This is a genomic window from Prolixibacter sp. SD074 (assembly GCF_009617895.1).
Taxonomy (GTDB): Bacteria; Bacteroidota; Bacteroidia; order Bacteroidales; family Prolixibacteraceae; genus Prolixibacter.
This window is the reverse complement of record NZ_BLAW01000001.1, coordinates 2,248,845-2,306,515: the sequence shown is the minus strand read 5'-3', so window position 1 is coordinate 2,306,515 and position 57,671 is coordinate 2,248,845. Positions and strand designations below refer to the sequence as shown.

Annotated in this window: 47 protein-coding genes and 1 pseudogene (1 of these 48 only partly in view); 32 read left to right on the top strand and 16 right to left on the bottom strand. The window is 44.4% G+C overall.

Going from position 1 to position 57,671, the window contains the following annotated elements; genetic code table 11:
* Positions 1-32: 32 nt before the first annotated feature.
* Entirely contained in the window at positions 33-380 is a 348-nt protein-coding gene (locus tag GJU82_RS10040) for an STAS domain-containing protein (protein WP_153632020.1), read from the bottom strand.
* A 37-nt stretch (positions 381-417) separates the two neighbouring features.
* Positions 418-2,298: a 30S ribosomal protein S1 gene (rpsA, locus tag GJU82_RS10035; protein ID WP_153632019.1), complete on the bottom strand. Its 1,881-nt coding sequence runs from the start codon at positions 2,296-2,298 to the stop codon at positions 418-420.
* A gap of 299 nt (positions 2,299-2,597) precedes the next feature.
* On the opposite strand from rpsA, the gene GJU82_RS10030 reads away from it, so the two are divergent.
* The 8 genes from GJU82_RS10030 to guaA all read left to right on the top strand — a co-directional run bounded on the left by GJU82_RS10030 (position 2,598) and on the right by guaA (position 11,054).
* Positions 2,598-3,554 (top strand): UDP-glucuronic acid decarboxylase family protein, encoded by a 957-nt coding sequence (locus GJU82_RS10030; RefSeq protein ID WP_153632018.1) that lies wholly within the window; start codon positions 2,598-2,600, stop codon positions 3,552-3,554.
* 165 nt (positions 3,555-3,719) lie between these two features.
* On the top strand, positions 3,720-4,601 hold the full coding sequence (gene rfbA, locus GJU82_RS10025) for a glucose-1-phosphate thymidylyltransferase RfbA (RefSeq protein ID WP_153632017.1): 882 nt from the start codon (positions 3,720-3,722) through the stop codon (positions 4,599-4,601).
* Between the two features lie 7 nt (positions 4,602-4,608).
* Positions 4,609-5,178 (top strand): dTDP-4-dehydrorhamnose 3,5-epimerase, encoded by a 570-nt coding sequence (rfbC, locus tag GJU82_RS10020; protein WP_153632016.1) that lies wholly within the window; start codon positions 4,609-4,611, stop codon positions 5,176-5,178.
* A gap of 96 nt (positions 5,179-5,274) precedes the next feature.
* Positions 5,275-6,165: a dTDP-4-dehydrorhamnose reductase gene (gene rfbD, locus GJU82_RS10015; RefSeq protein WP_153632015.1), complete on the top strand. Its 891-nt coding sequence runs from the start codon at positions 5,275-5,277 to the stop codon at positions 6,163-6,165.
* Positions 6,155-7,897: a phospho-sugar mutase gene (locus GJU82_RS10010; protein WP_228488655.1), complete on the top strand. Its 1,743-nt coding sequence runs from the start codon at positions 6,155-6,157 to the stop codon at positions 7,895-7,897. Before rfbD ends, GJU82_RS10010 begins: the two co-directional genes overlap by 11 nt.
* A 276-nt stretch (positions 7,898-8,173) precedes the next feature.
* A complete protein-coding gene (locus tag GJU82_RS10005; protein ID WP_228488654.1) occupies positions 8,174-8,929 on the top strand; it encodes a DUF1080 domain-containing protein in 756 nt (251 codons plus the stop codon).
* 35 nt (positions 8,930-8,964) lie between these two features.
* A complete protein-coding gene (locus GJU82_RS10000; protein ID WP_153632013.1) occupies positions 8,965-9,417 on the top strand; it encodes a DUF5362 family protein in 453 nt (150 codons plus the stop codon).
* Between the two features lie 107 nt (positions 9,418-9,524).
* Entirely contained in the window at positions 9,525-11,054 is a 1,530-nt protein-coding gene (guaA, locus tag GJU82_RS09995) for a glutamine-hydrolyzing GMP synthase (RefSeq protein WP_153632012.1), read from the top strand.
* A gap of 854 nt (positions 11,055-11,908) precedes the next feature.
* Here the strand turns inward: guaA and GJU82_RS17960 are convergent.
* Both GJU82_RS17960 and GJU82_RS09985 read right to left on the bottom strand, forming a co-directional pair.
* Positions 11,909-12,430, bottom strand: coding sequence for a stage II sporulation protein M (locus tag GJU82_RS17960; protein WP_153632011.1), 522 nt, complete (start codon positions 12,428-12,430; stop codon positions 11,909-11,911).
* Entirely contained in the window at positions 12,430-12,684 is a 255-nt protein-coding gene (locus GJU82_RS09985) for a hypothetical protein (RefSeq protein ID WP_153632010.1), read from the bottom strand. Before GJU82_RS09985 ends, GJU82_RS17960 begins: the two co-directional genes overlap by 1 nt.
* Before the next feature lie 124 nt (positions 12,685-12,808).
* Between GJU82_RS09985 and GJU82_RS09980 the strand changes: the two genes are divergently transcribed.
* Complete coding sequence (locus GJU82_RS09980; protein ID WP_153632009.1) at positions 12,809-13,276, top strand: DUF4372 domain-containing protein; 468 nt, start codon at positions 12,809-12,811, stop codon at positions 13,274-13,276.
* 36 nt (positions 13,277-13,312) lie between these two features.
* Here the strand turns inward: GJU82_RS09980 and istB are convergent, their stop codons facing one another.
* Together istB and istA are read right to left on the bottom strand one after the other, a co-directional pair.
* Complete coding sequence (gene istB / locus GJU82_RS09975; RefSeq protein ID WP_153631795.1) at positions 13,313-14,047, bottom strand: IS21-like element helper ATPase IstB; 735 nt, start codon at positions 14,045-14,047, stop codon at positions 13,313-13,315.
* Positions 14,048-14,064: 17 nt separating this feature from the next.
* Positions 14,065-15,624 carry an IS21 family transposase gene (istA, locus tag GJU82_RS09970; RefSeq protein ID WP_153631796.1) on the bottom strand — a complete coding sequence of 520 codons (1,560 nt, stop codon included), beginning with the start codon at positions 15,622-15,624 and terminating at the stop codon, positions 14,065-14,067.
* Between the two features lie 576 nt (positions 15,625-16,200).
* Between istA and GJU82_RS09965 the strand changes: the two genes are divergently transcribed.
* From GJU82_RS09965 to GJU82_RS09955, 3 genes are all read left to right on the top strand, one after another.
* A complete protein-coding gene (locus tag GJU82_RS09965; RefSeq protein WP_153632008.1) occupies positions 16,201-16,590 on the top strand; it encodes a hypothetical protein in 390 nt (129 codons plus the stop codon).
* A 135-nt stretch (positions 16,591-16,725) separates the two neighbouring features.
* Positions 16,726-17,427, top strand: coding sequence for a transposase (locus GJU82_RS09960; protein WP_194831026.1), 702 nt, complete (start codon positions 16,726-16,728; stop codon positions 17,425-17,427).
* A gap of 172 nt (positions 17,428-17,599) precedes the next feature.
* Complete coding sequence (locus GJU82_RS09955; RefSeq protein ID WP_228488653.1) at positions 17,600-18,655, top strand: IS4 family transposase; 1,056 nt, start codon at positions 17,600-17,602, stop codon at positions 18,653-18,655.
* A gap of 28 nt (positions 18,656-18,683) precedes the next feature.
* Here the strand turns inward: GJU82_RS09955 and GJU82_RS09950 are convergent, their stop codons facing one another.
* Entirely contained in the window at positions 18,684-19,352 is a 669-nt protein-coding gene (locus GJU82_RS09950) for a hypothetical protein (protein WP_153632006.1), read from the bottom strand.
* A gap of 802 nt (positions 19,353-20,154) precedes the next feature.
* On the opposite strand from GJU82_RS09950, the gene GJU82_RS09945 reads away from it, so the two are divergent.
* A complete protein-coding gene (locus tag GJU82_RS09945; protein ID WP_153632005.1) occupies positions 20,155-20,901 on the top strand; it encodes a DUF6261 family protein in 747 nt (248 codons plus the stop codon).
* Between the two features lie 952 nt (positions 20,902-21,853).
* Here GJU82_RS09945 and GJU82_RS09940 read toward each other — a convergent pair.
* A complete protein-coding gene (locus tag GJU82_RS09940; protein ID WP_194831025.1) occupies positions 21,854-24,319 on the bottom strand; it encodes a DUF5686 and carboxypeptidase-like regulatory domain-containing protein in 2,466 nt (821 codons plus the stop codon).
* A gap of 460 nt (positions 24,320-24,779) precedes the next feature.
* Between GJU82_RS09940 and GJU82_RS09935 the strand changes: the two genes are divergently transcribed.
* From GJU82_RS09935 to GJU82_RS09905, 7 genes are all read left to right on the top strand, one after another.
* Entirely contained in the window at positions 24,780-26,585 is a 1,806-nt protein-coding gene (locus tag GJU82_RS09935) for a long-chain fatty acid--CoA ligase (RefSeq protein WP_153632003.1), read from the top strand.
* A 171-nt stretch (positions 26,586-26,756) separates the two neighbouring features.
* The gene (locus GJU82_RS09930; RefSeq protein WP_153632002.1) at positions 26,757-28,364 is read left to right on the top strand and encodes a S41 family peptidase; all 1,608 of its coding nucleotides are present in this window, start codon (positions 26,757-26,759) and stop codon (positions 28,362-28,364) included.
* Positions 28,365-28,428: 64 nt separating this feature from the next.
* On the top strand, positions 28,429-29,028 hold the full coding sequence (gene pnuC / locus GJU82_RS09925; protein ID WP_153632001.1) for a nicotinamide riboside transporter PnuC: 600 nt from the start codon (positions 28,429-28,431) through the stop codon (positions 29,026-29,028).
* Positions 29,029-29,031: 3 nt separating this feature from the next.
* Complete coding sequence (locus tag GJU82_RS09920) at positions 29,032-29,574, top strand: AAA family ATPase (RefSeq protein ID WP_153632000.1); 543 nt, start codon at positions 29,032-29,034, stop codon at positions 29,572-29,574.
* A gap of 180 nt (positions 29,575-29,754) precedes the next feature.
* Positions 29,755-30,693 (top strand): cysteine synthase A, encoded by a 939-nt coding sequence (cysK, locus tag GJU82_RS09915; protein ID WP_153633374.1) that lies wholly within the window; start codon positions 29,755-29,757, stop codon positions 30,691-30,693.
* The gene (locus tag GJU82_RS09910) at positions 30,680-31,615 is read left to right on the top strand and encodes a serine O-acetyltransferase (protein ID WP_153631999.1); all 936 of its coding nucleotides are present in this window, start codon (positions 30,680-30,682) and stop codon (positions 31,613-31,615) included. Before cysK ends, GJU82_RS09910 begins: the two co-directional genes overlap by 14 nt.
* A gap of 66 nt (positions 31,616-31,681) precedes the next feature.
* Entirely contained in the window at positions 31,682-32,830 is a 1,149-nt protein-coding gene (locus tag GJU82_RS09905; RefSeq protein ID WP_153631998.1) for a class I SAM-dependent RNA methyltransferase, read from the top strand.
* A gap of 172 nt (positions 32,831-33,002) precedes the next feature.
* Here the strand turns inward: GJU82_RS09905 and GJU82_RS09900 are convergent, their stop codons facing one another.
* On the bottom strand, positions 33,003-33,110 hold the full coding sequence (locus tag GJU82_RS09900; RefSeq protein WP_153631997.1) for a lactococcin family bacteriocin: 108 nt from the start codon (positions 33,108-33,110) through the stop codon (positions 33,003-33,005).
* A 371-nt stretch (positions 33,111-33,481) separates the two neighbouring features.
* On the opposite strand from GJU82_RS09900, the pseudogene GJU82_RS17955 reads away from it, so the two are divergent.
* Both GJU82_RS17955 and GJU82_RS09895 read left to right on the top strand, forming a co-directional pair.
* Positions 33,482-34,285, top strand: a pseudogene (locus GJU82_RS17955) (tetratricopeptide repeat protein); the annotation flags it as partial.
* 3 nt (positions 34,286-34,288) lie between these two features.
* Entirely contained in the window at positions 34,289-36,367 is a 2,079-nt protein-coding gene (locus GJU82_RS09895) for a CHAT domain-containing protein (protein WP_373921459.1), read from the top strand.
* Positions 36,368-36,402: 35 nt separating this feature from the next.
* Here GJU82_RS09895 and GJU82_RS09890 read toward each other — a convergent pair whose 3' ends face one another.
* Complete coding sequence (locus tag GJU82_RS09890) at positions 36,403-38,544, bottom strand: DPP IV N-terminal domain-containing protein (RefSeq protein WP_153631995.1); 2,142 nt, start codon at positions 38,542-38,544, stop codon at positions 36,403-36,405.
* Positions 38,545-38,822: 278 nt separating this feature from the next.
* Here GJU82_RS09890 and GJU82_RS09885 point away from each other — a divergent pair, with 278 nt between their 5' ends.
* Complete coding sequence (locus tag GJU82_RS09885) at positions 38,823-39,410, top strand: RNA polymerase sigma factor (protein WP_228488780.1); 588 nt, start codon at positions 38,823-38,825, stop codon at positions 39,408-39,410.
* Positions 39,400-40,905, top strand: a complete 1,506-nt coding sequence (locus tag GJU82_RS09880) for a tol-pal system YbgF family protein (RefSeq protein ID WP_153631993.1) — start codon at positions 39,400-39,402, stop codon at positions 40,903-40,905. Before GJU82_RS09885 ends, GJU82_RS09880 begins: the two co-directional genes overlap by 11 nt.
* 399 nt (positions 40,906-41,304) lie before the next feature.
* On the opposite strand, the gene GJU82_RS09875 is transcribed toward GJU82_RS09880, so the two are convergent.
* On the bottom strand, positions 41,305-42,957 hold the full coding sequence (locus tag GJU82_RS09875) for a hypothetical protein (RefSeq protein WP_153631992.1): 1,653 nt from the start codon (positions 42,955-42,957) through the stop codon (positions 41,305-41,307).
* Positions 42,958-43,564: 607 nt separating this feature from the next.
* On the opposite strand from GJU82_RS09875, the gene GJU82_RS17685 reads away from it, so the two are divergent.
* The 8 genes from GJU82_RS17685 (at position 43,565) to GJU82_RS09840 (ending at position 49,503) form a co-directional block, all read left to right on the top strand.
* Positions 43,565-43,915 carry an ATP-binding cassette domain-containing protein gene (locus GJU82_RS17685; protein WP_255473953.1) on the top strand — a complete coding sequence of 117 codons (351 nt, stop codon included), beginning with the start codon at positions 43,565-43,567 and terminating at the stop codon, positions 43,913-43,915.
* On the top strand, positions 43,876-44,493 hold the full coding sequence (locus GJU82_RS17680; protein ID WP_255473952.1) for an ATP-binding cassette domain-containing protein: 618 nt from the start codon (positions 43,876-43,878) through the stop codon (positions 44,491-44,493). The genes GJU82_RS17685 and GJU82_RS17680 overlap by 40 nt, the downstream gene beginning before the upstream one ends.
* 39 nt (positions 44,494-44,532) lie before the next feature.
* The gene (locus tag GJU82_RS09865; protein ID WP_153631991.1) at positions 44,533-45,255 is read left to right on the top strand and encodes an ABC transporter permease subunit; all 723 of its coding nucleotides are present in this window, start codon (positions 44,533-44,535) and stop codon (positions 45,253-45,255) included.
* A gap of 11 nt (positions 45,256-45,266) precedes the next feature.
* A complete protein-coding gene (locus tag GJU82_RS09860; RefSeq protein ID WP_153631990.1) occupies positions 45,267-46,781 on the top strand; it encodes a Gldg family protein in 1,515 nt (504 codons plus the stop codon).
* Entirely contained in the window at positions 46,774-47,697 is a 924-nt protein-coding gene (locus GJU82_RS09855) for a DUF4340 domain-containing protein (RefSeq protein ID WP_153631989.1), read from the top strand. Before GJU82_RS09860 ends, GJU82_RS09855 begins: the two co-directional genes overlap by 8 nt.
* Positions 47,698-47,851: 154 nt before the next feature.
* A complete protein-coding gene (locus tag GJU82_RS09850; protein WP_153631988.1) occupies positions 47,852-48,292 on the top strand; it encodes a Nif3-like dinuclear metal center hexameric protein in 441 nt (146 codons plus the stop codon).
* 15 nt (positions 48,293-48,307) lie between these two features.
* The gene (locus tag GJU82_RS09845) at positions 48,308-48,991 is read left to right on the top strand and encodes an HAD family phosphatase (protein ID WP_153631987.1); all 684 of its coding nucleotides are present in this window, start codon (positions 48,308-48,310) and stop codon (positions 48,989-48,991) included.
* Complete coding sequence (locus GJU82_RS09840) at positions 48,988-49,503, top strand: DUF6155 family protein (RefSeq protein WP_153631986.1); 516 nt, start codon at positions 48,988-48,990, stop codon at positions 49,501-49,503. Before GJU82_RS09845 ends, GJU82_RS09840 begins: the two co-directional genes overlap by 4 nt.
* Here GJU82_RS09840 and GJU82_RS09835 read toward each other — a convergent pair.
* The 5 genes from GJU82_RS09835 to GJU82_RS09805 form a co-directional block, all read right to left on the bottom strand.
* The gene (locus GJU82_RS09835) at positions 49,486-49,641 is read right to left on the bottom strand and encodes a hypothetical protein (RefSeq protein ID WP_153631985.1); all 156 of its coding nucleotides are present in this window, start codon (positions 49,639-49,641) and stop codon (positions 49,486-49,488) included. The genes GJU82_RS09840 and GJU82_RS09835 overlap by 18 nt on opposite strands.
* An 849-nt stretch (positions 49,642-50,490) precedes the next feature.
* Positions 50,491-51,789, bottom strand: coding sequence for an IS1380 family transposase (locus tag GJU82_RS09820; RefSeq protein ID WP_153631026.1), 1,299 nt, complete (start codon positions 51,787-51,789; stop codon positions 50,491-50,493).
* A gap of 490 nt (positions 51,790-52,279) precedes the next feature.
* Complete coding sequence (locus GJU82_RS09815) at positions 52,280-53,668, bottom strand: efflux transporter outer membrane subunit (protein WP_153631983.1); 1,389 nt, start codon at positions 53,666-53,668, stop codon at positions 52,280-52,282.
* 30 nt (positions 53,669-53,698) lie between these two features.
* Positions 53,699-56,848, bottom strand: a complete 3,150-nt coding sequence (locus GJU82_RS09810; RefSeq protein WP_153631982.1) for an efflux RND transporter permease subunit — start codon at positions 56,846-56,848, stop codon at positions 53,699-53,701.
* Between the two features lie 14 nt (positions 56,849-56,862).
* Positions 56,863-57,671, bottom strand: the 3' portion of a protein-coding gene (locus GJU82_RS09805; RefSeq protein ID WP_153631981.1) for an efflux RND transporter periplasmic adaptor subunit. 379 nt of this gene lie beyond the right edge of the window; only the last 809 of its 1,188 coding nucleotides appear in the window; the start codon falls outside the window, past its right edge — the gene reads right to left on this strand; its stop codon occupies positions 56,863-56,865.

Here is a 57,671-nt window from a genome sequence, read left to right as displayed (position 1 = left end):
TCAAACCGGGCTTTCTTTATATCTGAAAAGACTTATGCATCTTTATTGAGCAGTTTACTGGCTTCCTTTTCATCGGTAGTGATGGTCAGAACCGTGTCGAGCATAGCCAGTTTTATCAGCTTGTCAACCATCGGTGTCAACCCGCACAAGACAAATTGTCCCGAAACGTTCTCACAAAGCCGATTGCCTACTAACAGGGCGCTCAGGCCCGAAGAGTCGCAATATGTACACGTACTGATATCGAGGACAATGTTCTTTTGCCCATTTTCCGTTGCCAATACCAGTTCCGATTTTAAATCGGGAGCGATAAGACTATCGAGTCTTTCGTTGTGCACCTGTATAACGGTGTAGCCTTCTTTATTCTGCGTATCAAAGTTCATCGATGCAAGATAAGAAATTATGATGAATTACCATTTCTTAATCATTGTCTTTTTTCTCGTCTTTCTCCATCTGGGTTTTCAGTGCAGCCAGTTCACTGATATCACCAAGGGTTGTTTTCTCCAGGTTGTCTTTGACATTTTTCATCCCTTTCTGAGACTGCTTGCTTGCAGTTTTCTTCTTGGCGTTATCTTCAGCTTTCTTCATATCTTCGTATACACGTGAGTGTGACAGAATGATGCGTTTAGCTGATTTGGAGAACTCAATTACCTTGAATTCCAGTTTCTCGTCGAGTTTCACCTGCGAACCGTCTTCTTTTACCAGATGACGAGGAGTAGCGAAACCTTCAACACCATAAGGCAATGAGATTACCGCTCCTTTATCGAAGATATCGATAACGGTACCTTCATGGATAGAATCAACAGTGAAGATGGTTTCGAATACATCCCATGGGTTTTCTTCCAGTTGCTTGTGACCAAGGCTCAAACGACGGTTGTCTTTGTCGATGTCGAGAACTACCACTTCGATGTCGGCACCGAGAGAAGTAAATTCTGACGGGTGTTTGATTTTCTTGGTCCAGCTCAGGTCGCTGATGTGGATCAGGCCGTCAACACCTTCTTCGATTTCAACAAATACACCAAAGTTGGTGAAGTTGCGGACGCGTGCGGTGTGTTGTGACCCAACAGAGTATTTCTCGTCGATTTTTTCCCATGGATCCGGTTTCAGCTGTTTGATACCCAGAGACATTTTGCGCTCTTCGCGGTCAAGGGTCAAAATCATAGCGTCTACTTCGTCCCCTACTTTCAGGAAGTCCTGTGCAGAACGCAGGTGCTGGGACCAACTCATTTCTGAAACGTGAATCAGTCCTTCCACACCGGGGGCAATTTCAACAAATGCTCCGTAATCAGCCAGGACAACCACTTTACCTTTCACGATGTCGCCCACTTTCAGTTCGGCGCTAAGGTTATCCCACGGATGTGGGGTCAGCTGTTTCAGGCCAAGTGCAATACGTTTCTTGTCATCATCGAAGTCGAGAATAACCACGTTGATTTTCTGATCGAGCTGTACGATTTCGCTCGGGTGCGAAACACGGCCCCAGCTCAGGTCGGTAATGTGAATCAAACCGTCTACGCCACCCAGGTCGATGAATACTCCGTAAGAGGTAATGTTTTTGACGGTTCCTTCGAGAACCTGGCCTTTCTCAAGTTTCGAAATAATCTCTTTCTTCTGCTGCTCGAGTTCAGCTTCGATAAGTGCTTTGTGTGAAACAACCACGTTACGGAATTCCTGGTTGATTTTAACCACTTTGAATTCCATGGTTTTTCCAACATAAATGTCGTAGTCACGGATGGGTTTCACGTCGATTTGCGAACCGGGAAGGAAGGCTTCGATACCGAATACGTCGACAATCATACCACCTTTGGTGCGGCACTTGATGTAACCGGTAATTACTTCGTCTTTCTCCAACGCAGCATTTACGCGATCCCAGCTGCGCAGTGCGCGGGCTTTTTTGTGTGAGAGGACTAACTGACCTTTCTGGTCTTCGAGGCTTTCAACATATACCTCAACTGTGTCGCCCACTTTCAGGTCAGCGTTGTAGCGGAATTCGTTCAGTGAAACGATGCCATCCGATTTGTAGCCGATGTCAACAACGACTTCTCTTTTATTCAGTGAAATTACTTTTCCGTCAACAACTTCTTTTTCCTGTAATACAGAAAGTGTGTCGTTGTACAGAGCAGTCATCTCATCTTTTTTCTCGCCAGTGGCTTTCTGAGATGTTCCTTCAAAGGCATCCCAGTCAAAATCTTCGTCAGCCTCTTTTGAGGTAACTTTTTTCGCTTCCACCTTCTCGGCTTTAGCTTCTTCGGCAGCCTGGTTTACTGCTTCGGTTTGTTCCTGATTTTCTTTGTTTTCGCTCATGTAATGTTAAGCTTGTAACTTTTTATAAATTAGACATTATTTTGAATGCGCCGCAAAATTAGAACATAAACCCAACAAATCAAATCTTTGGGCCTGTTTTTTACTGAAAGTCGGAGGTTTGCAGCGGTATTGATGAGATTGTTATCCGGTAGTCTTCCTTTCTTGTCCTGGTCGTGCGTCGCTTTACGTCATGTACCTTTATTTTGTAACTTTGCTACTCCGCGACTGCCTCGGGTCCAATCCCTGTATTGCATGCAACAAGGCGGTACGCGTGATGGTTTACTAAAACAGTTGGTTTTGTGAAAAAAATTCTGGTAACCGGAGGAGCCGGTTTCATTGGTTCACACTTGTGCAACAGGCTGCTCGATGAAGGAAATGAGGTCATTTGTCTCGATAATTACCTTACCGGAGCGAAGCGGAACGTACTTCCGTTGCTCGATAATCCTTACTTTGAATTGGTGCGGCACGATGTGACGATGCCCTATTTTATCGAAGTGGATGAGATTTACAATCTGGCCTGTCCGGCCTCGCCGATTCATTACCAGGTTAATCCGATAAAAACCATTAAAACATCGGTGATGGGCGCTATCAATATGTGTGGTTTGGCTAAACGTATCAAGGCGAAAATTCTGCAGGCTTCCACCAGCGAAGTGTATGGCGATCCACAAATTCATCCGCAAACAGAAGATTACTGGGGCAACGTAAATCCAATCGGGCCGCGCTCGTGTTACGACGAGGGGAAACGCTGCGCTGAATCACTAATGATGAATTACCATTTGCAGAATGATGTTCGCATTAAAATCATTCGTATTTTCAATACTTATGGGCCACACATGAACCCGCATGATGGCCGCGTGGTTTCCAATTTTATCATTCAGGCGTTAACCGGGAAAGATATTACGGTGTATGGTGATGGTCGTCAGACCCGGAGTTTTCAATATGTGGATGACTTAATTGAAGGAATGGTACGCCTGATGAACACACCGGATGATTTTATCGGGCCGTTAAACGTAGGAAATCCAAACGAGTTTTCAATGCTTGAACTTGCCCGGGAAATTCTGGATATCACAGGTTCGTCTTCAAAAATTATTCATCTTCCTGTTCCGCAGGATGACCCCATGCAACGTCAACCGGATATTACTTTGGCGAAAGAAAAATTAAATGGCTGGGAACCAAAAATCCAGCTTCGGGAAGGTTTGGAAAATACCGTTGCCTATTTCGAGAAAATGCTCCAACGCGGTGAACCGAAGCTGTGATTTCCGGGCTGAATAATATGTTTCAGAATACTCTTCCTGTGATCTTTTTCAAATACTCGTACCTTTAGCCTGTCGAAACCGCCTGATTGTTCAGGTAATTCTGATATTTAGCTGTTGCTGAAAACAATCCGGCGGATTTCACCTGACCAAAAAAATGGAAAGTATATGAAGGGAATTATCCTGGCAGGCGGTTCAGGCACACGTCTGTATCCAATTACCAAAAGCATTTCGAAGCAGCTACTGCCCATCTACGATAAACCAATGGTGTATTATCCTTTGTCGGTGTTGATGCTGGCAGGTATCAGGGAAGTGCTCCTCATTACCACCCCATCCGACAAAAATTATTTTCAAAATTTGCTGGGCGACGGAAGTCAGTTGGGGCTTCAGATTACTTATGCCGAACAACCATCGCCTGATGGACTGGCACAAGCGTTTATTATTGGTGAAGAATTCATTGGAAACGATGACGTTTGCCTGATTTTGGGCGACAATATTTTTCACGGTTACGGGCTTAGTCAAATGCTCGGGGATGCTGCTGCATACCGGGCAGGAGCCGTTGTTTTTGGTTACTATGTAAACGATCCGGAACGTTACGGCGTGGTGGAATTTGCCGAGAATGGCAAAGTCCTTAGCCTGGAAGAGAAACCGGACGATCCAAAATCAAATTATGTGGTAACCGGTCTCTATTTCTATCCCAACGATGTAGTCGAAAAAGCAAAAACCTTGAAACCTTCAGGGCGGGGCGAGCTGGAAATTACCGATCTGAACCGGCTGTACCTCGATGAAGGCAAGTTGCGTGTGAAATTGCTGGGACGCGGCATGGCCTGGCTCGATACCGGAACGCATGAGAGCCTGGTCCAGGCATCGAATTTTATCGCCACCATTGAGCAACGCCAGGGATTAAAAGTGGCCTGCCTCGAGGAAATTGCCTTTAATAAAGGATGGATTAGCCGCGAAGAGTTACTTGCGTTGGCTGAACCGTTGAAGAAAAATCAATACGGCCAGTACCTGTTGCGTCTGGCCAATCAAAAAAATGCACCTTTTTAACTGAATTATGAAGATTGAAAAAACTGACCTGCCGGGATTGTTGATTGTACTCCCGAAGATTTTCCGTGATGAACGCGGATATTTTTATGAGAGTTACAATCAGCAAAAATACCAGGAGGCGGGAATCGATGCAATATTTGTGCAGGATAATGAATCACGTTCGGTCCGTGGCGTAGTGCGGGGATTGCATTACCAACTGGCGCCACATGCTCAAGCAAAATTAGTTCGCGTCCTCGAAGGGACCGTCGTTGATGTCGCAGTAGATATCCGAAAAAACTCACCCGCTTTTGGGCAATGGTTTGGTGTGGAACTTTCCGCTGAAAACAAGAAGCAGTTATACATTCCGGAAGGTTTTGCCCACGGATTCTCGGTGCTGAGCGAAACTGCCGTACTGGCGTATAAGTGTAACGCGTTTTATCATCCGGAATCGGAGCGGGGAATTGCCCTGGACGGCCCCGATCTGAATATCGACTGGAAAATTCCCGCTCAGGAATTCATCGTTTCTGAAAAAGACAAAAAAAGTCCGCGTTTCCGCGATGCAGAAATGAATTTTATCTTTGTTGAAAATCAAATCTGAAATAGAGTAACCAATCGTTCCGAAAGTGTTATACAGAGCAGGTTATAAAACGGCTTGTTATCTGGGTTTTCTTTCGGAAAAGAAGTAATTATCGTTATGAAGATTCTTATAACAGGGGCCTCCGGTCAGTTGGGCAGTGAGTTCAGGGAGTTGGATAAGGAAACGCCGCAACATCAATTTCTGTTTACCGATGTGGACGAACTGGATATTACCAGTCCGGATGCGTTGGCAGATTATTTTTCCAAAGAAAATCCGGAACTGGTGGTAAACTGTGCTGCCTATACAGCTGTTGATAAAGCAGAGGACGAACCGGAAAAAGCGGGCCTTATCAACCGTGATGCTGTGCGGAATTTATCGTATGCCTGCTATTCGTCGGGCTCGCGTTTTATTCATATTTCTACCGATTATGTGTTTGATGGAAAAAATTTCCGACCTTACGTGGAAAATGATCCGGTGAACCCGGTTTCTGTTTATGGACGGACGAAGATGGAAGGAGAAGGCGAACTGTTGCTGGCCGGAATTAAAGGGATTGTCATCCGTACCTCGTGGTTGTATTCATCGTTCGGAAATAATTTCGTGAAAACGATGATTAAACTAGGAAAAGAGCGGGATGAACTGAATGTGGTCTTCGATCAGATTGGAACGCCAACTTACGCCCGCGACCTGGCGAAAGCGGCCATCGCGATAGCCGATAAGCTGATGAATGACCCGGCTGATTTTAAACGCGGTATTTATCATTTTTCCAACGAAGGTGTGGCCAGCTGGTACGATTTCACCCTGGCGGTTCACGAAATGTATGGTGGCATCGACTGCCGGGTTTTCCCGGTAGGGTCGGAAGAATTTACAACCAAAGCGCCGCGTCCTCATTATTCTGTCCTGAACAAAACGAAAATAAAATCAACCTTCGGCCTGTCAATTCCCCATTGGCGCGAGAGCCTGAAGGAGTGTATAACAAAACTTAAAGAATATCCGGATTATGCAAAATGATGTTCTGAAGATGGTTAAAGCCAAAGCAGATGAATGGCTGACCGGAAATTACGACGAAGAGACCAAAGCAGAAGTAAAACGCTTGCTCGAAAATGATGACAACGCCGAATTAATCGACGCTTTTTACAGGGACCTTGAATTTGGTACCGGCGGATTGCGCGGCATCATGGGCGCAGGTTCCAACCGCATGAACATTTATACCGTTGGAGCAGCTACCCAGGGGTTGAGCAATTACCTGAAAATCGCTTTCGCGGATTTGGGGCAAATCAAAGTGGCGATTGGTCACGACTGCCGCAACAACAGCCGCCTGTTTGCCGAAACGGCTGCTAAGATTTTCTCAGCGAACGGTTTCAAAGTGTACCTCTTCGAAGATTTGCGCCCAACTCCGGAGCTCTCGTATGCTATTCGCGAACTCGGTTGCCAGAGTGGAATTATCCTCACTGCGTCACATAATCCGAAAGAATATAATGGTTACAAAGCCTACTGGAACGACGGTTCGCAGGTAGTTGCTCCGCATGATGTGAACATTATCCGCGAAGTGGAGAAAGTGAAAGTGGACGATATTCGTTTCGACGGAAGTGAAGAGAACATTACCATCATGGGGGCTGATATGGATGAGAAATTCCTCAGCAAAGTGGTGACGGTTTCGCTTTCGCCGGATGTGGTGGAAAGACAAAAAGACCTGAAAATTGTTTATACTCCCATTCACGGAACCGGTGTGAAACTGGTACCCATGGCGCTCAATCGCATGGGCTTTACGAACGTGATTCACATTCCGGAGCAGGATGTGGTGAGCGGCGATTTCCCGACCGTGGTGTCGCCCAACCCGGAGGAGCCTGCTGCCATGAAACTGGCGATGGAAAAAGCGGCAGAAGTGGACGCAGACATTGTGATGGCTACCGACCCCGATGCTGACCGCATTGGTGTGGCAGTGAAAAACGATAAAGGCGGGTTCTTTATCGTGAACGGTAACCAAACCGTGTTGCTTTTCCTCTATTATATCATCACCAAGCGGAAAGAAAAAGGAGACCTTGTCGGGAATGAATTCGTGGTAAAAACCATTGTCACTTCCGAACTGGTGGCCGAAATCGCCCGTCGTAACGATGTGGAGTATTACGATTGTTACACCGGTTTCAAATACATTGCCAGCGTTATCCGTGAAAACGAGGGTGTGAAAAAATACATTGGCGGTGGCGAGGAAAGTTTTGGTTTCCTTCCGGCCGACTTCGTTCGTGATAAAGATGCTGTTTCTTCCTGTGCGCTGATGGCAGAAATAGCTGCCTGGGCCAAAGACAGCGGCAAATCGTTGTTCGAATTGTTACAGGATATTTACCTCGAATACGGTTTCTCGAAAGAGCGTATGAAATATGTAGTGCGTAAAGGAAAAGCCGGCGCTGAGGAAATTCAGCAGATGATGGTTAACTTCCGCGAAAATCCACCGAAAGAACTGGCCGGTTCTAAAGTGGCTGTTGTGAAAGACTACAGTACCCTGAAAGCGAAAAACCTACTTGATGGTTCGGAAACCGATATCGACCAGAAAGAGACGTCGAATGTTCTTCAGTTCTTTACCGAAGATGGTTCGAAGGTTTCGGTTCGTCCTTCAGGTACCGAACCGAAAATTAAATTCTACATCGAAGTAAAAGGTAAGCTGGAGTCGCGCGCACAGTACGACCAATTGGATGCTGAAGCAAATGAAAAAGTGGATAAGGTGATGGCCAATATGGGCTTGTAAATCCTGAATCAGATATAATAATAAAGGCCTTCCGGTTTCTCGGAGGCCTTTTTATATGTCATATAATCTCAAGTGGAGTGAAGTAATAATGACTTATCTTTTTCACACCGGAGTGAAGTTGGATCAGAATATGTTCTCAAATTCAAGTCAATAACTCAATGATATTTTTTTACTTTTACGTTAAGTAAATTCTGTTTTCAAGCGTAAGGAACGAATCAAAATGGATCTTTCCGCATTGCGGAGAGCAAACTCGTTTATAAACTAAATATTCAACTTATGAAAACAACTAACCTGATAGCGCTGACGGTGGGCATGTTCTTTGTGTTGCAGGCAATGGCCCAGGAGCCGATGAAAATGAAACCGGAGATGACGGAATTCTGGGATCCGGAAGTCACCGTGGTAACCCCGGACGACAAACCTTCCGATGCTCCGTCCGACGCTACTGTTTTATTTGATGGAACGCCCGGTAGTTTGGCCGCCAACTGGGTGGGACAGGATGGTAATGCTCCGAAATGGAAAGTGGCTGATGGTTGTGTGACGGTGGTTCGCGGAACGGGTGTTATTCAAACCAAAGAGAAATTTGGTGACGTTCAGCTACACATCGAATGGCGGACACCGGCAGAGGTTGTCGGCAAAAGCCAGGGCAGGGGAAACTCGGGCATCTTTCTGCAGGAGCGCTATGAACTCCAAGTGCTCGATAATTATAACAACCGTACCTACCGGAACGGACAGGCCGGTTCTATTTACAAGCAGTATGCACCGCTGGTGAATGTGTGTAAAAAACCGGGCACATGGCAAACGTATGACGTTATTTATACAGCCCCTCGCTTTAAGGAGGACGGAACATTATTCACGCCGGCACGTTTTACCGTTTTGCAAAATGGCGTGCTGGTGCAAAACAACGTTCAGTTGCTGGGCCCGACCGAATACATTGGCATTCCGCAATACAAAGCGCACGGAGATGGTCCGCTGATTTTGCAGGACCACGGTAACCCGGTGAGCTACCGGAATATCTGGATACGAAAATTATAAACATCGATATTGTTTAACCTCAATCAATTATTTCTATGGAATTGATAGAAAACAAGGGCATTACATTGTCTGACGATGCCCTCCGTCAGATTAGCCAGATAGCAAAATGGGCACAGTTCCTGGCAATCATTGGCTTCGTGGTTGCGGCCCTGATTGTTGTAGCCGGATTGTTTATGGGCTCGTTTATGTCCATCTTTAAAGAAATGAGCGGAAACATACAGATGCCGCACATGCCGTTCATGGCGCTCTCGGTGGTGTACATTATCCTGGGGGGCATTTACTTTATTCCCAGCTGGTTCTTGTACAAGTTTTCGACGGAAACCCGCAAAGCGTTGCTCGGTAACGATGAAGAAATTCTGACTGAAGCGCTGTCGAATCTTCGCCGGACCTTCAAATTTCTGGGCATCATGACGATCGTAATTATCGGCCTGTATGTGTTGGTCATTATCGCTGTGATGATTGGCGCTGCTTTAGGCGCTGCTTTTTAATTTTAGTTATTTTACATAGATTTTTTCGGGTGCACCCCCTCTTTTTCAGCATCAGTAAAATATCCATATCTTTGTGGCAAAATTCACAACCCTCTTAATTCCACACCATGCAGGAAAAAATTTTGATTCTCGACTTTGGTTCCCAATACACCCAGCTGATCGGGCGGCGTGTTCGCGAACTGAATGTTTATTGTGAAATTCATCCCTTCAATCATTTTCCTGAAATCGACGAGTCAGTGAAAGGGGTTATCCTTTCGGGAAGTCCGTTTTCCGTTCGCGATGAGCTGTCACCCCGCATCGACCTGGACGAGATAAAAGGAAAGATGCCGCTGCTGGGCGTTTGTTATGGTGCGCAGTACATGGCGCATTTCTTTGGCGGCGAAGTGGCTCCTTCCGATAGTCGCGAGTATGGCCGGGCCAATTTGAAATACATCGATCAAAGCAATGAGCTTTTCAAAGGAATCAACCTGGACACGCAGGTTTGGATGTCGCATGGCGATACCATCGTGCGTATGCCGGAGAATTATAAAGTGATTGCCTCCACTTCGGATGTGCAGAATGCGGCCTACAAAATCGAAGGGGAAACAACATACGCCATCCAGTTTCACCCGGAAGTATATCACACCACCGAAGGCCGCGAGTTGTTGAAGAACTATGTGGTGGACATCTGTGGCTGTAAACAGGATTGGACGCCTGCATCATTTATCGAGACTACCGTGAAGGAATTGCGCGATCAGCTTGGCAACGACAAAGTTGTGCTGGGATTATCCGGCGGTGTCGATTCGAGTGTGGCCGGAGTGCTCCTGCACAAAGCCATCGGGAAGAACCTTACCTGCATTTTCGTGGATAACGGGTTGTTGCGGAAAAATGAATTTGAAGAAGTGCTGGAATCCTACAAGGACATGGGACTGAATGTAATCGGTGTGGATGCGAAGGAGAAATTTTGGAACGACCTGAAGGGCATTACCGGGCCGGAGCAGAAACGCAAAATCATTGGCCGCAATTTTATCGAAGTGTTCGATGTGGAAGCACACAAAATAAAGGGTGTGAAATGGCTGGCGCAGGGAACAATTTACCCCGATGTTATAGAGTCGGTTTCGGTGAATGGACCTTCAGCAACCATCAAATCGCATCATAACGTGGGTGGATTGCCCGAGAAAATGCACCTGAAGGTGGTGGAGCCGCTGAAGTTGCTTTTCAAGGACGAAGTGCGACGCGTAGGAAAAGCGCTCGACATCAAAGCTTCGTTACTGGGACGTCATCCCTTCCCGGGACCGGGATTAGGTATCCGTATCCTCAGCGATATTACCCCCGGGAAAGTTCGCATCCTGCAGGAAGCCGATGCAATTTTCATCAATACCATGAAAGAGTGGGGGCTGTACGACGATGTATGGCAGGCTGGCGTGATGCTGCTGCCGGTACAATCGGTCGGAGTGATGGGCGATGAACGGACCTACGAAAATGTGGTGGCGCTCCGTGCGGTCGCTTCTACCGATGGCATGACCGCCGATTGGGTACACCTTCCGTACGATTTCCTGGCTAAGGTTTCCAACGACATCATTAACAAAGTGCGTGGAATCAATCGCGTGGTTTACGACATCAGCTCCAAACCGCCGGCCACCATCGAGTGGGAATAATCACCTTGTGAATATATTTTCAGCGGGCTGTCCGTTTCGGATGGCCCGTTTTTGTTTGCTGGCAATAAATATAAACTCAATACAATGTGATAAATAAAAAAGATGTAAAAAGGTTTCATGAAAGGAACCCAGCGGGATAGTGTCAGGAGGAAAGGACATTGGAAGATGAATCAAGTTTAAATGCTGATTAAACTTTTGTCATGTACTTTAAAATACTTTTTGCTGGTATATTTTTAGAGGGTCTTTATTTTTAATCATAATTTGGATTGATTAAAATCATCGAGTATGTTTGAAAAAGAAAATTAATAAATAGATAGCTCCAAGCGGAGTGAACACACATGCAAGCCCCTTGATGAAGGAAATTTTCTGAATTCTTGACGTAATTATGCTGCCAACCACGAGAAAAATAATTTTAGAAAAATTACTGAACCATCGTATTTTGGTCACCCTTTCATCATTTTTGAGCATTGACAATAATTGAGCGTTAGTTACATTTTCATAGTGGATAAAAGAATAGGAGTTTATTATATTGTTTAGTAGTGTGTCGAGAATAAAAAGGGATACTAGTATAATTGTAAAGTTCCATCCCCAATAATATAGTATTTGCCTGTAACTCCCTTGTCCATTAAAAAAGGTTGCAAAAAGATTTGCCATAAAGGGAACTAGAATCCATATCAAAAGGATGTATATTGGTAAGGTGATATGTAATAGAGTCGAAAAAAGACTGACAGACTTCTCATATCCCATTGGCACTAATCCAGTGGTACTCTTTATGGTTACAAATGAATAAAAATAAGTCGTGATTGCAATAATAAACAAGACAATAAGCCAGTCAATAACTTTAATTTCAGTTTTCATGAGGCGAAATTGTGGTTGATATAATTTAATGACCATACTTCTAAGAATGCAGCAACGAGAATTAATATTTCGGATAATGTATAGTTTTTTAATACTTTGTTCTTAGGAATCTCAAATGTATTGGTATTTAAATAAGCTTTAAAGAGCCATATTCCATTTAATCCAATATTTGAGGCAATCACAATAGCAATAAGTTCGAGAATCGTATGGGGAAGAGTGAGTATGGTTATAATGTAAAGTTTTTTATTTATCAATGAAAATAACATTTGATAAATGTTTATACTGTTAATGAAATTAACTAGTATTACACTAACTCCTGCACTTAACAACCCAAAATACAGTATGGCTATGACAAAAGAATTATTGATAAAAATGTGCAAAAAAATTTCTGAATTATTGAGTTCTGAAGTATAGAGTTTAGGATTAAACTCAGTTAATGCGTTTTTCAAAAATATGTTATATACCAAGAACCCAATAATCCAGATTAAAAGAATTATAAGTAAATTTCGGTATTTCATTAACCTGCAATTACTAGCCCTGCACCAAACGAACCAATACCGAATAAAGCAGAAACTCCAAGTCCGACCCCATTCCAAAGAGCGTCTGCTTCTCGTGAATTATCCTTCATTAATAGGCTAAGACCATAGAACGCATCTGTATTCACAATAGTTTCATTTCTAATTTCGACATTTTGTTTTTGCATTTTTACAGTAAAAAGACTGATCGCAAAAACTAAAACCAAAAGCAATCGTAAACTTTTACTTTTTTTCATAAGTGTCTCTTAAAAATAGTTAAATTCATCTATAACTAACATGTAATCAGCTGTGTTGCTCGCTAAAATCTTGTCGGCCTTTTGAAATGATTATATTTGTTTGAACCCATAAAGTCAGGCAGATATGAACCAGGGCAAGTATGTTTTCAGTCAGATAACAGAATTTATACCGCAACGATATTTTGAAAGAATCATGGTGAAATACAAGGATAGGACAGGGCAATGGAGTTTGACAAGCTGGAATCAGATGCTTGTTCTCATGTTCGGTCAGTTGGATGGCTGCAACAGCCTTCGTGAACTTACTGACATAACTACTGCTCACGCCAGGAAATCCTTCCACCTTGGTTTTGGTCGGACACCCATTAACAGGACGCAACTGTCCAAAGTTAATCAAATCCGTGGTTACCAAATCTTTGAGGAGTTTGCCTATCATATGGTAGAACTTGCCCAGAAGAAGCGTCTCGATAAAGAGTTTGAACTCAGCGGAAAGTACTATGCCTTTGATTCCACCACCATAGACCTCTGTATGTCTCTTTTTACTTATTCCGGCGAAAGTGAACAGTGTAATCCGGGCAAAGTGAACAGTTTTTAGATTCATCAGATTTGTCGTTAAAAATAGGCAAAAAAATTATTGTTTGTTTTTTCGTTTTCTCATCGATTCACCTTTGATTTCGATGCGGTGTGCCGAGTGGACGATCCGGTCCAGGATGGCATCGGCAATGGTTTTTTCCTCAAAGAGTTCATACCATACACTTACAGGGATTTGCGTGGATATTATGGTTGATTTCCCGATTTGCCGGTCTTCCATGATATCCAGTAGCATCAATTGTTTTTGTTGGTCGATTGGCTGGAGCCCAAAATCATCCAGGATGAGCAGGTCCTGTTTTTCAATTTTGGCCAGTTCTTTCAAATAGGTCTCATCGGCTTTTGATATCCCCAGGCGGGTAAAAAGTTTTCCGGTGTTCGTGTACATGGTTTTATACCCTTTTATGCATGCCTGGTAACCAAGGGCAGTGGCGATGTAGCTTTTGCCGACACCTGTACTTCCGGTGATAATGGCATTTTCCCCTTTATCAATAAAACCGCAGCCGGCCAGCCTCAAAAGCAGGTTTTTGTCCAGCATCCGTTGCGGGCTAAAGTCAATTTCTTCAATGGCTGCCTGGTAGCGGAACCGGGCATTTTTGATTAACCGTTCGGTCCGGCTGTTTTGTCGTTCGTCCCATTCCGATTCGACCAGGTAAGTGATCAACTGGTCCGCAGTGTAGTGGTCCATGTTCCCTGTCATAAAGGTAGATTCAAAAGCACGGTGCATTCCGTTAAGGCGCATCTTCTTCATTTTTTCCAATGTTGCATTGTTGTTCATTGTGCGTGTTTTTTTAGTTAATTGTAATATGATTTTCCCCTGATATTGTCATGGAACGGCAGGTTTAAGGATGCCTGTGCCGGTTCCGGTGTTTTGTCCAGCCCTTTTTCCAGGATGTTTTTGACCGAGCTGTAATTGCAGGCACGGTACAGCATGGCCCGCCGGCAGGCTTTCTCCATGCGCCCATGGCCTGCTTTCTTTGCCATGGACAGGATGCCCAGGCAGGATTTGTAGCCTTGTTCTGGGTGCGTGGCATTTTCCAGTATCACCGAGACCAGTTGCTGGCAGGACGGCCCGACCCGTCCGGCCCAGTCTTTAAAACGGTCCGGGTTCCATTCGCTGACAAAACGGTGGGCAGAGGGCAGGTGGTCTTTGCAGGTGGAGTAACCATACTTCCGGTAGTCCCTCTGGTGACAGGCGATACGAAGGGTTTGGTGGTAGATCTCGACATCGTCCGGGGAGTAAAGTACTTTTACTTTTTGCCCGATGTAGCGATAGGGCACGCTGTAGTAGTGCTTGTCTTCACCCAGATAGACGTGGCAGTTTTTTTGGGCCTTCGCTTCCCGGTGCTGTTTAAACCCGTAGCGTTCCGGTGGCAACGGGCCAAGGGCGGGCTTGTCTGTTGATTCGAACAGGTCCTGCCTGCTATAGCCTTTCCCCTGGAAACAGGCCCGGTTATATCCTTCCAGCAACGGGGCAATGCCCTGGCCGTTCAACTGGTTCAGGGAATAAAATTCCTTATCGTGCAGATGGGCATAGATACGGTGATAGACTATCTTCACGGCACCTTCGACCAATGCTTTGTCCTTTGGTTTGTAACTTCTTGCAGGAAGGACCGTGACCTGGTAATGCGCACCAAAACCGGCAAAATTTTCGTTCAGGGTGGGTTCGTACTTGTCACTCTTATTGACCGCCGATTTTAAATTGTCGGTTACAAGGGCACGGGGGACACCCCCAAAATAATGCAGGGCGTTCTGGCAGGCTTCGATAAAATCGCCAACCTGCTGGCTGCGGCAGGCCTGTACGTAAGTCTTCTGGCTGGCCCCCAGGGTGGCCACAAATACTTCGACCGGGATGATCTCGCCCGTTTCTTTATCGGTAATATGCAGTTTCTTTCCTGTAAAATCCACAAACAACTTATCGCCCGCTTTGTGCTCATGATGCATGTATGCATCGCTTTGTTCCCGCCAATGCTGGAAATGGTGACAAAACTGGCTGTACCCGTAACCATCAGGATAAGATTGTTTGTAACGGGCCCATAAATGCCAGCGGGTCACCCCAACGCGTTTCAGTTCCTTTTCTATAGCGGGGAACAATTCCAACAGCGAGCTGTAACGCTGCCTTTCGTCTCCCTGGTGGGGGGATTGCTGTTCGTCCAGCAAGCCCGAAAGTTGTTCGTCACTCAGGGTCAATAACCCGTCCATGGGGATATCCAGGGATTCAAATAACTTCAGGTATTTGATCACCGTGGTACGGGAACTCCCGATGCTCTGGGAGATCTTCAGGTTGGAAAGCCCGTTGTTCTTTAATCGTAAAATTTCTTTTAGCATGATAAATTCCATTGGTTTGTTTGCCATTGCTCCAGATAGTTGATTTGTCTGGAAGCGAGTTTAACAAACCTGTAGAATCTAAAACCCAAAATCCCAAAAACAAGGTGTTCACTTTGCCCGGAATGGGGTGTTCACTTTGCTCCGGAATCAGGTGTACAGTTTCACCGGAATAGGGTGTTCACTTTGGGCCGGAATATGTACATTTTAACAATAATATTGTTAAAATGTCTAACAATCGGCATCCCGTAGAAGAACATTATCGCGAATACAAAACAAATACTAAAAACAGAAGCTATCGAATATATTTTTTTGTCTGGCATTATTTTACAACCACATTTTTTACAGGTAATTGGAATAAATCTATTCAGTTTTAGTATTTGCATAAAGGTTAGTTTAATATCGCAATTAGGACAATATCCCGGTTTGTGTAATCCTTGGTGATTCATAAGTAAAAATGTATTAAACTTATATCTTCTATATCAATACTTCGGTTAAAACTTAGTTATTTATCTTATTTACAGCAAAATAATTGATCATCTATTAGGTTAAAACCGCAGGGATTTGTATCTTTAAATTATTAATTACCAGTTAATTACTTTAAATATGGCCATTCCTGCGATTTATGTTATCTATTCAAAAATTGTCCTTGATGCTTTGTCTGTTTCTAAAATAAAGCTCAATAAATGCAGACGAGATTTTATGATTGAGATTTTCATGCTATACTTGAGTATTCCTTCACGGATTAACTTTCTCCAGTTAGGCCGATACAGTCGTTTTGGCGAACAACGCTTCCGCCGTCAGTTCGAGGATCGGTTTGACTTCTTTGGCTTTAACAAAGCCTTATCGATGCCTTGGATTGGCAAGTGCAATGCTGTGGCTTTCGATCCAAGCATCATTCACAAATCAGGCAAGAAAACCCCTGGTATTGGATACTTTTGGTCGGGTTGTGCCGGCAGGTCACTTCGGGGAATTGAATCCTTGGACTTTCTGTAATTGATGCAGACACCAGGTTAAGTTTTCATTTGGATGCTGTACAAACGCCTCCAACAAACTGTTTTCAGGATAACACCTGTCGTTAATCGATTGGTATGGGGGGTTATCAAGAAATATATCAAACAGATATTATCCATGACCAACTATGTTGTTGCAGATGCGTATTTCTCCAAGAAAAACTTTGTCGAAAAGATTCTGCAATATTCCCTTAATCTGGTAAGCAAACTTCGGGACGATGCGGACTTGAGCTATCTCTCATTGCAGACTAAGACCGGAAAGAAAGGCAGGCCAGCAAAATATGGGGGAAAAGTTGATGTCAGGAACTTGAACCCCGAACATTTCAATCAAGTTGAGAACGACAAAGGAATTAAAGCATATTCAGGAATGGTATATTCCAAAGCTCTTGGCAGAACCATCTTACTGGTTGTCGAAGAATTCCTGATAAAAGGAAAGACAACTCACCGTCTTTTGTTTTCAACCAATACCACGCAAGCCCCAATCGATGTAATCGATATTTATCACACCCGGTTCCAAATCGAATTTGGATTCAAGGATGCCAAGCAATTCGCAGGGCTTGAAAACGCGCAGGTCAGAAGCGGAAATAAGCTCAACTTTCATTTCAATACGGCATTAACAGCCGTAAATATTGCCAAGATCATGCAACTAAGTAACCCAGAAACAAAGGAAAACTCATTTTCAATGGCGACATACAAGATACTGTTTCACAATACGTTGTTGTTATCGAGATTTTTTAGCCTGTTCGCTATTAACCCGAACTCAATCAAAAATCGTCAACATGTCAATGAACTATTGTTTTTCGGCACTATGGCCGCTTGATTATTTATATTTTTTTGAACGAACTATTGCTATATCTTGTCAACGTAAATTTACATACTTTTTAGATAAAGTAGAAGATTTGTTAGATTTTTTTTGGAAGCTTACAAAACAACTTGTATTTCTAGATTGAAGTTTCCAAATTACTAGTGATGCGTTAACTTTTTAAAACATCTTGCAATATTTTATATGTCAATTATTTTTTGGTCAGTTGACTTCAAGGAATTCCCTTAGAGATATTTGCACCTGCCTTAAAGCCCACCGCAATAAATTGTATCACTTGGGTATTAAGCAATATGTGAACCAATCAACGCTTTCAAGGGCTAATGAGCGAAGGGACTTTCGAATTTTTGCAGATTTTGGCAATTACCTTATTCAACAAGTAAGACCCATGTATGCAAATGAATCAATTCCTAATGTTGATATTGACAATGAAATATTTGCATTGGATTCAACAACGATATCACTAAGTCTTAAATTATTTAGTTGGGCTCCAGGAAAGTATTCAAGAGGAGCCGTAAAAATCCATACTTTACTTGATCTAAGAGGGAGTATCCCGTCTTTTGTTTTAATTTCTGATGGCAAATACCATGATAGTAATGTTCTTGATATATTAACCCCTATACCAGAGGCTGTTTATGTTATGGATAAAGCATACATCGATTTTAAGGCATTACATCACATGCATAAATCAGAAGCATTCTTTATCTACAGGGCCAAATCCAGCATGGATTACTCAGTGATTGAACTCAATTATAACATCGACGAAAACACCGGGTTAAGAGGCGATAAAATCATTGAACTCAATGGATACAAATCCAAACGACTTTACCCGGAACCTTTGCGGTTAGTTGAGTTCTATGATAACGAGAACGATGTAACCCTTGCTTTCTTATCAAATAACTTCGATGTCACAGCTCTTGAAATTGCGAACCTATGTCGAAACAGATGGCAGATTGAAGTGTTTTTCAAATGGATAAAGCAAAACCTGACCATTAAAAAACTCTGGGGACATTCCGAAAACGCTGTCAATATCCATATTTGGGTTGCAATCTGTACTTATTTAATTGTGGCAAAAGTTAAGTATGCTTTGAAAAGCAATCTTTCAATCTACCAAATAATGCAGATTTTAGGCATATCAACATTTGATAAAACCTCCCTACAGGAGTTGCTCACAGAATATCAAACCAATCAAAATGTCAAAGAACAAAGAAATTTATTTAGTGACTAAATTTTAACGCATCAGTAGTATTTCCAAATCAAAATTCTAACAAAGTGTCTTCCATTTCCGAATACACTTTTTCAAAATATCGACCTCCTATATTTATGCCTTCATCAAAAGAAGAATATTGATAAATCGATTCAATGTATGCAACGACCTTATTGAGAGAATATTCAATTAGGTCACTTGGCATACGAGGCTTATTCATTTTTATATCAAAAAATGTTGATCTGACATAAAATTTCAAGAATGGAATAATCTTCTTTGCTTCAATTCTAGCTTTACTATTCATGTACGGATTTCCATATACAAGATTGACAGGAATTCCTTTGGTTTCCTGTAATTCGGACATTCTGACTGCAATAAACTTGTCCATTAATAATTCTGAATAACCACTTATTAAGTTGTATAACTCTGGACCTGCAAAATAATTATCAAGTTTTATTGATTTAGATAAGCAATAAAAAGCGTTTTCCTCAGCAACTGAATTAATATCCGGGTCTTCATTATCAAGGAATCGAGCGAAATAACTAAAAGCTTTTCCAATCATTTGAAGTTCGCCAGATTCTTCAATTTGAGTTAATAAATAAGCCCCCTTTTGCTGCATATAATTGTAAAGCTGAGTTGCAGAGTCCAGGAATAGTGTATTATTTTTTGTGCTAATTCCCCAATTTACTCCTCCGGCAAGATTAATTATAGTTTCCATCGATTAAAATTTAATTTCCTCTCAATTTAACAATACTTTATTCAGAATCTGCTTTCGCATTTTATTTAGCTATCGATATAACGTCGTAAAAGATTGACTATTGCTCTCACATTAGTACATCAACCTACACCTGTTCCTAAACATAAATAACATCCCGCCATTTTTTTATAAATTCATACAACGATTTGATAAAGACAGGCTCCCGAATATGAGTTAAATTTTATCGCCGGCGTTTCCATTGCGACCATAACAAGCAAAACACGTGTAGAGGATATGTGGAACGGTTAGTCGAAAGATCAGTCTAGTATGTCCTGTTTTGCCAATAGAGAATATAAATGTTTAAACCAAAACCTAATCATCATGACCAAAACATAGCTTGTATACATACCAGCGGTTCTGCTTTTCGGAAACCTTTTCCAAAGCTTTAAACTTTGGAAAAGTTAAGGCCACGCTGAAGCGGCGTTCCGAAGCCAAAGTCGCTAAAAAGCCAGTAGTTACTGGGCATTCAGCAATCTGATTTTTCTTCCGGCGCGGCGTCGGGGCCTGTCTGCCATTCGCAGAAGTTTCCCGATTTGCGTCGACGGCCATCTGGGGCTCGCAGAAAGCTCTCGCCAGTCGTCGGGGACCATCTGCCGTTCGCAGAAGCCCCCTGCATCGTGTCGGCGGCCATCTGCCGCCTGCAGAAGTGTCCCGCTTCGTGTCGCGGACCATCTGCCGCCGGAAGAAACGCCATTTTCGAACGAATGAAACGTCAAATATTTCAAAACCATCTAAAATCAATGAATAACCAAAACGGGAATTTATGGAAATACAAGAATTCGTAACGTTGCATGTCAGCGGCATGAGGATTAACGACCTCTTTTCACTCAACAAATCAACTATCGATTACGCGAAACCGGTGGTCGGGCCATTGGGTGGCATCCCGGCAGCTGTGCTGGCCCAACTCGAGAGCGATAACCAGGCGATGGGCGCGCAAATGAACAAGTCGGGCGAAAACCAGAAAAGTAGCTCACTGGCAGAGCTGGATGATGACCGGGACGACCGGTTTGCCGAAATCAAACGGAACATCACCACCGACCTGATAGGACGGGACGTGGCAAAGAAGGCGGCGGCCGAAAACCTGAAGCGGTTTTTCAAGCCTTACTGGAACGTGGAAAAGCGGGTGATGAACACCGGAACGGGGATTTTTTCGGAAATGCTGCAGAAATACAACGACGATGAAAACCTCAAAGCCGATGCGGCTACCATTGGAATCGCCGAAATGCTGACCGGGCTGGAAACGGCAAACACCGGGTTCAATACCCTCTACAAAGCCCGCAACAGCGAGGAAGCCAGTGAGGAACCCTCGGCCAGCAGTTTTAAGCGTGCGGCCACCCAGGGCTACAACCATTTTTGCCTGGCTATGGAGCTGCAGGTTAATTATGCGCCTACCGATGCCGTTGTCACCCTGTTTGGGCAGATGAATGAACTGCGTAAAACCTACGCAGCATTAAACGGCCGCAAAACAAAAGAAGAAGAGACCACCGAAGAAGCAACCGGGACAGAATGAGGAATGGGTCCCGTTGATTGTGGGGATTGAAAATGGACAAAAGGATGTCATCCCTCGGAGGGATGACATCCTTAAATCAGCGGCAGCACTCCGAACAACGTTCCGGTGTTTTGGTGGGGCCCTTTCCATGCATTGCATGCATGGTGATTAATCTTCAATCCCTACCGGGATTTTTTTATAAAACCACGAAGTAGTTAAAGATGAATAAGGCCATGTCCCGAAAAACCGGGACAGCCATGGGATGAAAAGAGCCAATATACAATGGGCTTTAGCCTAATTAATTTCAGCTTTGGGAAATTGCAACAACGTGTGAATCTCATCCCGGCGGGATGACATATTGTTAGAATAAGAAGCGATGAATAAATGTACGACCCCGGGGTCGAATATTGGGATACCAAAAGGCTTTTCTAACAACAGGCGATTCCTAAGGAATCAAGAAATGATATGAAATGTATTATGGGCTGAAAGCCCGGCTTACTTCAGCCCGGCGGCAACGCCCCGGGTTGGAATGTTGAATGTTGACGCGGTCGCGCGATGGTTTGGATTGAAAAACGAATGTTCTTCCGACCGCAATGGTGGTGTGGTTTATCAGCGCATAACAACAGAAACCGCATTGCGCTAACCCGAAACCTGAAGGGAAAGACCGCATGTTATTCTTTTTCCGGCAACGCCGGATAGATATTCTTCACCCCCAAAGAAATTGGGGGTAGGGAGAGCCACTCTTTCAATCAACCCCGAAGTGGGTTGAATATTTCATCTTTTAGGGATTAGTCAACGGCTTTCAGTTAACAACCGTTGAACGTCATGTTCTCCGATATTCAACTCCTGCCGGAGTTGTTTTTATTGGGTGAGCCAATCCTCCGGCTTCACCGGAGGTGATGAATATGTATCCCTGACGGGATGTGTTGTCCCAACCACAGAACCTGAAATTTTAAAACCTGAAACCATCCATTTACAACGAGAATTGCAACGAGAAGAATATCCCCAAATTCGTCACATCCGGGTTGTGGTAATTCAACCGCCAAACGGCATCCACGCGCAGGAGTTTTAAAATATTCTCAATTCCCACCGATGTCTCCATATACGGCTTTTTGCCCAGGCCGGTCATGCCGGGAAGTAGCTGCATCTCTTTTTGTGTATCGTTTTTGAGGCTACCTTTCAGCACTTTAAAACCGGCTACGGTACGCCATTTTAGTTTCCGCATCAGCGGTATTTTATTCAGGAAGAATCCATTGAAATGCTGTTCCAGCGATAAACTGGCCCACTGGTCGCTCACAAACTCCTGGTAATTCATCAGGTTGTAGGCGTAGATATCGTAAGCATACGTCTCGTTTCCTTCATGGATTTTCAGCAACGGGAAAGGTACCGTTCCCCATGTTTTCCCCGCGCGCAACAGATACGTGGTGTACCCAAACGGACTGATGGGAAGCTTATCGTACATATCGAAGTAGGCCTTGTAGTAATTGTAATTGCCGCCCAGTTCCTTCCGGCCAACGGTCAGGTCCAGGTTGAGAATCGGTTTTTTCGAGTCGAGGTAAATCTTCTCAAAATCATCCTGCATGTAATGCTGGCCCGGCGCATACCGCATTTTCAGCGTAAGCTCCCCGTAATCAATGTGGTCGATGGTGTTTCCGTTCGGGGCAATAAACGGAACATACGGCCCGGTGTACATCTTGTTGTAGCTGTACTGCAATTGGTTTCTCCATCCGCCCAGCCACTCTTTGGTGACGGTGAAATTGAACTGGTTCATCATGTTCAGCTGCGTAGTAGGTGTTTTACTCAGCAGCGACGTCATGATGTTGTCCTCCATAAAGGCGTTGCTGCTTTTCCCCAACAGTTGGTAGTCGTGTTCGTACTGGGCATTCAGCGAAAGCTCGGGATCTTTTTTAAAGAAATACTCCGCGCCGCCGCCGTATTTAAAACCTTTATCTTTTAGACCGTAAGCGCCAAAACCGTTGAATCGCCAGTTTTTACTGAAGTCGATGGTGGTCCGTCCGCCTATCCGGAAGCGCTGCCCTTCCACCTGGTTGTAGCTGTACATGTAGTAATACGGACCGAGTTCTATCTTGCCCAAATCCTTGTAACCGTAATAGAACATGTGGATGTAGTCGGCAACGGTTTTAAACAGCGGCACATTCTTAATGGAATCGACCATCGAGTAGATTTGCGATTCGCTCTTACTAAGCTTTTCGGGGCGGATGGTTGTCCAGAAAGTCGAATCCTTTTCCAGGGCATCGCTGGCCACGCTGATTTCCCGTTTCATTTTTTGCAGTTCCTTTGGTGGTGGCGAAAACTGCAACGAATCGTATAAGGTTGTTTTGCGCCCCATGATGCCAATCATTTTGGCATCCTTATTTTTTTGCAGATTGATGTCGGCAAAAATCATGTCCTTCCGGGGAAGCCACCGTCCGTCGTTGTAGCGGAACTCTTTGTCGATGCCGAGCGTGTTCACGAAGTTGATGTTCGCTTTCTTCGACAATTTCCACGCTACTTTGGTAATAGCGTAAGTCGAGTCAGCTACCCAGAATTTTCCCGTAAAGGAGGGACTTTGCACCTGTTTGGGCTTGAACGATACCTCGTATACCTTGTGCCCCTGCACCTCGGTACTGTCGAGCAGGTAATACTCGTAAAACAGCAATCCGTGGTTGTTCAGCGGCGATATCAGGCCAATATCCGATACGTGAAGGTAGTTGTCATAAATGTCAAAATCCTGGTACATCTTTCCGGTGAACCCGGTAATCATGCTGGTGGTCATTCCCGAGGCTTTGGTTGCAATCACCCGTTCGTGGTCAGTGTTGTCGTGCTGGTGATAATAGTCCGAAAAGGTCTCGGTCATAAACACCGGCAGATACGTTTTTCCATCCGATTTCAGGGTGTCGATGTGGGCGAATACAAAGGCAAACTGATCCCAAAGTTTGGAGCCTTTCTTCGGCTTCTTCACATTCTTCAGGTCGATTTCCATCTTGGTATACACCTTGCACTGGTAATCTGGAAATTTCTTCGGGTCGTTAATGTCCTTCCGGGCGATGATTTTCCGCAACAGCGCATGTGCCGGGTTCACCGGTGGAGAAACATCTACCTGGTCAATGTTGTAGGTTTCGCTTACCAGCCGGATATTAATTGTCTGGCTGCCTGGTTTCAGTTTTATTTCCTGCGCCTGGTAGCCAATAGCCGATACCTGTATCACCGAAAGGGAAAGTTTGGACGAGAGCCGGTAGTGTCCGGTGGTGTCCGAAATCGATCCGATGGAGGTCCCTTTAAACACAATGTTGGCATAGGGCACCGGCTCGTTGGTGCCGGCACCGGTAATGGTCCCGCTCACAACGGTGGTTTGTGCCTGCAAAGGCCCGGCTATGGCGAGAAGCAAAAATATGATAAATAGCGTGCTATATATTCTTTTTATATTGTGTATCGTCACGATGCTTACTTTCTTCTTTATACCGGTTACCCTGAATTATTTCCGGGATCCGCTTATTTGTTATTGTAATGATTCGAATGTTACAGCCTTGGTTGCTTCAATTACATGAAGTTTATTTCCGGATAACCCGTTAATAACATCCCTCGGATAAAACAGTTTAAACCAAAACGCAATTTGCAGATACTTTTCTGGTGTACTACTCTTTCGAGTGGTAATTATTCGTTAAGTTTAATACCGGAGCAGTCGATATTATTTCGTAATCGAACAATTAGGACTTGCACATCTGGCCGGGACTGCTTACCAAAGCCCAACGGTAACGGAAATAGCCTAAGTTTCCCTTTTGCCGGCTGCAGGAAGAATCTTCATAACATTGTTATAAAACCTCCTTTCCGTTCGATTTTAAGGCAAAAACGGTTTTCTTCATGATAAAAGCTATTTTTGGGGTTGAAATTTGAAAACCATGCAAAACTTAACACGACTTTTTGATATCCTTGATCTTTACCGGGGAGAGTACAGCCAAAAGGAGTTGGCTTTCGCCCGGAAAGAGAATGGAAACTGGATGCCCTGGTCGGCCGCCGATTATGTGCGCCAATCAGACGCTATTGCCTGTGCACTGATTGATTTGGGCCTTGAGAAGGGCGACAAAGTAGCCACCATTTCGGGTAACCGTCCGGAGTGGAACGTGCTCGATATGGGAGCAGCCCAGGCGGGAATCATTCATGTGCCGGTTTATCCGACGCTCAGCCTAGACGAGCAGAAATACATTCTCCGTCATGCCGGAGCGAAGTACCTGTTTGTGGGCGATCGCAGCATCCAGTCGAAGCTGGGCGAGTTGCGTTCGGGGGCTCCGTCGCTGGAAGGAATTTATTCCTTTAATGAGATTGATGATGCCCGCCCGTGGAAGGAGTTGCTGACCAAAGGGGAGGAGTTGCTTCCCGCGATGAAAGAGAAGATTGAGGAAATCAAAAACAGCATTCATGAAGACGATTTGCTGACGTTGATTTATACCTCCGGCACCACCGGAACACCCAAAGGTGTAATGCTTTCGCACAAAAATTTGCTGAGTAATTCAATGGCAACAGCTTACAAACTGGGCCATGGCCCCCGCGCCATGGGCATGTCGCATGTGGCGCTGTCGTTTTTGCCGCTCTGTCATGTGTACGAGCGGATGATGGATTACAATTTTCAGATCAACGGCTTGTCGGTGTACTATGCCGAAAGCCTGGCCACCATCGCCCGCGACATTAAAGAAATTCGCCCGCATGTCTTCAACACCGTTCCGCGTTTGCTGGAGAAGGTGCACGAGCAGGTGATGGAAGTGGGAAAGGATTTGACCGGCGTGAAAAAGTGGATATTCGACGAGGCGGTGAAATTTACCCGGAAATTTTATGTGGGCATTAAATTTAATGCTGTCGACCAGTTAAAATTCAAATTCTTCGATAAGGTAATCTATTCCAAATGGCGTGAAGCGTTGGGGGGACGAATTAACTACATGGTGTCGGGCGGTTCGGCGCTGCAAATCAATTTGCACCAGTTTTTCTGGATGGCCGGTATGCGCGTTTACGAAGGTTATGGCCTGACGGAAACTTCGCCGGTAATTTTTGTGAATGACCCGATGGATGATTCCCGTGTCAAGTTGGGAACGGTTGGTCCGGCTTTGGATAACGGTACGGAGACCAAGCTCGCGGAAGACGGCGAAATCCTGGCCAAAGGTCCCGGACTGATGCTGGGCTACTATAAGGAAGAAGAGATGACCCGCGAGGTGATTGATCAGGATGGTTGGTTCCATACCGGCGATATCGGCGTGCTGGAAGATGGCCAGTTCCTTCGCATTACCGACAGGAAAAAAGAGATCTTCAAGCTGAAATCGGGAAAATATGTGGCCCCGCAAGCCGTCGAAAATATCTTGAAAGGCTCACATTTTATTGAACAGGTATTCGTGGTTGGTGAGAATCAGAAGTTTGCCAGTGCAATTATTGTCCCTGCTTTCGATGTGTTGGAAAAATATGCAGCCAGCAAGAATCTGGAATTGAAAGGCAGGCAGGAGATGATTCAGCATCCCGAAATTGATGCGCTGTTGCGGAAAGAAGTTCGTCAGGCGAATAAAAAACTGGGAAATAATGAGCAAGTCAAACGTTTTAAGTTGGTCGCCGATACCTGGTCACAAGGTACAGGCGAACTTTCTCAAACACTGAAACTAAAGCGAAAAGTGTTGCACCAAAAATATGACGCGCTCATCCGGGAGATTTTTTCGATTGAAGATTAAAACTTTACTACCTCAAATTAGTTTAATAGTTAATTGTGTGGAGGTTTTGCACTTTCTTCGAGAGGTTATTAATTGTTAACTGGGACACTCCTTGACAGGATAAGGTTATTTTCGTAGGAAATTGTGTTATTTTTGTGAAATATATAGCTGTCAGGTAAAGAATTATATGATATGAGATATTTGAAATTATCCCTTTTACTTGTTGCGTTTACGGCTCTGTTAATTCCGGCTTCGGTACAGGCGCAGGAGCAGGATGTACAGTCGCAGGCCATTAAATTTGGACGGGTACTTCGTCTGGTTCAGACATTTTACGTTGATACAACCAATCTGCAATCCCTCACGGAAGATGCTATCAGGAAGGTACTTTCCGATTTGGATCCACACTCCGTGTATATCTCTGCCAAAGAAGTGGAAGAGATGAACGAGCCGCTGCAGGGGAATTTCGAAGGAATCGGTATTTCGTTTAATATTCACCAGGATACCCTGATGGTGTTAACGACCATTCCCGGCGGACCTTCGGAGAAAGTCGGACTTCGTCCCGGCGACCGCATCGTAACGGTCGATGGTAAGAATGTTGCCGGCATCGGATTGACAAACCAGGATGTATTCGATATGCTCCGCGGTGACAAGGGAACGAAAGTGAATCTCCAGATAAAAAGAAAAGGTGAGAAAAACCTGTTGGATTTTACCATTGTTCGCGACAAAATCCCTATTCACAGTCTCGATGCAGCTTACATGTTGAACAAGCACATTGCTTACGTCAAACTGAACCGTTTTGCTGCTACCACACCGGATGAGTTTCTGGAAGCGATGGATAAACTGAAGAACAATAACAAGGTTGACGGTCTGGTACTCGATCTTCGTGGAAACGGAGGCGGTTACCTGCGTGCGGCTATTGAACTGGCTGACCAGTTCTTGCCCGATCACAGGTTGGTTGTTTACACGAAAGGTATTCATTCACCTAAACGGGAATATTTTGCTACCGGAAGTGGTGACTTTGAAGATGGCAAGGTGGTTATCCTGGTTGACGAAGGTTCCGCTTCGGCCAGCGAAATTGTGACGGGTGCTGTTCAGGATTGGGACCGTGGCGTAGTCATTGGCCGCCGGACGTTTGGAAAGGGGTTGGTACAGCAGCCGTTCATGTTAAGTGATGGCTCCATGATCCGTTTAACAACGGCACATTATTATACACCTTCCGGCAGAAATATTCAGAAACCTTATTCGAAAGGAATTAAGGAATACCGGAACGATTACCTCGAACGGTTCGAACATGGCGAATTCTTTAGTCGCGATAGCATTAACCTGCCCGATTCACTGATGACGCACACGTTGGTTACTAAGCGGAAAGTGTATGGCGGAGGTGGAATCATGCCCGATATTTTTGTCCCGATGGATACCTCGGTGAATTATCGCTACTATAACGAGCTGGTTCGCAAGAATGTATTGTTCCCGTTTGTGGTGGGATACATGGACAAAAACCGCGGGGAACTGCTGAAGCAGTACAAAACGTTTGACGCATTTAACAAGGGTTACACGATAAGTGATGCGATGTATCAGAAGCTGGTGGCGAAAGGAGATGAGGAAGAAATTAAGCCGGGAAAAGAAAATCCGGAAGTTTCGGAGAATCTGCTAAAGCAACAGATAAGGGCGTTAATAGCGCGCGATTTATACGACAATGGCACTTATTTTCAGATTATGGATGAGGATGATAAGGCCATAAAGAAAGCCGTTCAGGTACTTTCCGACAGCAAATTATACGATAAATATCTCGGACGGTAAGTCGTCAGAGTGAGAAGATATTATCAGTCCGGCCATCTCGGCCGGACTTCTTTTATGTGCAGTAATGACTGAAATTTTATCCTGGTTACAGGAGCATTGGGTCGAGGTCAGCGGGGCCATTTCCGGCCTGGCTTATCTCTATTTTTCCATCCGTCAAAGCATTTTGACCTGGCCGCTGGGATTGCTCTCTTCGGCGCTCTACGTGTATGTCTTTTTCGTGTCGAAGTTTTATGCCGACATGGGTTTGCAGTTTTACTACGTCTTCATCAGTATTTACGGATGGCATGCCTGGCTTCACGGGAACGGTAATAGCAATAACCATGGTGAGTTAAAGGTGTCCCGGACCTCATTTGTACTTTGGGTAAAGCTCTTCATTGTTAACTTGCTGTTGTATGTCGGAATTGCGTATATCCTGATCGATTTCACGGATTCTCCGGTTCCTTACTGGGATTCATTTACGACAGCGCTGAGTATTGTTGCTACCTGGATGCTGGCCCGTAAAAAGCTCGAACATTGGTTACTTTGGGTAATTATCGATGCTGTTTCGTTGGGATTGTATATTTACAAAGGATTATATGCCACAACAATCTTATTTTTTGTCTATACTGTCATGGCTGTAGTCGGTTTTAAAGAATGGCGAAAGGATTTAATGAACAACCGGTAACTTATGGCAGAAAGAATAAAACGAATCGTGATCACCGGTTCCGAATCTACCGGGAAAACAGAATTGGCCCGAGGATTGGCGGGGCATTTTCATACTGCATGGGTTCCGGAATATGCACGGAGTTATGTGGAAAATCTGGGGCGGCCTTATACCCGCGAGGACGTTGAGGCCATTGCCCGGCATCAGCTTTCTCAGGAAAAAGAGTTTCAGGCGAAAGCTCAAAACGAATTTCTGTTTTTCGATACCTGGTTCATCATTACGAAAATCTGGTTCGATGTGGTGTATGGTGAATGTCCCCGGTGGATAACGGAACACATCAATAATTCCCAAATCGATCTGTTTTTGGTTTGTGATACCGACCTTCCCTGGATTCCGGATGCCGTGAGAGAAAATGGTGGCGAAAAAAGAAATGAGTTGATGCAAATGTATTGCCGTGAAATTGAGTCATTCGGATTCCGTTACGCCATGGTTTCCGGGAGCGGGGAAAACCGGCTGAATAATGCGCTGAAATTGCTCGATGACGAATTTAAAAACCATTGCCGCTAACATTTGTTATGCATGGCATGAAATGATCGGTAACTTTAAGTATTCGGTAACATTTTTTGAGATTGAATTAACCGCTCGAAAATGTGCCCCTCTTAGTTTTGCCTGTATCATCGGATGACGATGTTTTGAGTAGGTACCTCACTTTCGAAACTTCCGTCATCGATGCTGAAAATAAACCACATGAAGATTGCACAAAACATTACGGAATTGATTGGCCAAACTCCTCTGGTCCGATTAAATAAATTGACGCAAGGTATAGACGCGGAAGTGTTAGTGAAGCTGGAATCCTTGAATCCTGGTGGCTCGGTAAAAGATCGTTTAGGACTGGCACTTATCCAGGCAGCTGAGCGAGATGGATTGATTAATTCATCTACCATAATCATTGAACCGACAAGTGGCAATACCGGCGTTGGACTGGCGATGGTTTGTGCATCGAAAGGTTACGCATTAAAAATTGTCATGCCTGAGACAGCAACGGTCGAGCGTCGTATGATTATCGAGGCGTATGGTGCTGAAGTGATCCTGACTCCCGGCAAGGAAGGGATGAAAGGATCAATTGCGAAAGCGCAACAATTGAAAGCTGAAATCCCGGATAGTTTTGTCCCTATGCAGTTTTCCAATCCGGCAAATCCCGAAATGCACCGGGAAACTACCGCATATGAAATATGGAATGACACAGATGGGACCGTTGATATTTTCGTTGCAGGCGCCGGGACAGGCGGTACGATAACGGGAGTTTCAGAAAAACTGAAAAAATTGAACCCGGAAATCCAAACCATGGTGGTGGAACCTGAAGATTCAGCCATTTTATCGGGAAAGGGACCGGGAGGACATAAAATTCAGGGAATTGGTCCTGGTTTTATTCCGGAAGTATTGAATACCTCATGTTACGATGAGGTCTGTTGTGTTTCGAATGACAATGCTTTTGATATTGCCCGACGGCTCAGCACTGAGGAAGGTATTTTTTGCGGTATTTCATCGGGCGCGAATGTTTATGCAGCACTCGAAATTGCCATGCGGCCGGAAAACAAGAACAAGCGGATTGTAACCATTATTTGTGATACAGGAGAACGATACTTAAGCACCCCATTATTCAATAATCATTATGAGAAAGATTAATCAGAAAGATATAGACACCCGCCTGACAAAAGTCATCAGGGATTTGTCAGACCCTAAATTGTATGATTTGGTATGCCACGAGCATCGGCTGGGAGAGCCTATGCCGTCCATTGATAAGCTGGCTAAAATGGTCGATAAGATCAGGCAGGTCATCTTCCCCGGCTATTTTGGCGATATCAATTTAAACCTCGGGACCATCGAGTATTACATTGGTGTAATGATTGATGAAGTGTTTGAACTAATCTCTGAGCAGATTCTTGCCGGTTTGTGTTTCTCTTGTAACGAGTCTGAACGTCCGGAAATGCTCCAGTTGGAAAAAGACGCTTCCCAAATTGCCACCAAATTTATTGAAGGTTTACCCGAAATCAGGCGGGTTTTAACAACAGATTTGAATGCTGCCTATTTGGGCGACCCGGCTGCGAACGGAATTGGAGAAGTTATTTTCTGTTATCCGGCCACCCGGGCTATTTCCAATTACCGTATTGCTCATCATTTGCTAAAACTGGAGGTCCCGTTGATTCCCCGCATTATTACGGAGATGGCACATTCTGAAACCGGGATCGACATTCATCCCCGCGCGGAGATTGGAGAATATTTCAGTATTGACCATGGTACCGGTGTGGTTATAGGCTCGACCAGTGTGATTGGTAAAAATGTGAAACTTTACCAGGGAGTTACGCTTGGCGCGAAAAGCTTCCCACTTGATGAAAATGGCAACCCGATTAAAGGAATTCCACGTCACCCGATTGTGGAAGACAATGTGGTGGTCTATTCCAATGCCACTGTACTTGGACGAATTACCATCGGACATGATTCTGTGATTGGTGGTAACGTGTGGGTAACCAATAGTTTGCCGCCGCATTCGAAAGTTGTTCAGGTAAAAAGCCGTCAGGCTGAATTTGTTGATGGAAGTGGAATTTAAACCTTTGGTTTGATTTATCCGCGATTCGGTTAACTTTGCCGGACAAATGGATAAATCAATGCATTGATGGAAAAGTTTCAGATGGTTGCCAAAACATTCGCCGGTTTGGAGGGCGTTTTGGCCAGCGAGCTCGGGATACTGGGGGCTGAGAATATTAAAGAAGAAAGACGTGCCGTTACCTTTGAAGGTACAAAAGAGACACTTTACAAAGCCAACTTTTGCCTGAGAACAGCCCTTCGAATTCTGAAACCCATTGCAGAATTCGAGGTAAACGACCGGGATGATTTATATGCCGGTGCAAAGAAAGTCGATTGGTCAAAGTTCATCGAGCTTGGAAAAACGATTTCAGTTGACAGTGTTGTCAGTTCAGAGATTTTCATCAATTCCATGTATGTTTCCATGAAAGTGAAAGATGCTATTGTCGATCAATTCAGGGAAAAGACCCGTAAACGACCTTCTGTCAATACGGACGATCCGGATATCCGTATTAATGTCCATTTAACCGGTAATAAATGTTCCGTGGCACTTGACAGCTCGGGGGAATCGCTTCATAAACGTGGTTACCGTGTAGCACAAACCGAAGCGCCGGTTAACGAAGTTTTGGGTGCGGGAATGATTTTGTTGTCAGGCTGGGATGGAAAAAAGAATTTCCTCGACCCAATGTGCGGCTCGGGAACTTTGTTGATTGAGGCTGCCATGATTGCTTTGGGAATTCCTCCGGGAATGTACCGTAAAGCATTTGGTTTCGAACGTTGGCTCGATTTCGACGAGGAGTTGTTGGAGGAAATCTATAACGCCGATTATGAGAAAGATTTCGACGGGAAAATTGTCGGTTCGGATATTTCGACCCGCAATGTAGCTATCGCACGGGCAAACATCAAAAATGCCGGCTTATCCAAACACATCGAAGTAGATACGATGGATTTTGCCCAACTACAACCACCATTCAGTGATGGGATTATTATTACCAATCCGCCTTACGGAGAACGTTTGAAGCCATTTTCATTACGTGCACTCTATCAGATGATAGGAGATAGTTTGAAAAATAATTTTTCCGGCTTTGAAGCCTGGATGATCTCCAGCTCGAAAGATGGCCTGAAAAGTGTTGGCTTACGGCCTGCAGAAAAGATGACACTTTACAATGGTGCTTTAGAATGCAGCTACCGGTGTTATCAACTTTACCAGGGCTCTAAAAAGTCCTCAAAAAAAGACTAACGTGTAATTTAATTTCTTCTTAGTGCTTCAAACTGCTTTGGATATTGAATTCGATTGCCAGGATATTACAAGAACTGTAAAGAACGCTTTGAAAATGATAAATACACCGAGTTCAATGTATCCATCGAGGCAATACGATTAATATCTTCTTTCAGTTTATCTGATTTGGAGTTTATTGCATTACTTCACCACCGGGATACAATGCAATACCTACCTGTCCGCCTTTAATAGTAGACAATTCCTCATTTGAGAGAATTTCGAAGGTTGAGATAGATTTCATAACAGAATACTTAAATGGTTAAACAACTAGATAATCAAAAGTGTTACTTACTACTGAAGAACCTCTCCACCAGGAGGCAAAGCTATTCCAACTTGACCACCTTTTACGGTTGATAATTCTTCTGTAGACAGAATTTCCAAATTTGAAAGAGAATTCATAACAAATGCTTTTAATGGTTAAACATGTTCCTTATTTGTTTCCTTGCACTTGTTAATACCGGAAATGATGAAAAGGTTACCCCTAAAATCAGGAAAAAAACAAATAAAATAAATATTGTCGGGTAAAATGCAGTATATTAGCGTGATGAGGGAGTGTTTATTTATCGATAATAAAACTTATTTTTGTGAGTGGTACTTTATTATTGAAGGTCAATGAGAGTTTATAACCTTTTTCTTCTGTTAAATTGTAAAGTTCTCATTTTGGGGATTTCACTGCTTTTGGTAACTCCGGTTTTGGGAGCTGTAGATTCAACTATACAAGTAGACCATTATCAACAAGCAATGAAAGCATATGGTAATGCAAATTTTGAAGAGGCCATATCACAGTTTCAATTAGCAATAAAAGATAGAGAGAAACGATACGGAAAAGTATCTAAAGAAGTGGCGAATGTTTATTCTAACCTAGGAATTACGTTTAGGCAAGTTGGACGTGATAAGGAGGCACTTGAACACTATGCTAGCTCCGAAAAGATTTATTTGCAATTGGGCGATAGTGCTTTATCGAATTTGGCGACACTTTACATTAATTTTGGTTTTCTATATATTCAAAGTGGTGACTTTAATACGGCATTGACTTATTTGGAGAATTCGAAAAGTATTTTTGAAAAAACCAGACAAATAAATGGCCCCGCTTATTTAACCTTATTACTAAATCTTACGACTGCCTATACACAGTTAGGAAGATTTGATGATGCTTTTAAAGTGGTAAATGAGCTTAAAAATCATAGTAGCAATGTGTATGTGTTACTTAGTTATTATGAGTCAGTTGGGTTTATTAATCTCAGGATGGGTAATTATTCTGATGCTCTTAAGAATCTTTTTCCCGCTTTAGAATATGGGAAGAACAAGCTCGGCGAAAATTTTTACCATGAAGAGAACATATTGACCAATATTGGTATGTGTTATCTAAATTCTGAGGACTATGATAAGTCTTTACCTTATTTTAATAAGTCGTTAAAATTGGCAAACGAGAAGTTTGGTCAAAAAAATGGAGCCTCTCCAGCCATTCTGGTAAATATGGGCATGGTTTATATGGGGAAGTCTGCTAAAGCTAGTGATATCAGTAGATTTTTAGTGGAAAAGAAGAACTTGCTATCGAACTCGTTGGATTATTTCCAACGGGCATTAATCGCGATTTCTCCTGATTTTGACGAAAAAGACTGGACCCAGAATCCGGACATTAAGAATTCATTCAGCAATAGTCAGATGCTGGAGATATTGAAACACAAGGCAGATGCTTTGCGGCAACTGGCGGAAGTAGAGACGAATTCAGGTGAGCAGGAGACGGCAATGAAATATCTTAAAAACTCATTGAGTACGTATGAGCAGGCTATCGAGGTAATTCACCTTTTAAGGAATGGGTATTTGAATCAGGATAGCAAGTTAGCCCTTGCTGAGAATGAGCAGTCTACCTATTTTGAGACCGTGGATGTGGCTACCAAACTCTATGAAAAGACGGGTGAACGGCATTACCTGGAACAGGCTTTCGAAGTTTCGGAAAGAGGAAAGTCAGCCACTTTTTTATCTGCTTTGCGTGACCTGAAGGCACAGAAATTTGGGGGAATTCCCGATTCATTGCGTAGCCAGGAAGAGACATTGAAGAGTGAGATTGCTGCTTATAAGGCGTTTATTTTCAATGAGAATAACAAGGATAAGCCTGATTCGGTAAAGCTCGGCCGTTGGCAATCGAAGGTTTATGAATTGGAGCAAAACTATTCGGACCTGATTCATTTGTTCGAGCAAAACTACCCGAACTATTATAACCTAAAGTACTCCGATGATGTGGTGACCGTGAAAAAACTGCAGGATTATCTGAAGCACCGTGATGCGTTGATTGAGTATGCTGTCAATGAACCGGAACAAGGAAAGCCTGGTGAATTAATAACCTTTTTGGTTACCAGTCAGAAATGTGAGGTAAAGCGGCAAGTGCTGAATGATAATTACAATAAAGATATTAATACCTTCCTCGGGTTCCTTCGAAATCCGGACGTATTGAACACCAACCAAAAAACTTACAACGCTTATGCCCGTTCTGCTTACCGTTTGTACAAGCTTTTAGTTCAGCCTTCGGCGTCTGAGCTGCAGGGCTACCGGCTGATTTTTATCCCTGACAACAAGCTGGCTTATTTACCCTTCGATGGGATGATTAATTCGATGCCGGACACAACCCGCATGGACTTTCGAAAATGGCATTACCTGATTAAGGATTTTCCGATTTCTTATTCTTATTCAGCAACGTTATTGTACCAGTATTTTAAAAGCGATGCCACGGCGCCTCATAGTTTAATTGCTTTTGCACCCGATTATGTCAAAGGAACAACGGTCGATATTAATGCCATTAGAGACGGGGCAAGGGAGAATTTGTCGCCGTTGCCAGGGGCCAAAGAGGAGGTAAAAGGCATTACGAAATTAATTTCGGGTGATGTGTTTGATAATTCAAAAGCCACGGAGAGCAATTTCAAGAAAGATGCAGGTAATTATGATATTCTGCATTTGGCTATGCATACGGTTTTGAACGACAGTTTGCCGATGTATTCCAAGCTGGTATTTTCACCGGAAAGTGATACTATAAATGACGGATGGCTGAATACCTATGAGGTTTACAATATGAAGCTGAAGGCGCGGTTGGCCGTTCTGAGCGCTTGTAATACCGGTTCTGGTAAATTGAGGAAAGGGGAGGGTGTTGTCAGTTTAGCCCGTGGATTTTTGTATGCCGGTTGTCCCAGTATTGTGATGACACTCTGGAATGTAGAGGATGTTGCCAGCGCCAGGCTGATGATTAACTTCTATAAATACTTGCTAAAGGGGTACTCGAAGGATGAAGCGTTGCGCAAAGCCAAACTCGATCATTTGGCCAATGCCGATCCATTAAAAGCTCACCCGTATTATTGGTTAGGATACGTGTTGATTGGTGATCAGACACCACTGTTTAGTACGAAAGTTCCCTATTTTATCGGATTAATTATTGTGTTGTTATTTGTTGTGATGGGAGAACGTTTTTTGGTTGAGCGCCGAAGAAAAAGAGGAATGAAACGATAAAAAAGCCCCGCCTTCAAGACGGGGCTTTCTATTGGTTAAAGATTTTCCAAAAAGTAATCACTAACCTTTCTCATCAGGTGGACACGGTCAATGCCACGAACATTATGCTCTGATGTGGGATAGACAAAGAAATCAACCTGTTTCTGTTGTTTAATGCATTCCCGCAGGAATTTCATGCTTTGTTGCATGACAACGGTTTGGTCTTCTGCCCCGTGAATCAGCATTAACTTTCCTTCCAGTGAAGAAACGTGGTCCAACATGTTGCATTCTTTGTATCCTTCAGGATTTTCCCGGGGAGTGTCCATGTAGCGTTCGCCGTACATCACTTCGTACATTTTCCAGTCGACCACCGGGCCGCCGGCAACTCCAACTTTGAAGACTTCCGGATGGCGCAACATCAGGTTCAGCGTCATAAATCCGCCAAAACTCCAGCCATGTACGCCAATCCTGTTTTTGTCGACATAGGGCAGTGATTCCAGGTATTCGATGCCTTTCATTTGGTCAGCCGTTTCATTAATTCCCAGGTGACGATGAATAATGTTTTCGAAGGCCGCTCCACGGTTATCTGAGCCTCTGTTGTCGACTGTAAAGGCGATGTAGCCTTTTTGCGCCATATAATATTGCCAGAACCGGGCGTTGTTATGCCAGGTATTTCTAACGAGCTGCGCATGCGGGCCACCGTATACATATACAATGACCGGATATTTCTTTGTTGAGTCGAAGTCGGCTGGTAAGATCATCCGGCAATAAAGGTCCGTTTTTCCATCGGCTGCTTTGATTGTGAAAATGGTATTCTTCCCAAATTTGAAATCTTTCAGCGTATTTGCAGCTGTTAAAAGATTACTGACAACATTGCCTTTGTTGGTCATCAGGTTGGTTACCCCGGGAATATTTTTGCTTTGGTACGTATCGAGCAGGTATTTTCCGTCGTCGCTCAACAAGGCCTGGTGTGTACCGTCAGCGTTGTCAATTCTGGTTATTTTACCGTTGCTGATTTGGACTTTGTATATATTCCGGTCGATTGGTCCCACTTTCGTGGAAACGAAATACATATATTTTTCAGTTGCGTCGAACCCCAGGATATTGGTTACTTCCCATGGACCACTGGTGATTTGTTTCAGCATCTTTCCTGACGTATCGTAGAGGTAAACATGGAAATAGCCGTCTTTTCTGCTCCAGCGATAGAAATGATTGGGATTTGTTTTTGAAAAAACAATGGGGTGAAGCGGTTCAACATAGGTTTTGCTGGTTTCTTCATACAATGTTTTCACGAAATCGCCGGTTGTTGCGTCATACTGGTTTAGCTTCATGTCGTCCTGATCCCGGTTCAGCTCAGCAATGTAAATGTACTTCTCTGCCGGTCCCCAAGTAATGTTCGTCAGATAATGATCCAATGGTTTTCCCGTTTTCAGGAAGACCGTTTTTTGTGTTTTGCAATTGTAGATACCGACAGTCACGTGATGGCTTTTCATCCCTGCCATTGGGTATTTCGCGGGTTTTAGCTCCGCTTCCCGGGCCATAAAATCAACGATGGGATAATCGCGCACCATCGTTTCATCTTTGCGGTAGAAAGCCAGTAAATCGCCTTTGGGCGACCAAAATGTACCTTTGGTAATACCGAATTCACGACGGTGGACATATTGGCCATTAACGATTCCGGGATTCTGGTCATCAGTTATGGAAGTCATCCCGTTTTCATCGGCCACCCATAAATTATTATCTACCGTGAAGGCGACTTTGGGGGTTTCCGCATTGAAATTGGCGAACCGGCCACTCGGTTTGATCGTAATTGTTTTGGTAATCCGCTGCGATTTGAGTTGAAACAGGTTAAAATGATCACCGTTTTTGAAGCGTATTTCATCCTGATTTATCCAGGTGATCTTTGGGAAGCCCGTCAATGTATCCTGGCCGGCATCTCGTAAAGCGTTGTTAATTTGGATTGTTGAGGTATATTCAACCTCTTTTCCTTTTATGTTTTTCCCAATTAACTTATGTTTTTCAACATAAGAATATGTATCCTTACTATTCTTTACCCAGGCCAGTTGGTGAAGTCGTTCCGGATTGTATTGACCGTACCGGCCAATAATGGCATCTTTCAGTGTCAATTCGCGGGTTTGCGCAAAAGCCGTGGCGCCTATAAACATAAATGCCACAAGAAGTTTTAATGTTTTCAGCATCAGTTATTTTTTTACATGTATTATGGTTAATAAAAAAGAATCATTTTGGCACATAAAAATAGAGAAAGTTCCGTTTTTACTTTGAGTTGACCCTGATTTGTCGGTTTGTATATTGGAATTTTTTATCTAAAATTGTTGTAAGCATGAAGTGAGAAAACTAAATCTTCCTATTTTTTGTCGTTTCTTTTGGCTTATTTTTCAAGGGAAACGAAAAAAATTTGAAAAAATTTGAGTTTACCGGGTTACCTTTTGAGTTAAAAACGTATTAACTAGTGAAAATGATAAATTACACGAACGAAGAACTCCTGAATGGGATTCTGAGGAACGACAATGTAATCCTGCAATACATTTACAAGAACTTCTACTACAAGGTTAACTTCTACGTGAAGAAGAACAGTGGTAATGATGAAGATGCCAGTGATATTTTTCAAGAGGCAATCATCGTCATATATCGTAAACTTAAAGCCAGGGACCTGGTTTTAAACAATGCTTCTTTCGACACGTACCTCTTTTCGGTATGCAAAATCCTCTGGCTTAAACATCTGAATAAGAAGAAAGCTGAAAGGGATATGGCGTTTGATAACGCCGGCTTATCAGATGAGGAATACGACTATAATCTCGTAGAAGTAGCTGACAAGAACGAACGGTACCGGTTGTATCAGAAGCATTTCCAAATGCTTGGATCCGACTGTCAAAAGCTGTTGCAGCTATTTTTTGATAAAGTACCGTTGCGTCAAATGTCACAAATGATGGGATATAAGAGTGAGAAGTACGCCAAAAAGCGCAAGTTTAAGTGCAAGGAGTACTTGATCACCAGTATCAAGCAGGATTTGAATTATAAAAAACTAATTGAAGATGGTACCTGAAATAAATAAATATGAGTTGGTCGAGATGTACCTGGGTGGTGAATTGACGGGAGACCAACTCAATGCGTTCCGGACGTGCCTGGTCGACGATCCTGAACTGGCTGAGATCCTCAAGCTGAGCCGGGAGATCGAAGAGGCGATGAGCGAAAAAGACGTGATGGAACTGAGAGGTAATCTGCAAGACATTTCTAACTCCTTCGATTTAAACGAAACCTTCTCCCCGGAAATTTCAGAAGCCTACTTCGGACTGGCTGAAGAAATTGAAGACATTTCTGACCTCGATTTGGACGACGAGGAACTAAACGCTTACAGTAACTCTCTCCAAAAACTGCATTTGCAGAACCACAAGAAAGCCTCCAAAGAGACTGTTCATCAAGTATACAAAGACGAAGCTAAACCGGTTAGCGATAACGGATCCGGCGAATTTTCGGAAGCAGACGAATTGCTTTTCCAGGAAATTCAGGATGCCGTTATGGAAAAAGATATTATGGAGCTGAGGGCTAATATCGAAACGATAGCCAAACATATGCCGGCCCATAACCGCACGGTGGAAGAAATTGAAGAATACGTTTCAGGCGATCTCTCCGATAAGGAAATGGAAGCCATTGAACTGGATGCCGAAAGTAATCCGGATTTGGCTAACGATATTCAACTGTTTCACGAAGTCAATGAAGCCATTGGCGAAGAAGATGTCATGGGCCTTCGCGCAGCGCTGAACATTATCAGTGAAAACGAAAGTTCACATGCCCGTCAATGCGAGGAGATTGAAAATTTCCTGTCTGGCGAGATGGATGAAGTTGGCCTTGCCTCATTCGTGGATGAAATGGCCATGAATCCGGATCTGGCAGCAGATGTGAAACTCTTCCGTGAAGTGGATGAAGCTATTGGCGAGAAAGATGTGATGGAGCTTCGTGCTTCCCTCAAAAATATCAGGAAAGCTGAAGAAAACGAGAAAAACCGTGAGATGCGGGGAATTCGACCACCCAAAACACAACGAATATTGTGGTACACGGTCGCAGCATCTATCATGCTCATTCTCGGAATCGCCAGTTTTGTAAGGAATCAATCGTACTCAAACCAGGAAATTTACCGAGATTACTATCAACCTTATAAAGTAGGAATATTCAGGTCTGCCAACAATTCGACAAATAACCTGATGACCGATGCGTTGAAGAAGTTTAATCAGTCAGATTATGACGAAGCATTGAAGTTATTCAATCAGGTGCTGGCTGATAACGACAATAATCCGGCAGCCAATTTCTATGTAGGCGTTGCTTACCAGGAAGAGAAAGAATACGCGAAAGCAATTCAATCCTATGCAAAAGTTGTGGAGCATAACGATAACCTCTTCGCCGAACAGGCCCAGTGGTATATCGGACTATGTTACCTGCATCGAGAAGAAAAGGAAGAAGCGCTTAAAGTATTCAGGCAAATTGCATCCGGTGACGGATATTATGCCTCCAAAGCAACGGATATTATTAAGAAACTTGATTAGAAAAATAAAAGAGTTGGGAGGCCTTTTCTCCCACTCTTCCGAAAGGAAGTTATCATCGAAAACAATCAGTTTAAAAAAATATTACAACAGGGTTTTAAATAGGTTTCTTAGAATTTTGGTTAAACAACACAGCGTTCTTACTAATCTTTGAAGGTTATTCAAATTATGTTCCTTGGCAAACGTAAGTTTACAATCCTTGTATCCATAATTTACTCATGTTTCATACCGTTCCTTGCAAGTCGATATTGCCTGTCGATTATGGATACTTTTTCCTTTGCACATTACAACTTCTATTATATTGAGGAGATTAATTAACAGGTTCAGCCCGGTTCCCAACCGGGCTTTTTTTATGGCTGCCTACTAAGTTGAAACTTCGCTATACTATACTCATTGGTTGAATTAGCGGTAGGGCAATATTTCAGGTCGGCGTCCGAGGAAATCATTGAATTTAGATTTTGGTTGTCCCAGCGCCCTGACTGTCCACGGGCGCATGTCGGGAGGAGTAATGGGGAACCAGGTCAACCGAAATTCGAAGGTGTTTATGACAAGCGATTCGTTACGGATACGAAACCCCAGACCGACGCCAGCATAAAAATCCTGGTCTAAAATGAATTTTGAATCGTCTCCAATAAAACCGATATCAGAAAAGAAGTATTGCGCAAAACGAAAACCATAAAACTGTGAACGGAGAAAAGTTACTGCTTCCATATTTACGGTGAGTTTTTGCGTTCCTCTTACCATTTCAGTTTTGAAACCACGAATTCCCCATTCATTATTCAGGGTAAGATACTCCCGATTAAAGCGGTTTAATCCTATGATGTACCGGACATTGATAAACTGCCTGAATTGGTGGCCATTGATGTTATACAATCGTGAAAAGAAATCTCCTTCGCCCAGTATCGTACTTTGTTCAAAATGATTATGGTAGAGAAAACTTCCTGCTCCCAAACCAAAACGTAAATAGCTGTAGTTGGGTAAGATCATCCCTTTTGAATAGAAAAGGTGTAAATAGGTGCGATTGTAGAATTCTCCGAAGTCATACCCAGATGTCAATTCGAGGTAATCACCATACGGAATATCTTCGGTTATTCCGTATCCATAAACCAGGTTGTTCTTTTGCAGAAATCGTTTGCTGTAGGCAATCGATGCCAAAGCTATCCGGTGATTATGAAAAAGCTGATTACTTTGTTGAGATACCGTTGGGCGCTCGAAAAATTTCTGACTAAAAAGACGTCCGGCAACAATGAAATGACCCACCGCTTGTTTTTCCGCTTTGCGTGCAAAGGCATGTCCATACCAGGCATCCAAATTAAGGGAACTGACTGTCGTATCCAGCTTCATGACTTTGTCATCGGTCAGGTAATCGTAACGAAATACCCGGTTGAAGGAAAGTCCTCCTGCATTTTTTGTTTTTGTGGTCAGGAAGCGCTTTTCCAGCATCGCCGAGACGGCATTTTTCCGGTAAGTGTCTTCTATTCGGAATGCACCGTTGATGAATTTCCCGCCGATGTTGTTGATGCCATAGAAGCCACGAAAACCGATGGTTGGATGTTCATGGGAATGATAAACGGTCCCGATAGAGAACTCATGGCCGAGGCCAAACATGTTTTGATTAAACAAATCGAACCTCGCCGATTTGTTACCATTAATATCCAGAAGAAATCCCCATGAGAAATTGTCCTTGGTAACAATATGAACGTCGACTATTTGAGAATTCAATTGATCCGGAATCAGAATGATGGATACATCTTTAATGTATGGAAGATCACGAATGAGCTTTTCGTTTTCAGCCATTGTCCTGGGATCGACAATATCACCCGTCTTAAACAGCAGGTTTTTGCGTAACACCTGGTTGCGGGTTTTCACATGAATGCCATTACCCGCTTGTACCAACCAATTATCGGGAACAATTGCCGTATCCTGTAACGAGGGCCCGAATACATCGAGTTGTTGAATATGTATTCTCCCGATTCGTTTACCGGAAAATGGCTTAAAGTACTGTTCACTGTTTACCTCAATTTGCGATTTGGCTGTTTGCGGCGATGCTATCATCCATCCATACAGGTACCGGATCCAGAAACTTCTTTCGGATCGGACTCTGAGGGAATCATAAAATACTTTTGTTTGAAATGATCGAAATATACTGTCGTTGCCGTTTACACCAGATTTTTCAGTTTGTCCTTCCGCCGGAACCGGAAATCTGCCACTTGTTTTTAGGGGAAGGGGTGTAATGAGTGTGTCAGGCGTTAATCTTAGCTGGTCAAAACGACAGTCCAGGCTCTTACCCTCAAGGGAATCTCTTCGGTAATATTTTACCTTTTTATTAATTATTAACGAATTTGATGGTGTTTGATTTGTTGTGGTTAATGTGTTAGTGCTTTTCAGGGGGGAGAAGGCAAGTGCAGCCTGGAGTGTCATCATTATCATTATGGTGACTGTGGCTCCAACCCGAAAGATTTGTTTTTGGCGATATTTGGTATAACATGTTATCAATTTCTATGGGAATGACGGGTTAAACGGCGACGTGTAATCTACAACACTCCTCTCAAACCCTTGTTTTAAGTGCTGTTAAATATTGTTAAACCAAGTTACGTTATGTTTTTCAGGTATTGAATTTTTATAATTTGGGATTTGCAAGTTTTAAATACGGCGTGAAGTTATGGATATTATCGTTGAAAAGGTGACCAAATTATATGGTGCGCAAAAAGCGGTCGACAACATCTCATTCAAGGTGAATACCGGTGAGGTACTTGGTTTTTTGGGGCCAAACGGTGCCGGAAAGACGACTACCATGAAAGCGATTTCCTGTTTTTTGGCGACCAATGAAGGGGATATCACGGTTGGCGGATTGTCGGTTAAAGAGAATCCTGAAAAGGTGAAAAGCCTGATTGGTTATCTGCCGGAGAATAATCCGCTATACCAGGAAATGCAGGTGATTGATTACCGGCTTTTGTTGCAGAACTGCATGGTGTGCCGAAAGGGAAAATTCCCGGGCGAATTCTTGAAATGATTAAGGTTTGTGGCCTTGCCGGCGAAAAATACAAGAATATTCGTGAGCTTTCGAAAGGGTACAAGCAGCGGGTTGGTCTGGCCCAGGCATTAATTCACGATCCGGAGGTGCTCATCCTGGATGAACCAACCACGGGGCTCGACCCAAACCAGATTGCTGAAATTCGTGATTTGATTCGAAAAATAGGAAAGGAAAAAACGATCATTCTCAGTTCTCATATTCTGGCCGAAGTGGAAGCCACCTGCGATCGGATTCTCATTATTAATAATGGACGTATTGTGGCAAATGGTACGCCGGCCGAACTCCGTATGCGGGCTCATGGCGACGAAATACTGAAAGTAAAGGTCAGCGGTGGAGAACCGGAAGATATTTTTATTGCATTGGAAGATATTGGTACGGTTCGTTCTGTGGCCATGATGGAAAATTTACCAGGATACTTTGAAGTCCACAGTCATGAAAACGAAAATTCAGCGCGTTCAATTTTCGATATGTGTGCACAAAACAATTGGTACATCGAAGAATTAACTCCGGTTGAAACCCGACTGGAGGATATTTTCCGCGAGGTGACGATGAATTAATTGACATGACAATAAGATGAATTCAAAAAAAATGGTACGATGACTAAAATATGGATCATTACCAGGAGAGAGCTGCAATCGTTTTTCGATTCCCTGACGGCTTATATCATGGTAGTTGCATTTCTGGGATTCAGCGGGTTCTTTACCTGGATATCGGGGAACGATGTATTTTTTATCGGGCAGGCAAGTTTGCAATCGTTCTTCAGTATTGCTTACTGGACACTCTTTTTCTTTATTCCGGCGCTTACCATGCGGCAGTTAGCCGAAGAGAAAAAAAACGGCACGTTGGAAATGTTGCTGACAAAACCGATTTCCGAGTGGCAAATTGTTGTTGGTAAATTTCTCTCCACACTCATTCTGATTGTCATTGCCCTGTTGCTCACATTCCCGTATTATTTTACGGTTTGGAGCCTGGGCCCTATCGATCAGGGAGCGGTCGTCCTTGGATACGTTGGACTAATATTGATGAGCTCGGCATACATCAGCATCGGCTTATTTGCCAGTAGTGTTACGAATAATCAAATTGTCGCGTTCCTGATGGCGCTAATCATCGGCATTTTCTTCCATGTCATTTTCGGTATTCTTGCGTCATCGCTGACCGGCGAGGCGGGTTCGGCATTCGATTATCTGAGTATGTCAACTCATTTTAGTGCGATTTCACGCGGTGTTATCGATTCGAGAGATATCATCTATTTCTTCTCCATTGTGATTATGGGGCTAATGGGCTCCGAGGCATCCCTGGCAAAACGTAATCTGAATTGAAAAAGCATATCATGAAGAGCAAAAAACTACTATTACCATATTTTCTTTTGTTGGGTGGTGTGCTGATTCTGTTGAATATTTTGGCCAATCGTTTTTTCTTCCGGATCGATTTCACGGATGATCAGCGTTACACCCTGAGCGATGCCACGCACCACATCATCAATCACCTGGACGATCCGGTTACGGTTACGGCTTATTTTTCGGAAAACTTGCCACCGGATATCAGTCGGGTGCGTACCGAATTCAATAATCTCCTTCAGGAGTTTCATAGCGTTTCGCACGGAAAGGTGAATTACGAGTTCATTTCTCCCGGCGATAATCCTGATACCGAACAACAAGCTGTTGATGCAGGTATTCAACCTGTTGTTATTAATGTCCGGGAAAAAGACCAGGCGGTACAGAAGAAGGCATTTCTCGGTGCCGTAGTTCACTATGATGACAAAACTGAAGTAATACCATTTTTACAGCCGGGTTCAGGAATGGAATATGCGCTGGCGTCAGCCATTCGGAAACTTACCGTGAAGGACAAACCGGAGATTGGCCTGATCCAGGGAAATGGAGAGCCGGCCAAGTTTGAATTTCCGCAGGTAATGCAGGAATTGAATGTTCTGTACAATGTGAGGAATGTGACGCTGAACGATTCGGTTTACCTGGGAAAATACAAAACACTGATTCTTGATGCCCCCAAAGACAGCTTTCCGCCTGAACAACTGAAATTACTCGACAACTACCTGGCCCAGGGAGGCAACTTGTTGGTTACTTTCGACAGGGTAAACGGACAGTTGGAGCGTTCGAGGGGGTTTGCCATCAATACAGGACTGGAAACCTGGCTGGCAAATAAGGGAATCCAGGTGGAGCCCAGTTTTGTGACCGATGCAAGTTGTTCGACGATTTCCCTCCGCCAGCAATCGGGACTATTTAGTTTCTCTACACAGCTGCAATTCCCTTACCTGCCCATTATTACCACTTTTGCCAATCATCCGGTGACGGAAGGACTGGAAGCTGTCTCCCTGCAGTTTGCCAGCCCGATAAAATATACAGGCGATTCAACATTAACGTTCCTTCCATTGGCGAAAACATCCCGGATGTCGGGGAAACAACGTACGCCGGTTTATTTCGATATTCAACATCACTGGACTGATAAGGATTTTCCGTTAGCCAACGAAGTGGTTGCTGGTTTGCTGGAAGGGAAAATAGACGGTCCGGCCAATGCCCGCATGATTGTGATTTCGGATGGCGATTTTGCGGTGAATGGCTCAGGGCAGTCGGCTCGACAGTTGCCAGCCGATAATATTAACTTTTTTGTGAATGCGGTAGACTGGCTGTCGGATGATACCGGTTTGATCGACCTTCGGACTAAGGGAATTTCATCGCGGCCATTGGCGAAGATAGAAGATGGAAAGAAATTGTTCCTGAAATATTTCAACTTCCTGTTACCCATTTTGCTCATCATTATTTACGGAGTATTCCGCGCCCAGCGGAAACGGTGGATACGCATCAAAAGAATGGAGGACGACTATGTTTAGGAGAATCGGAATACGCCCACTCGCAGTAGCGTTTGCTGTGCTCCTGGTGGCGGTTGTATTGGTAAAGATCGAAGATAGCCGGAAAGGCGACCGGACATTTAATAGTGACCTGACCCGTTTTTCAACCGATAAAGTAACCGCTATTGAACTCGCTCCGAAACATGGCGAAGGGGCAATGTTGCGCTTCGAGAAAAATAGCAATCATTGGAACATCGTCCTTGGCGGGAAAATTTTGAAAGCTGATGACAATGTTGTGGTGCGGATGCTCTCGGCAATAAACCAACTGAAGGCGCGTAGCCTGGTCTCTTCGTCTGAGAAAAAGTTTGGTGAGTATGGTGTGGCTGATTCGTCGGGAATCCATGTTGTGGTTTACAATGGAAAGGAAAAGCTGGCGGACCTGGTTCTTGGGAAATTTGCATATTCCAAGCCGCACAATCTGACCACCTATGTCCGGCTAATCCCGGGAAATGATGTGTTTGCTGTCAGAGGTTATTTGCCCATGCTGTTCAATCGGACAGTAAACGAATTCCGCGACCACCGGCTGGTGCACATGGTCACCAGCGACATGACAAAACTGGCTTTCTCGTATGCTGGCGGAAAATCATTTACGTTGGAAAATGCAGATGGCAGGTGGAAAGTGAACGGAGTACTTGCGGACTCGGCCAAAGTCGCAGGGTATTTGCAAAAGCTAGGTAGTTTGAATGGTACCGCTTTCGCGGGAAAAAGTGAAGTGAATTCAGCGCCTGTGGCCACACTCGACATTACCCGGAACGATGAACAACCCATCGTTACTGTATCGGCTTACCAGGATGGCGGCCATCAGTTGGTCAAATCATCACAGAATCCATCGGCGCTGTTTGATGACAAGAAAGCATATGATGCTGTTTTTGTGCCGGGAAAATACTTTAATCCATGAGTCCACTCCGAAAAGTCAAAAACCCCTAAATCCCCTGAAGGGGACCTTGAAGAGTTCATTGATTTTCAGCGAGTTCCCCTTTAGGCGGTAATCCGGATGAAAAAGTTACAGGCATTGTCACCACCATGTTTGCCCCGATGGTATTTATGTGGGCATGGTGCGCGAACTGGGATGGGCCAAATACCGGAAAGGCGACAGCTATACCATTTTTGAGTTTCCCGAAACATCGCTGAAGGATTTTACTGAACAACTCAAAGCCAAATTCCCGCAGGGAGTGATTCGTGTGGTGGGAAATCCGGACATGAAACTCACCGGTGTTGGCTTGGCGGTGGGAGCTCCCGGACCAGCGAAACAACGCCAGTTACTGAATCGCGACGATGTGCAGGTGGTCATTAGTGGTGAGGCGCAGGAGTGGGAGACACCCGAATATGCAATTGACGCCACGCAACAGGGACGCAACAAAGCCTTCATCATGATGGGGCATGTGAATTCCGAGCAGGCCGGAATGGATTACTGTACCGGGTGGCTCAAAGGATTTATTCAGGAAATTCCAATTACATTTGTCGAAAATAAACCTCCTTACTGGCAACCGTAAGGATAAGAAAGAACGATGATGATGGATCAACTGGCGGTGATATTTGACATGGATGGCGTGCTGGTCGACAGTGAGCCGTGGCACTACAAAGTGGAAGAGTTGATTTATGCAGAATTGGGCATAGAGGTGCCGGACAAAGTACATCAACTTTATCTCGGAACGGCAGCCGATTTGATGTGGTCGGATTTGAAAAAGCGTTATGGATTGAAGCCATCGTTGGAGGAGCTGGTGAAGTACGACGAAGAATTTCGCGTAGGATTTTTTAGCGACCTTGGGAATTTGCAGCCCAATCCGGGCGTAAAGAAATTGCTGTCGGGATTAAGCGATGCCAACATTCCAATGGCCGTGGCTACTTCATCGGTTCCGGGCATTGTCGACATTATTTTGGAACAATGTGGTATCCGCTCGTTTTTCGATGCGGTAGTTACTACCGTACAGGCCGGAAAGAGTAAACCGGCTCCGGATGTCTATCTTTATGCTGCCGGAAAGTTGGAGCATGAGCCTTCGAGCTGTCTTGTTTTCGAAGACTCGATGAATGGCATCCGTGCTGCGGTGGATGCGGGTATGACCTGCGTGGCATTCCAGCCTGAAGGCGCCGTGCAGCATGATATCTCTGCCGCTCATCATTTTATTACCGATTTCCGCCATATTTCACCGGAAACCATTCGCCGGTGGGTGACCAATAAACAGTTTTCATGAGTAAACGCGAATTAAAACAATACCTGAAAGAACTAACGAAGGAACAGGTTGAAGAGCAAATCCTCGATTTATACGGACGTTTCAAAGAAGTGAAAACCTTTTACGATTTTGCGTTCAATCCGCGGGAGGATAAATTGCTGGAAGAGGCAAAGTGGCAAATTTCCAAAGAATATTTTCCGGTAAACGGAAGAAAACCCAAGACCCGCCGCTCGGTAGCACAGAAGCATATACGCAACTTCATCCGGATGGGAGTGGATGCGCCGATAATTGCCGACCTGATGCTGTACAATATGGAAGTGGCCCAGACATTTTGCGGCGAGCGTCCGGTTACCCAGGAAGCTTTTTATCGTGCGATGCTTAAATCGTTCGAAGAGGCATTGGTATTTATCGAAGGACATGGACTCATAACTCAGGTGGTACCCCGCATCAATCGTATCGTTGATGAAGCCGTTGAGCAACGCTGGATGAATCGCAGTGCTTTTGAGAAGACTGCTTCACTGTATGCAGTTTAGATATTTTTCGTCCCGAAGGGACAGGTTAATCCGCCCGACCACCGGTTTCGCATAATCGATAGTTGATTTGTTGAGTGAAAAGAGGTCGTTAATCCTCATGCCGCTGACATGCAACGTTACAAATTCGTGTATTTCCATAAATTTCCGTTTAAGTTAATAATAGATTATAGATGGTTTGAAATAATTGACGCTTCATTCGTTGGAAAATGGCGTTTCTTCCGGTGGCAGATGGTCCGCGACACGATGCGGGACACTTCTGCAGACGGCAGATGGCCGCCGACACGGTGCAGGGAGCTTCTGCGAACGGCAGATTGTTCCCGACAACCGGCGAGAGCTTTCTGCGAATGGCAGATGGTCTTTTCTTCGATGCGGGAATGATCTGCAAACCGCAGATGGCTGCCGACGCGTATCGGGAAGCTTCTGCGAATGGCAGATGGCCGCCGACGCAGTGCCGGAATGCGAGGAATTGGCCAATGATTATTTTCCGCCATTTTGAGGAACGAATTACGTTTCAACAAACACATTCTCTATTGCGGTCGGAACGAAACCCTTGTTTCAATCCAAACCATCGCGCGACCGCGTCAACATTCAACATTCCAACCCGGGGCGTTGCCGCCGGGCTGAAGTAAGCCGGGCTTTCAGCCCATAATACATTTCATTTCATTTCTTGATTCCTTAGGAATCGCCTGTTGTTAGAAAAGCCTTTTGGTATCCCAATATTCGACCCCGGGGTCGTACATTTATTCATCGCTTCTTATTCTAACCCGCATTATTCATCAGCCGGAGAATTGTGCATAAAACTATAGCGTTCATATTTTTGAAAGCTGGGCTTGATGAAAACTACACTAAATTCCGGTCGGGCGATATAAATATTGGGGACAACCGATGCCGTGTCCGGCTGTTCTTGTCCCAAAACTCTCATTTTTTGACAACAGGGCATAGCAATCCCATCATTGTGCCCTGCTTGGTTGTTCGCTGCTGTTTATTTTATTGAAAGACCAGTTGCCTGAACAGTTCCTGGTGTACGAACGCCTTGGAAAAGCGGTAGTACACCTTTCGCTTTGTCGTTTTTATTGTTGCCCCAATTTTCAACAATGATGCCCTAATAGTATCAACCTGCCATTTTTTGGCCGCTTCGAAGCCTGTTTTCTTTATTGCTTCTTTCACAAGTAAAAATATTTCGTAGGACAAGCTGCTGAGGAACAACCGAAAAAAGTTTGGCCAAAAGCCATGGTCGGACAACCTGTCCGAAAAACACATGTTTTTTACCTCTTTGATCCGGTTTTCGCTGGCCTCGCCCCGTTTTACGTAAAACCCAAAATAGATGGACCGGGCATCGGCTTCTTCCATATTGCTGACAATATGCCTGACGTTCAGCCCCTTTCCCGTGCTTTCTATCTTCGAGTAGCATTGTTGTGGTTTGTGCCAGGTGCCTGCTTGATAGGTATAGCTTATAAAATGTTGGTGCTTGGTGTTGTTGGAAACGAACAAATGGCGCACGGCTTTCTCCGCCCTTGCGGTTTTTTTCTTCAGTGTTTCGTTTGCGGCGATGCCAACGGCGAACTTGAGGCCAAAATCATCGGCCAGTTGGTAAAAAGCGGGGCAACTGAAGCCGCTGTCGGCCCGCACAATGATCTTCAGTCCGGGATAGGCGGCCCTTATCTTTTTCAATATCCGCTTTAAAATGGCAACGTACCATTTGTTGGAGTGGCTGTTACCCGGGCGTAGTACCGGGAGGATGATCTGCCCCGTGTCGCCATCGTGGAAAAACAGTTCGTTGTACATGAACTGGCCGTAATAGCCATTGAACATCGACAGTTGCTGTTCGCCATGGGTGGGGTCGTCGGTGCCGTCAATATCGATCACAAGTTGTTCCCTGCCCGCCAGTGTGAGTACATAGCGGTCAACCCACGCATTGCACAAAGCAAATACGGAATGCTTGTCAAAACCGTTCTCGAACCTTGACATGGTGGGCTGTGAGGCCAGTTCCCCTTCAAGGATGTCCTTTAACAGCGGGTCGTTTTTCAGGTACTGGACATCGTTGGCATCTTCGTAGCCCTGTACCATGGTGAACACGCGCTGCTTTAAAAGCTTATCAATGGGGTGGACTATACGAAATGGATCACGACAATCGGGAATCACTTGGCTAAAATAGTGCAATATGCGATGTTTCCTTTCGAGTTTTTCCAGCAGTAGTACGGCCCCGTCAGAACTGACTGCATCTGCTGAAAAATCCATGTTTATTGCTGTCCTGCCTCGGTAAAAAACGGTATCTTTATTGCTCATAAATGGGTGCGTTTAAAAGTGTTGTTGTTTCGTTTAATCTACTTAAAGATAACACTTTGCACCCATTTTATTGTACTCGAGATGAATAATTCGGGCTAACAATATGTCATCCCGCCGGGATAAGATTCACACGTTGTTGCAATTTCCCAAAGCTGAAATTAATTAGGCTAAAGCCCATTGTATATTGGCTCTTTTCATCCCATGGCTGTCCCGGTTTTTCGGGACATGGCCTTATTCATCTTTAACTACTTCGTGGTTTTATAAAAAAATCCCGGTAGGGATTGAAGATTAATCACCATGCATGCAATGCATGGAAAGGGACCCACCAAAACACCGGAACGTTGTTCGGAGTGCTGCCGCTGATTTAAGGATGTCATCCCTCGAAGGGATGACATCCTTACAGACCCGAAAGGCTAATCGTTTCAGCAATAAAAAAGGACCATGCTTACCGCACAGTCCTTTTCTTATTTTGATGAGTTAGGTTATTCTATTATTTCCAGCCGCCGCCTAACGCACGGTACAGCGAGATAACTGCTGAAAGTTTCTGCAATCGGTCGTTGATATCATTCAGCTGAGCTGACAGTAAACTTTGCTGTGCATTCAGTACTTCGGTATAGGTGGCCGATCCGTAATTCAACAACTGTTCGGTGTATGAAACCGATTTCTTCAATGCATCAAGTTGTTGCTGACGTAGTACAATTTTCTGCTGCGAAGTCTGGTAAGAGTAAAGCACATTGTTTACTTCCTGTCCGGCATTCAATAAAGTATTACGTAACGTTAGCAATGCCCCGGCCTGTTGTGCTTTTGCCACTTTCAACCGGGTAACATTGGCCCTTTTGTTGAATAATGGCTCAGCGAGTCCTCCCACCACATTGGCGGCAAAGGAAGTTGGGTCGAGCAGTTTGTCAAGCGCGGTCGCTGCAAATCCGGTCGATGCTGTCAATGTCAATGACGGGTAGAAATATGCCCGCGCATTGTTGGTCATTTCGTAAGTAGCCATCACGTTATACTCAGCCTGCATCACATCGGGACGGTTATCGAGCAGCTGTGAAGGAACGCCGATCCGCATCATCGGTTTGTTGGGCAATGCCAGTAGCGAATCTCGTTGAATGGTCCCGGGAGTTCTACCAAGCAATATGCACATGGCATTCTCGGTTTCCCTGGTTTGCTGATTCAGATCCGGGATGATGACTTCCGCAGCGTAACGTGCTGCTTCGGTTTGTACAACTGCTGCCCCTGTAACTATCCCGCTTTCCTTTAGCGCTTTCATCGTCACTACCAGTTCCTTGTTGTTTTTCACCGTTTGACGGGTAATCGCCAACTTGGCATCGAGGGAAACAAGGTTGTAATAAGCATTGGCAATGTTGGCAATCAAACGGGTTTGCACCGCTTTTCTTCCGGCATCGCTTGCCAGCAGATCGGCGTAAGCTGCCCGTTTCGAGCTGCGGAGTTTTCCCCAGATGTCGACTTCCCAACTGGCTTCAGCGCCCAGCTGATAACTGTTTACTTCACGGGGGCCATCAGGATAAATGGATTCCGAATTCCGGGTATAGTTGCCAGTAGCGTTCGCTGAAACAGACGGAAATAGGGAAGCTTTGCTTTGAGAAAAGTACGCTTCGGCTTCTGCTACTCTTTGAACGGCAATCTGCAAATCCGGATTGTTTTTCAGTCCTTCCTGAATGTATTTCTGTAACAATGTATCGGTAAACAGTTCCTGCCAGGGCGTATCGGCCATGGTCACCGAATCGGCCGGTTCGAAGCCGAAGATTTCCTGCGTATCGACACTATCGCGGTTGAAATGCCGCGAAGTGTTGCATGATAGCAGGAATCCTGCCATGCCGATGCTCAATAAGATGATTTTATATGATGTCTTTCTCATATCGTAGTTCTAATAATTTTCAGGCGTTGATTATTCGAGGCTGTTCAGTCCTGAAATCTCACCTTGTTCCGGTTTTTTAATTTTCTCCTGAAGATTCTGGAAAATGACATACATGGCCGGGATAACCAGGATGCCAATGAATGTACCCACCAGCATACCGCCGACAGCGCCTACGCCAATCGACCGGTTTCCGTTGGCACCAACGCCTCCGCCAATGATTAACGGCATCAGGCCGAAAATAAGTGCAAAGGAGGTCATCAGAATGGGACGAAGACGGGCCGTTGCCCCATCGATGGCCGATTGCAGGATGGTTTCCCCGCGGCGACGCCGTTGAAGGGCAAATTCCACAATCAGGATGGCGTTCTTGGCCAGCAATCCAATTAACATGATGAGCGATATCTGCAGATAGATGTTGTTGGATACTCCCATAATGCGGGCAAACATGAAAGCTCCTGCCACACCAATGGGCAATGAAAACAGAATGGAGAGCGGCGTGATGAAACTTTCGTACTGGGCTGCCAGCAGGAAGTAAACAAAAATCACACTCAACAGGAAGATCAAAATTGATTGGTTTCCCGATGCAATTTCTTCCCGGGTCAGGCCCGAAAACTCGTACCCGTAACCCATGGGCAGTGTTTGTGCTGCTACCTGTTTTACGGCATCAATGGCATCGCCTGAACTGTACCCAATCTGGGGCGCACTGTTGACCGAAATGGAGGTGTACATATTGAACCGGTTGATGTTTTCCGGGCCATACACTTTTTCCAGGGTAATGAATTCGGTAATGGGCGCCATTTCACCGGTCGATGTTCGGACATAGATGTTGTTCAGGTCGTCAGGATTTCCCCGGTACCCGGGACTGGACTGAACCATGATGCGGTATTGTTTTCCGAACTGGTTAAAATCCGATGCATAAAATCCACCGATGTATCCTTGCAACGTTGCCAGTATGGTACTGACCGCGACACCGGATTGTTTGCTTCTGACCGCATTCACGTCAATTTGGTATTGCGGAAAATTGGTGTTAAACGAGGTCATGGCATACTGAATCTCCGGTCGCTGATTGAGTGCACCAAGGAACTGTTGCGATATTTGCTCGAACTTTTTGATATCGCCACCGGTCCGGTCCTCCAATTGGAACTCAACCCCTCCGGAAACACTGAATCCGGGTACCATGGGCGGTGTGAAAATAATAACCTGGGCATCTTTAATTTGTGACATGGCTCCATAAAGTCGTCCAATCACATTGTTGACGTCGTGTTCTTTTCCTTTTCTTTCAGCAAAAGGTTTCAGGTCGCAGAATATCATACCGTAGGAACTTCCCTGTCCACTAATGAGTGAACGTCCGACCACCGTGGCCCGTCCGTTGATTTCCGGAGTATGGGCCAGAATGTTGTCGACTTTATCCATCACTTTCTTCGTTTCTTCCAGCGAAGTGGCAGGAGGAAGGCTCACGTTGAGGATCATGATACCCATATCTTCCTTGGGAACAAATCCGGTAGGCGTTGTTCTTAGCAGGAAGTACAAACCAATTGTAAATACCAGGATTATCGAAGCAGGAATCCATTTTCGCCGGAGCAGAAAGTTGGAGACTCGCTTATAGTTATGGGTCATCACCTCGAATGATGAGTTAAACGCACCATAGAACCGTTGCATGACGCCTTTTTCATGCGGAGTATCCTTGTTTTCAGGTTTTAGAAATACCGCACAAAGCGCCGGGCTCAAAGTCAGTGCGTTCACCGCCGAAAGCACAATGGCTACAGCCAGCGTTATCCCGAATTGTCTGTAGAAAACGCCTGTTGTTCCGGTAATGAACGTTACCGGGATGAATACGGCAGCCATTACGAGTGTGATGGATATAATCGCGGACGATATTTCATTCATGGCGGAAATTGCTGCCTCCTGCGCGTTCTTTGCCCCCTGTTCCAATTTGGCATGCACCGCTTCCACAATCACAATAGCATCATCCACTACAATTCCGATGGCCAGCACGAGTGCGAAAAGCGTCAGCAGGTTAATGGTAAATCCAAACAGGTTGAGGAAGAAAAAGGTACCGATAATTGCCACCGGGACCGCAATAGCCGGAATGAGTGTCGCCCTGAAATTTTGCAGGAAAATAAACACTACGATGAAAACGAGAATGAAAGCTTCGAGCAAGGTGTGGAGCACCTTGCTGATGGAGTTGTCCAAAAATCGGTTGGCATCGATGATGATGTGGTATTTGACTCCTTCCGGGAATGATTTTGAACCTTCTTCGAGTACTTTCTTGGCGTTGATAATGGTCTCGTGGGCGTTTGAACCCGGGGACTGAAAAAGGGCCATGGTAATTCCCGGTTTATTCATCGCCGTAGTGATTGTTGAATAATCCAACGCTCCCAATACCACTTTGGCTACATCTTTCAGGCGAAGTACATTTCCATCTTTATCAGCTTTGATAACGATATTCTCAAACTGCGATGGGTTACTGAATTTTCCTTTGTATTTCAGTACATATTCGAATGACTGTTTGTTTTGCTCGCCGAATCTTCCCGGCGCTGCTTCCAAACTTTGTTCGTTCAGTGCGGCAATTACATCCGAGGGGATCAGGCCATAGGCCTTCATTACATCCGGCTTCAGCCAGATACGCATGGAGTAGTCTTTCGTGCCGAAGACCATTGCTTCCCCTACGCCAGTTATACGTTGAATCTGTGGAAGCAGGTTGATTTTACTGTAGTTCTGCAGGAACGTTTCGTCATATTTCCCGTCATCGCTGTAAAGCGAAAAAACCATCAGCATGCTGTTCTGGCGTTTCGCCGTAATCACACCGGTGCGGATAACTTCCGAAGGTAGCAGGCTGGTTGCCTGGGCCACACGGTTTTGGACGTTAATGGCAGCCAAATCAGGATCAACTCCTTGTTTGAAATAGACCTCAATGGTTGCAGAGCCGTTATTGCTTGCGGATGAGGTCATGTAGGTCATGTTTTCAACCCCATTGATCTGTTCTTCCAGTGGCGTAATAACGCTCTTCAACACCGTTTCGGCATCGGCTCCGGTGTAGTTGGCCCTCACCCGAATGGTAGGCGGGGCAATATCGGGATATTGTTCAATGGGAAGGCTAAACATGCTTAGCAATCCCAGAATTACAATTATGATGGATATGACCGATGACAGGACCGGCCTTTCGATAAATCTTCTGAACATAGTTTGTTGAGCATTTAATTATTAACCACAGCACCCGAATCTTTCTTGTCATCGGAGCTATCTTGGGTTACTAATTTGGGTTTAATGGGCATGTTGTTTCGTAACGACGCAATTCCTTCTACCACAATTTCATCGCCTGGCTTCAGTCCGCTGGTTACTACGTAAGTGTTTTTCAGGTTTCCAGCCAAAATACCAATTTCGGTTGGATGTACCTTGTTTTCATCACCCACAGTGTATATAAAGTGTTTTCCCTGCAGTTCATAGGTTGCATTTTGGGGAACAATGATAACCGAGTCGACGTGTTGTGAAATGCGAACCAAACCACTTCCTCCACTGCGCAAAATTCCCTCTTTGTTCGGGAAGGTGGCCCTAATGTTCACTGAACCTGTTTGCGGATCGACTAAACCACTGGCTGTTTGTATCCGACCTTTTTCACCGTAAACAGAATTATCAGCCAGGATAAGCGAAACAGCGGGCATGCTTCTGAATTTTGCCTGAAGATTGTTTCCCTTCAAGCCTTTTATCATTGTGAGAAACTCTTTTTCATTCATGGAAAAATAAGCGTACATCTCTGTCGTGTTGGAGACCGTTGTGAGAGGCTGGGGAATGTTGCTGCTCACCAGACTTCCTATACGATACGGGAAGTTTCCGATAATTCCGTTGGTAGGACTGGTAATAATGGCATACTGAAGGTTGGCCTGAGCATTTGCCAGGTTCGCTTTGGCCTGTGCCAGCTGGGCCTCTTTTGCTTTCAGCATTGATTCAGACGATTCCAGGTCAAACTTGCTGATGATTCCTTTCTCGACCAGCGGTTTGGTTTTGT

Bases quoted from the DNA above. Each gene is read 5' to 3' on its own strand.
- GJU82_RS09980 (WP_153632009.1), top strand. From the start codon at position 12,809: ATGAACCAGGGCAAGTATGTTTTCAGTCAGATAACAGAATTTATACCG.
- GJU82_RS09950 (WP_153632006.1), bottom strand. From the start codon at position 19,352: ATGGAAACTATAATTAATCTTGCCGGAGGAGTAAATTGGGGAATTAGC.
- rfbD (WP_153632015.1), top strand. From the start codon at position 5,275: ATGAAGATTCTTATAACAGGGGCCTCCGGTCAGTTGGGCAGTGAGTTC.
- GJU82_RS09935 (WP_153632003.1), top strand. From the start codon at position 24,780: ATGCAAAACTTAACACGACTTTTTGATATCCTTGATCTTTACCGGGGA.
- rfbA (WP_153632017.1), top strand. From the start codon at position 3,720: ATGAAGGGAATTATCCTGGCAGGCGGTTCAGGCACACGTCTGTATCCA.
- GJU82_RS09850 (WP_153631988.1), top strand. From the start codon at position 47,852: ATGGTGCGCGAACTGGGATGGGCCAAATACCGGAAAGGCGACAGCTAT.
- GJU82_RS17960 (WP_153632011.1), bottom strand. From the start codon at position 12,430: ATGAAATACCGAAATTTACTTATAATTCTTTTAATCTGGATTATTGGG.
- GJU82_RS09985 (WP_153632010.1), bottom strand. From the start codon at position 12,684: ATGAAAAAAAGTAAAAGTTTACGATTGCTTTTGGTTTTAGTTTTTGCG.
- guaA (WP_153632012.1), top strand. From the start codon at position 9,525: ATGCAGGAAAAAATTTTGATTCTCGACTTTGGTTCCCAATACACCCAG.
- istA (WP_153631796.1), bottom strand. From the start codon at position 15,624: ATGGCAAACAAACCAATGGAATTTATCATGCTAAAAGAAATTTTACGA.
- GJU82_RS09875 (WP_153631992.1), bottom strand. From the start codon at position 42,957: ATGATAGCATCGCCGCAAACAGCCAAATCGCAAATTGAGGTAAACAGT.
- GJU82_RS09845 (WP_153631987.1), top strand. From the start codon at position 48,308: ATGATGATGGATCAACTGGCGGTGATATTTGACATGGATGGCGTGCTG.
- GJU82_RS09890 (WP_153631995.1), bottom strand. From the start codon at position 38,544: ATGCTGAAAACATTAAAACTTCTTGTGGCATTTATGTTTATAGGCGCC.
- GJU82_RS09865 (WP_153631991.1), top strand. From the start codon at position 44,533: ATGACTAAAATATGGATCATTACCAGGAGAGAGCTGCAATCGTTTTTC.
- GJU82_RS09840 (WP_153631986.1), top strand. From the start codon at position 48,988: ATGAGTAAACGCGAATTAAAACAATACCTGAAAGAACTAACGAAGGAA.
- GJU82_RS09910 (WP_153631999.1), top strand. From the start codon at position 30,680: ATGAGAAAGATTAATCAGAAAGATATAGACACCCGCCTGACAAAAGTC.
- GJU82_RS09855 (WP_153631989.1), top strand. From the start codon at position 46,774: ATGTTTAGGAGAATCGGAATACGCCCACTCGCAGTAGCGTTTGCTGTG.
- GJU82_RS09820 (WP_153631026.1), bottom strand. From the start codon at position 51,789: ATGAGCAATAAAGATACCGTTTTTTACCGAGGCAGGACAGCAATAAAC.
- GJU82_RS10000 (WP_153632013.1), top strand. From the start codon at position 8,965: ATGGAATTGATAGAAAACAAGGGCATTACATTGTCTGACGATGCCCTC.
- GJU82_RS09860 (WP_153631990.1), top strand. From the start codon at position 45,267: ATGAAGAGCAAAAAACTACTATTACCATATTTTCTTTTGTTGGGTGGT.
- GJU82_RS17685 (WP_255473953.1), top strand. From the start codon at position 43,565: ATGGATATTATCGTTGAAAAGGTGACCAAATTATATGGTGCGCAAAAA.
- GJU82_RS09930 (WP_153632002.1), top strand. From the start codon at position 26,757: ATGAGATATTTGAAATTATCCCTTTTACTTGTTGCGTTTACGGCTCTG.
- GJU82_RS09905 (WP_153631998.1), top strand. From the start codon at position 31,682: ATGGAAAAGTTTCAGATGGTTGCCAAAACATTCGCCGGTTTGGAGGGC.
- GJU82_RS09945 (WP_153632005.1), top strand. From the start codon at position 20,155: ATGGAAATACAAGAATTCGTAACGTTGCATGTCAGCGGCATGAGGATT.
- cysK (WP_153633374.1), top strand. From the start codon at position 29,755: ATGAAGATTGCACAAAACATTACGGAATTGATTGGCCAAACTCCTCTG.
- GJU82_RS09815 (WP_153631983.1), bottom strand. From the start codon at position 53,668: ATGAGAAAGACATCATATAAAATCATCTTATTGAGCATCGGCATGGCA.
- GJU82_RS09965 (WP_153632008.1), top strand. From the start codon at position 16,201: ATGGCCATTCCTGCGATTTATGTTATCTATTCAAAAATTGTCCTTGAT.
- GJU82_RS10005 (WP_228488654.1), top strand. From the start codon at position 8,174: ATGAAAACAACTAACCTGATAGCGCTGACGGTGGGCATGTTCTTTGTG.
- GJU82_RS10010 (WP_228488655.1), top strand. From the start codon at position 6,155: ATGCAAAATGATGTTCTGAAGATGGTTAAAGCCAAAGCAGATGAATGG.
- GJU82_RS09835 (WP_153631985.1), bottom strand. From the start codon at position 49,641: ATGGAAATACACGAATTTGTAACGTTGCATGTCAGCGGCATGAGGATT.
- GJU82_RS09960 (WP_194831026.1), top strand. From the start codon at position 16,726: ATGACCAACTATGTTGTTGCAGATGCGTATTTCTCCAAGAAAAACTTT.
- rfbC (WP_153632016.1), top strand. From the start codon at position 4,609: ATGAAGATTGAAAAAACTGACCTGCCGGGATTGTTGATTGTACTCCCG.
- GJU82_RS09880 (WP_153631993.1), top strand. From the start codon at position 39,400: ATGGTACCTGAAATAAATAAATATGAGTTGGTCGAGATGTACCTGGGT.
- GJU82_RS09920 (WP_153632000.1), top strand. From the start codon at position 29,032: ATGGCAGAAAGAATAAAACGAATCGTGATCACCGGTTCCGAATCTACC.
- istB (WP_153631795.1), bottom strand. From the start codon at position 14,047: ATGAACAACAATGCAACATTGGAAAAAATGAAGAAGATGCGCCTTAAC.
- rpsA (WP_153632019.1), bottom strand. From the start codon at position 2,298: ATGAGCGAAAACAAAGAAAATCAGGAACAAACCGAAGCAGTAAACCAG.
- pnuC (WP_153632001.1), top strand. From the start codon at position 28,429: ATGACTGAAATTTTATCCTGGTTACAGGAGCATTGGGTCGAGGTCAGC.
- GJU82_RS09885 (WP_228488780.1), top strand. From the start codon at position 38,823: ATGATAAATTACACGAACGAAGAACTCCTGAATGGGATTCTGAGGAAC.
- GJU82_RS09810 (WP_153631982.1), bottom strand. From the start codon at position 56,848: ATGTTCAGAAGATTTATCGAAAGGCCGGTCCTGTCATCGGTCATATCC.
- GJU82_RS10040 (WP_153632020.1), bottom strand. From the start codon at position 380: ATGAACTTTGATACGCAGAATAAAGAAGGCTACACCGTTATACAGGTG.
- GJU82_RS09900 (WP_153631997.1), bottom strand. From the start codon at position 33,110: ATGAAATCTATCTCAACCTTCGAAATTCTCTCAAATGAGGAATTGTCT.